Source organism: Serratia sp. CoH_122_TC_1 (assembly GCF_058191755.1).
This window is the reverse complement of the sequence record NZ_JBXWLA010000009.1, coordinates 115344-173014: the sequence shown is the minus strand read 5'-3', so window position 1 is coordinate 173014 and position 57671 is coordinate 115344. Positions and strand designations below refer to the sequence as shown.

The following is a 57671-nucleotide window of genomic DNA, read 5'->3' as shown; positions in this document are numbered from 1 at the left end:
AAACCGGTTGCTAACGGCCTCACGCCCGCCATTTGGCGGGCTTTTTGCTTTCAGCGATAGGACTTTTTTATCGCTCGCCCTAACTTGTAATAGGTATGTAAAATTATTGTGATTTGACGCTCAAAATTGACCCATTTTTAATTCATTTTTGTTGAATAGCTCACTGTTCTTCCGTACCTTCCTGATGAATTTACCCCCTACAAAATAAATATATTATTGATTAAAAACACAAATAACTTTCTCTTATGCCATTTTCGTCATCCACTGGTCGGTGTTGCATATGCTTGTACATACAAGTATATGTTAATAAAACCTACCCATTGTTATGGCGTGGTGATTTACCCCCACCGCACCATGGGATCTGCACCGATACTGTTTGAGGAAAATGCTGTGACTGCAAATAACAAAGTTCGCAATGTCGATGTACGCGCGCCACGCGGCACAAAATTAAATGCAAAAAGCTGGCTGACCGAAGCGCCGTTGCGCATGCTGATGAACAACCTCGATCCGGAAGTCGCGGAGAACCCACATGAGCTGGTGGTGTACGGCGGTATTGGCCGCGCCGCGCGTGACTGGGACTGCTACGACAAAATTGTCGCGACCCTGAAAACCCTGGAAGATGACGAAACACTGCTGGTGCAGTCCGGCAAACCCGTCGGAGTTTTCAAAACTCACAGCAACGCACCACGCGTGCTGATCGCCAACTCCAACCTGGTCCCACACTGGGCGACCTGGGAACACTTTAACGAACTGGACGCCAAGGGTCTGGCGATGTACGGCCAGATGACCGCAGGGAGCTGGATCTACATCGGTAGCCAAGGCATCGTACAAGGCACCTACGAGACCTTCGTAGAAGCAGGTCGCCAGCATTACGACGGCAGCCTGCAAGGCCGCTGGGTGCTGACTGCGGGTTTGGGCGGCATGGGCGGGGCACAACCGCTGGCGGCTACACTGGCCGGAGCCTGTTCACTTAACATCGAATGCCAGCAGAGCCGCATCGATTTCCGTCTGAAAACGCGCTATGTCGATGAGCAAGCGACAGATCTGGACGACGCACTGGCCCGTATCAAAAAATACACAGCCGAAGGGAAAGCCATCTCCATCGCCTTGTGCGGTAACGCAGCCGACATTCTGCCGGAGCTGGTACGCCGCGGCGTACGCCCGGATATGGTCACCGATCAGACCAGCGCCCACGATCCACTGAACGGCTATCTGCCAAAAGGCTGGAGCTGGGAAGAATATCGCCAGCGCGCACAGAGCGAACCCGCGCAGGTGGTCACCGCCGCCAAACAATCTATGGCTGAACATGTAGAAGCTATGCTGGCCTTCCAGAAAATGGGCGTGCCAACCTTCGACTACGGCAACAACATTCGCCAAATGGCGAAAGAAATGGGCGTCAACAACGCCTTCGATTTCCCGGGCTTCGTCCCCGCTTACATTCGCCCCCTGTTCTGTCGCGGCATTGGCCCATTCCGCTGGGCTGCGCTGTCAGGCGATCCACAGGACATCTACAAAACCGACGCGATGGTTAAAGAGTTGATCCCAGATGACGAGCACTTGCACCGCTGGCTGGATATGGCGCGTGAGCGTATCAGCTTCCAGGGCCTGCCGGCGCGTATTTGCTGGGTCGGTTTGGGCCAACGCGCCAAGCTGGGTCTGGCTTTCAACGAGATGGTACGCAGCGGCGAGCTGTCAGCACCTATCGTGATTGGTCGTGACCATCTGGACTCTGGCTCCGTCGCCAGCCCGAACCGCGAAACAGAATCGATGAAAGACGGCTCAGACGCCGTATCTGACTGGCCATTGCTCAACGCCCTGTTGAACACTGCAAGCGGCGCAACCTGGGTTTCTCTGCACCATGGCGGCGGCGTTGGCATGGGCTTCTCACAGCATTCAGGTATGGTTATCGTTTGCGACGGCACCGATGAAGCTGCCGAACGTATCGCCCGTGTATTGCACAATGATCCCGCCACCGGCGTGATGCGTCATGCCGATGCCGGTTACGACATCGCCATTGAATGCGCCCGCGAGCAAGGTTTGAACCTGCCGATGGTAGCTGCGACTCAAGGAGACAAAGCATGAAAGCGCTAACTATCCGCCCTGGCCAACTGACACTGGCGCAATTGCGTGAAATTTATCAACACCCGGTAACCCTGACGCTGGACGACAATGCTTACGCAGATATCCAGAAAAGCGTTGCCTGCGTTGAGCGTATTGTTGAGGAAAACCGTACCACATACGGTATTAACACCGGTTTTGGCCTGCTGGCATCCACCCGCATCGCCCGCGAAGACCTGGAAGATTTGCAGCGTTCGATCGTGTTATCCCACGCCGCCGGCGTTGGTGCGCCCACCGACGACAATCTGGTGCGCCTGATCATGGTGCTGAAAATCAATAGCCTGTCGCGCGGCTTCTCTGGCATTCGCCTGGAAGTGATCCAGGCGTTGATGGCACTGGTCAATGCCGAAGTGTATCCGCATATCCCACTCAAAGGTTCCGTGGGCGCATCAGGCGACCTGGCACCCTTGGCACACATGAGTCTGGTGCTGTTGGGCGAAGGCAAGGCGCGTTATCAGGGCGAATGGCTACCTGCCACTGAAGCGCTGGCTAAAGCGGGCCTGAAGCCGCTGACGCTGGCAGCAAAAGAAGGCCTGGCGCTGCTGAACGGTACTCAGGTCTCCGCTGCCTTTGCGCTGCGTGGCCTGTTTGACGTTGAAGATCTGTATGCCGCAGCGACTGTCACCGGCAGTCTGACGGTGGAAGCCGCGCTGGGCTCACGCAGCCCGTTTGATGCACGCATCCATGCCGTACGTGGGCAACGCGGCCAGATCGACGCCGCATCAGCCTACCGCCACTTGCTGGGCGAGCGCAGCGAAGTGTCTGATTCACACCGCAACTGTGAGAAAGTGCAGGATCCGTACTCCCTGCGCTGCCAGCCTCAGGTTATGGGCGCCTGCCTGACGCAAATTCGCCAGGCCGCCGAAGTGCTGGAAATCGAAGCCAATGCGGTGTCCGACAACCCACTTGTCTTTGCCGAACAGGGCGACGTGCTGTCCGGTGGCAACTTCCATGCCGAACCTGTCGCGATGGCCGCTGACAATCTGGCGCTGGCATTTGCCGAAATCGGCTCGCTGTCCGAACGTCGCATTTCATTGATGATGGATAAACACATGTCACAACTGCCACCGTTCCTGGTGGACAACGGCGGTGTGAACTCCGGCTTTATGATTGCCCAGGTTACCGCCGCGGCGCTGACCAGCGAGAACAAAGCGCTGGCGCATCCGGCAAGCGTCGACAGTATCCCGACGTCTGCCAACCAGGAAGATCATGTGTCTATGGCGCCGGCGGCGGGCCGTCGCCTGTGGGAAATGGCAGATAACGTTCGCGGCATTCTGGCCGTTGAGTGGCTGGCTGCCTGTCAGGGGTTAGACCTGCGCAAAGGCTTGAAAACCAGCGAAAGTCTGGAACAGGCACGCCGCGTATTACGTGAGCAGGTCAGTTACTACGACAAGGACCGTTTCTTCGCCCCTGACATTGAAGCTGCCAGCCTGCTGTTGGCAGCCGGTCATCTGACCTCACTGATGCCTGCAGCACTGCTGCCTAGCCAAGCATAAATAAAACCTATCACGCAGTTTGTTCTGTCCCACCGGGTGCGTTCCACCCGGTGCGGATAGCGCGTGCCTGCTCTGCCGTAAAAACGTGACGGGAAGCAACATGCATAACGAAAAAACACAACTCAGACGCGGACTAAACGCGCGACATATCCGCTTTATGGCGCTCGGATCAGCCATCGGTACCGGCCTGTTCTACGGCTCTGCCGGGGCAATCCAACTGGCTGGCCCTGCTGTGCTACTGGCCTATCTGGTAGGCGGTGCAGCCGTATTTATGGTGATGCGCGCACTGGGTGAAATGGCGGTGCATCAACCGGTGTCCGGTTCATTCGGCCATTACGCCAGCCACTACCTTGGCCCGCTGGCCGGCTTCCTCACCGGCTGGACTTATACCTTCGAAATGGTGATCGTCGCTCTCGCGGACGTGACCGCCTTCGGCATCTATATGGGGCTGTGGTTCCCTGACGTCGCACAATGGGTCTGGGTGCTCAGCATTATCATGTTTATCGGCGCACTCAACCTATGCAGTGTGAAAGTGTTCGGCGAAATGGAGTTCTGGCTGTCGTTGATCAAGGTCGCAGCGATTGTGGCAATGATCGTCGGTGGTGCGGCGGTGATGCTGTTTGGCTTCGGTCAGACCCAGCATGCCACCGGCCTCAGTAACCTGTGGCAACACGGCGGCTTTATGCCTAACGGCATCGGCGGCGTGGTCGCATCGCTAGCGGTGGTGATGTTTGCCTTCGGCGGCATTGAAATCATCGGTATCACGGCCAGCGAGGCAAAAGACCCGGCGAAAGTGTTACCAAAGGCGATTAATGCCGTGCCGATTCGTATTCTGCTGTTCTATGTACTGACGCTGCTGGTACTGATGGCTATCTATCCGTGGAACAGCATCGGCCAAAACGGCAGCCCGTTTGTTGAGATCTTCAGCAATCTGGGTATTAGCTCTGCCGCCAACGTCCTGAACGTTGTGGTGATCACTGCCGCCATTTCCGCCATTAACAGCGATATCTTCGGCGCAGGCCGCATGATGTACGGCATGGCACAGGATGGCCAAGCACCAAAAAGTTTCTCTAAACTGACCTCCAGCGGCGTGCCTTGGATGACGGTGTTGGTGATGTCAATCGCCCTGCTGCTGGGTGTGGTACTCAACTACCTGATCCCAAAACAGGTATTTATGATCATCGCCTCCATCGCGACCTTCGCCACTGTCTGGGTATGGTTGATGATCCTGCTGTCGCAGATAGCCATGCGCCGCACATTGTCACCACAGGAGGTCAGTAAGCTGAGCTTCCCAGTGCCGTGGTGGCCAGTCGCCCCCGCGCTGGCGACGCTATTTATGCTGTTCGTCATCGGCCTGCTCGGTTACTTCGAAGACAGCCGCATTGCCCTGTACGTTGGGCTGGTGTGGGTGGCATTCCTTACTGTGGCTTACTGGTTGTGGGTGCGTAAAAAAGGCGGGGGTTCACCTGCCACTACTGCAACACAAAACACCTAAGTGCATGATGTCATTGAACTGCCTGGCTGAAGCCAACAGCCGCAGTAAAATAGGTATAAAAAAACCCGCCGTAGCGGGTTTTTATTTAGCAACGAATCAAACCGTAATTACTGACCTTTAACTTCTTTCAGGCCATTGAACGGCGCGCGTGAACCCAGCGCTTCTTCGATACGGATCAGTTGGTTGTATTTAGCAACGCGGTCAGAACGGCTCATAGAACCGGTTTTGATCTGGCCAGCCGCAGTACCAACCGCCAGGTCAGCGATGGTTGCGTCTTCAGTTTCACCTGAACGGTGAGAGATCACCGCGGTGTAACCTGCGTCTTTAGCCATCTTGATAGCAGCCAGAGTTTCGGTCAGGGAACCGATCTGGTTGAATTTGATCAGGATGGAGTTAGCGATGCCTTTCTCGATGCCTTCTTTCAGGATCTTGGTGTTGGTTACGAACAGATCGTCACCAACCAGCTGGATTTTGTCGCCCAGCACTTTGGTCTGGTATGCGAAACCATCCCAGTCAGATTCGTCCAGGCCGTCTTCGATAGACACGATTGGATATTGCTTGGTCAGGTCTTCCAGGAAGTGAGTGAACTCTTCGGAAGTGAAGGCTTTGTTGCCTTCGCCAGCCAGCACATATTTGCCGTCTTTGTAGAACTCAGAGGCTGCACAGTCCATCGCCAGGGTAACGTCTTTACCCAGTTCGTAGCCTGCCGCTTTTACCGCTTCAGCGATAACAGCCAGCGCTTCGGCATTAGAACCCAGGTTTGGCGCATAGCCGCCTTCGTCGCCTACTGCAGTGTTCATGCCTTTGGCTTTCAGTACTTTCGCCAGGTGATGGAACACTTCAGAACCGATACGTACCGCTTCTTTCAGGGTTTTCGCGCCAACCGGCTGAATCATGAATTCCTGAATGTCGACGTTGTTGTCAGCGTGCTCGCCGCCGTTGATGATGTTCATCATAGGCAGTGGCATAGAGAATTTGCCTGGGGTGCCGTTCAGCTCAGCGATGTGCTCATACAGTGGCATACCTTTGGAAGCCGCAGCCGCTTTAGCCGCAGCCAGGGAAACCGCCAGAATGGCGTTAGCACCGAATTGGGATTTGTTTTCAGTGCCGTCCAGGTCGATCATGATTTTATCGATGTTAGCCTGGTCTTTGGCGTCTTTACCCAGTACTGCCTGAGCAATCGGGCCATTTACTGCAGCAACGGCTTTCAGTACGCCTTTACCCAGGAAACGAGACTTGTCACCGTCACGCAGTTCCAGTGCTTCACGGGAACCGGTAGAAGCACCTGACGGCGCAGCAGCCAGACCTACGAAACCGCCTTCCAGATGCACTTCGGCTTCAACAGTCGGGTTACCGCGGGAGTCGATGATTTCACGACCGATGACTTTAACGATTTTGGACATTAGGTTTTCCTCAGTACAAGTTAAACTAAAACTCCAGACAAACAGCGCGCGGTATACCCTTCATACTTGAAGCTGCATCGGTGTTGGCTACGTTCATTCACCCGAATCACTCACTTGTGTCAGTGATTCGGGATTCACTCTCTTGCCACCTTGATGCAACGCCAATTATTTTGGGTAGACATGCCGCGCGCCGCCTACCAAATATTTTATTTCACCTGGCGCTTCTGATACTCACCAGCGGCCTTCACAAAGCCGGCGAACAACGGATGACCATCACGCGGCGTCGAAGTAAATTCCGGGTGGAACTGACAAGCGACGAACCATGGATGATTCGGCAGTTCGATAATCTCAACCAGCTTGTTGTCTGCAGAACGGCCGGCAACCAACAGCCCGGCGGCTTCGATTTGCTTCAACAGCATGTTGTTAACTTCATAACGGTGACGATGGCGTTCAACAATGGTTGGCTCGCCGTACATCTGGCGTACCAGGCTGTTGTCGGTCAGGTGGCATTGCTGACCACCGACACGCATCGTGCCACCCAAATCGCTTTCTTCAGTACGCACTTCGACGTTGCCGTCTTCATCACGCCACTCGGTGATCAACGCCACCACCGGATACTTACAGTCTGGCACAAACTCGGTTGAGTTGGCGTTCTCCATACCCACAACATTGCGGGCGAACTCCATCAGTGCCACTTGCATACCCAGACAGATGCCCAGGTAAGGGATGTTGTTCTCACGCGCATAACGCGCGGTCATCACCTTGCCTTCCACACCACGGTAACCGAAACCACCTGGGATCAGGATAGCATCCAGACCTTTCAGCACTTCTACGCCGCGGGTTTCAACATCCTGCGAATCGATCAGCTTGATGTTCACAGTCAGACGATTTTTCAGGCCACCGTGTTTCAGGGCTTCAATCACCGACTTATAGGCATCTGGCAGTTCGACATATTTGCCGACCATACCAATGGTCACTTCGCCGCCTGGATTGGCTTCTTCGTAAATAACCTGTTCCCATTCGGCCAGGTTCGCTTCCGGCGCGTTGAGGCTGAATCGTTTACAAATATAATCATCAAGACCCTGAGATTTCAAGAGGCCTGGGATTTTATAAATAGAATCAACGTCTTTCAGGGAGATAACGGCTTTTTCCGGCACGTTACAGAAAAGTGCAATTTTTGCACGTTCATTAGCAGGAACTGCGCGATCGGAACGGCAAATCAGCACATCAGGCTGAATACCGATGGAAAGCAGCTCTTTTACGGAATGCTGAGTCGGTTTGGTTTTCACTTCACCGGCAGCGGCCATATACGGCACCAGCGTCAGGTGCATGTACAGCGTGTGTTCACGGCCCACTTCCACAGCCATCTGACGAATGGCTTCCAGGAATGGCAGCGATTCGATATCGCCCACGGTACCGCCGATTTCCACCAACACCACGTCATGGCCTTCGCCACCTTCGAGGATGCGTTCTTTAATCGCGTTGGTGATATGCGGAATAACCTGCACGGTTGCACCCAGATAGTCGCCACGGCGTTCTTTGCGCAGAACGTCGGAGTAAATGCGACCCGTGGTGAAGTTGTTGCGGCGCGACATTTTGGTACGGATGTAGCGCTCGTAGTGACCCAAATCCAGATCGGTTTCTGCGCCGTCTTCGGTGACGAAAACTTCCCCATGCTGAATCGGGCTCATGGTGCCCGGATCCACGTTGATGTACGGGTCCAGTTTCATGATGGTAACGTTGAGGCCACGGGCTTCAAGAATAGCCGCCAGAGAGGCTGCGGCAATGCCTTTACCCAGAGAGGATACGACCCCGCCGGTCACAAAAATATAATTAGTTGTCATGCTGAACCTGAGAGTTTAGGTTTAAAGACGATGGAAGAACCAAGACGGGAAAGTAGTATACCCGAACCTCTTCAGACCTACAAACGATCGTTTTACTGTCCATCATCTCTGTCACCATCAGGAGTTCATCCGGGTTTAATCTATCAGCCCACGATCAGCTGCCTTTTTAAAACAATGAGTTAGCATGGAAAAATTCATTTTAACGCCCTTTCACAACAATAAAACGCCTTAGAATTCAGTTTGTTGGCGTTTTATTGCTGGTATGTCATGGTTCAGCATAGTATGACACAAAGCTTAACCGTTTCAGCTTGAATGAACCTTGTCGCCGATCAACATTGCGATAATCATAGGACAGCACTGTTGTGGATTAGTTTTCCTGACGTTTAACCTGCTGCCACGCCTCTTCCATTTGCTCCTGCGTCGCTTCACCCATTTCCAGCCCGCGCTGTTTAACGATCTCTTCTACCTGACGGAAACGGCGCTCGAACTTGCGATTGGCTGCCTGCAGTGCGTTTTCGGCCTTGTGACCAAGATGGCGTGATAAATTCACCGTGGCGAATAACAGGTCGCCGATTTCTTCTTCCAGCTTCTGTTCATCGACCACTGCCTGCTGGGCTTCATGCATCACTTCGTCGATCTCTTCGTATACTTTGTCCAGCACCGGGCCAATCGTATGCCAGTCGAACCCAACCGCGGCGCAGCGCTTTTGAATTTTATGCGCTTTCATCAACGCAGGCAGCGCCTGCGGAATATCATCCAGCGCCGAATGCAGCTCTTTCTCGGCACGTTCACCGGCCTTCAGCAGCTCCCAGCGCGCCGCAACGGCTTCGCTATCCTGTGCATCAGCCTCGCCAAAGATATGCGGATGGCGGCGTTCCAGCTTGTCGCTGATGGCATTGCATACCTCATCGAAGTCAAACAGCCCCTGCTCCTGGCCCATTTGGGCGTAAAACACCACCTGGAATAGCAGGTCGCCCAGTTCGTCACGCAGATCGCTATAGTCCTGACGCTCAATGGCATCCAGCACTTCGTAAGTTTCTTCCAGCGTGTAAGGGGCAATGGTGGCGAAGGTTTGCTTGCGGTCCCATGGGCAGCCGGCCTGCGGATCGCGCAGCGTTTTCATGATGTTCAGCAAGCGTTGCAACGGAGAAGATTGGGTCATATTGGCATCTCTGGAAAAAGGACGGGCACGAGCATGCAAGGGCGCTGCATGCTCGTGCCCGAGTCAATCGGGGCGAATATATTCGCCCCTACAATAACGGAGGCCAAGGAGCTTGGCCAACAACGATGCGGCGCGAAAGACGCAGGGGATTTAGCTGCCGTGCAGGCGTTTGGCGTCTATCACGTCCGGCAGCTGATTGAGCTTTGCAAGCACCCGGCCCAGCACCTGCTGGTTGTAAATCTCGATGTCCATGTCGATGGTTGCCAACTGCTTTTTGGTGTCGCTCCGGCTGGCTACGCCCAGTACGTTAACCTTTTCGTTGGCCAAAATGGTGGTGATATCACGCAACAAACCGCTGCGATCGTTAGCCATCACGCGCACCACCAGCGAGTAACCGCTGGAGTAGCTTTCCCCCCACACCGCATCCACAATACGTTCTGGCGCGTGCGATTGCAGATCAACCAGTTGATCACAGTCCGCACGGTGAATGGATATGCCGCGCCCCTGGGTGATAAAACCGACAATATCGTCACCCGGGATCGGCTGGCAACAGCGGGCAATGTGGTGCATCAGGTTGCCGACCCCTTCTACCACTACCCGGCCATTGTCTTTGCTGCGCGTCGCTGGCGGGGCTTTATGCTGAACCAACTGACGCAGCGCTTCGCGATCCTGTTCCTCAGCACTTGGCTTGTTGAACTTGCCTTGCAGGAAGTTCACCATCTGATTCAGGCGAATATCTCCACCGCCAATCGCCGCCAAGATTTCATCCAGTGAATTCATGTTGTAACGCGGGATCAGCAGCTTCTCGGCCTCTTTCAGGCTGATACCCAGGTGCTCCAGCTCGCTGTCCAGCATCTGGCGACCAGCCAAAATATTCTTGTCGCGATCCTGCTTACGGAACCAGTTGTGGATCTTGGAGCGTCCGCGGCTGGTTGTGACGTAACCCAGGTTAGGGTTCAGCCAGTCACGGCTTGGGTTTGGTTGCTTCTGAGTGATGATTTCAATCTGATCACCCATCCGTAACTGATAGGTGAACGGCACGATACGGCCGCCTATTTTGGCACCGATACAACGGTGGCCGACATCACTGTGAATATGGTAAGCAAAGTCGAGCGGTGTGGAACCGGCTGGCAGATCCACCACATCGCCTTTCGGGGTAAACACATAAACCCGATCGTCGAACACCTGGCTGCGCACTTCGTCGAGCATCTCGCCGGAGTCCGCCATCTCTTCCTGCCAGGCGATCAGTTTCCGCAACCAGGCAATGCGCTCCTCATAACCGGAACGTACCGTCGCGACCGCGCCTTCTTTGTATTTCCAGTGTGCGGCCACGCCCAGTTCAGCATCTTCATGCATCTGACGGGTACGGATCTGGATCTCAAGCGTCTTGCCGCGTGGCCCCAGGACCACGGTGTGGATCGATTGATAGCCGTTGGGTTTCGGGTTTGCCACATAGTCGTCGAACTCATCCGGCAAATGGCGGAAATGGGTATGTACAATCCCCAAGGCCGCATAACAGTCCTGTAAACGTTCGACCACCACGCGCACTGCGCGTACATCAAACAGCTCGTCAAACGCCAGCGCTTTTTTCTGCATCTTGCGCCAGATGCTGTAAATATGTTTTGGTCGGCCGTAAATGTCCGCCTTAACGCCTTCGTCGCCCATCGCACTGCGCAGCGAAGCAACAAAGTCATCAATAAACTGCTCGCGATCGATACGGCGTTCATGCAGCAGCTTGGCGATGCGTTTGTATTCGTCCGGGTGCAAGTAGCGGAAGCAGAAATCTTCCAGTTCCCATTTCAGTTGCCCGATACCGAGCCGATTGGCCAGAGGAGCGTAGATATTCGAACACTCTTTGGCTGCCAGCACGCGTTCGTCTTCCGGCGCGTCTTTCACTTCTCGCAGGTGGGCGATACGCTCCGCCAGCTTGATCACCACGCAGCGGAAATCCTCCACCATCGCCAATAACATGCGACGCACGTTATCGACCTGCTCGGAGGCCATCGAGTCGTTTTGGGTAGCTTTCAACTGGCGAATAGCGTCCATATCGCGTACGCCATGTACCAGATAGGTAATGCCCTTACCGAACTCTTCGGTCAGGGTATCTTCTTGAACAATGCCGGCATCCACCAACGGGAACAGCAGCGCTGCGCGCATGCTGTCGTTGTCCATGCTCAGAGTCGACAGTATTTCAACCATTTCCAACCCGCGCCACAGTAACAGTGACGCGTTAGGATGGTTCTGGGTTTGTTGCTCACAGTAGCGCCAGGTTGCGGCTAATCGCTCACATGACTGCGGGTTAGGTAGCCCCAAGCTGGCAATCCACTCGTCGAGAGCAAATTCACCAGCCGTGTTCAGATGTGCACTTCTTACCGCAACCATAACCTCTCCCTACTTTGCAGCGACCTCTGGCGCAGAACCGTTAATAAACAGCGCCATTGACTCAAGATGCCCCGTATGCGGAAACCTATCCAACATCCGCACACGCGCAAGACGATAACCGGCGCTCAGCAGCCAGTGCTGTCGCATGCCCGCACAGTAAGGATACAGAAAACGTAAACCTCCCGCTCTGGCGCCAGTTTTACAATATGTGACATCATGCTGACCGCACCCGCACGGGCCAGTTCCAGCATCACCTTATAAAATCCTTGTGCTGCCCAAGGTTGCTGCTCAATGTCTTCGTCCCCATTATCGAGGAAGAAGCAGGCGTTACTCAGCCTTTTCTTATGTGCATTATATTGCCCATTCGCTACCGGTGTGGCAACACCTTCTATGCCCACCACAGCAGCGCATCACGCCAGCGGCAGGATAAAATTGCCCATGCCGCAGGGACAGATCCAATACCCGATCATTGGGTTGAATCCTGAGCCATTCAAGGGCCCGCCCCCCCCTTTACCGGTTTACGCTGTTATTTTCCTGAAGAAAGTCACGCAGACCGAAGTCTAAGCGTAGTCCGTCGACCTGATCATACGGCACTTCTCTGCACGGTTTTTCGCGCTGGCGACGAAATAAATTGCACCATATTTGTCGATTGAGTGCCGGTTCATTTAAAGTAGGCTGTGTTCGGCAATTCTCCCACATTGGACTCCCATGACCAAATACAGCCTGCGGGCGCGCATGATGATCCTTATTCTGGCCCCAACGCTGTTGATTGGTCTGTTGCTCAGCACCTTCTTCGTAGTACATCGCTACAATGAATTACAAGAACAGCTGGTTGATGCCGGTGCCAGTATTATTGAACCTTTGGCGGTGGCCAGCGAGTACGGCATGACGTTCCGCAGCCGTGAGTCGGTCAGGCAGTTGGTCAGCCTGTTGCACCGCCGGCATTCAGATATTGTGCGTTCCATTACCGTATTCGACGCGCAGAACAACCTGTTCGTCACCTCGAATTACCATCACAACGTTGCCCAATTGCAGTTGCCGAAAGGGGTTCCTATCCCCACCGATCTGATGTTAACGCGTCGCGGAGACTCACTGATCTTACGCACCCCAATCCTGGCAGAGAGCCAATATCCGGATCAAACGGCCAATAACGATCCTCAGCAGGACAACCGTCTGGGGTATGTCGCGATCGAACTGGATCTGCAATCAGTCCGGCTACAGCAATACAAGGAGGTGTTTGTCTCCACCCTGTTGCTGCTGTTGTGTATGTGCATCGCTATCTTGTTTGCTTACCGCCTGATGCGCGACGTCACCGGCCCGATCCGCAATATGGTCAATACCGTTGACCGCATCCGCCGTGGACAGCTCGACAGCCGCGTCGAAGGCTTTATGCTCGGCGAACTGCATATGCTAAAGAACGGCATCAACTCAATGGCAATGTCGCTCACCGCATATCACGAGGAGATGCAACAGAACATCGATCAGGCCACCTCCGACCTGCGCGAGACGCTGGAGCAGATGGAGATCCAAAACGTTGAACTGGATCTGGCGAAGAAACGCGCGCAGGAGGCGGCACGTATTAAATCCGAATTCCTGGCGAACATGTCGCACGAGCTCCGTACCCCGCTCAATGGCGTGATCGGCTTTACCCGCCAGATGCTGAAAACCGAAATGAGCGTCACGCAGACCGACTATCTGCAAACCATTGAACGTTCGGCCAATAACTTACTGACCATCATCAACGACGTCCTGGACTTCTCTAAACTGGAGGCCGGTAAACTGGTGCTGGAACATATTCCGTTCTCACTGCGTGAGACCCTGGATGAAGTGATTGTATTGCTGGCGCCTAGCGCCCATGAGAAAGGGCTGGAACTCACGCTCGACGTACACAACGACGTGCCAGAGCAAGTGATCGGCGATTCGTTACGTTTGCAGCAAATCATTACCAACCTGCTCGGCAACGCGATTAAATTTACCGAAACAGGCAACATTGATATCCGCGTCGAGCTGCGAAGCCAACAAGATCGCCAGATCGAGCTGGAAGTACAAATCCACGACACCGGAATTGGCATATCCGAACGGCAACAGTCGCAATTGTTCCAGGCGTTCCGACAAGCAGATGCCAGTATTTCACGCCGCCACGGTGGGACCGGCCTGGGGTTGGTGATAACCCAGAAGCTGGTGAAAGAAATGGGGGGCGATATTTGCTTCCACAGCCAACTGAATCGCGGATCGACCTTCTGGTTCCACATCACACTCGATCTGCACGAGGGCATGCTGTCGCTGTCGACAAATTTGCCGGACCTGCAAGGCAAGACGCTGGGGTATATCGAAGCTAATCCGATGGCGGCTCAGGCAACGCTCAATATGTTGAGCGCCACCAACCTGGTAATCACCCATACGCCGACGCTCGCCCAATTGCCGAAGAAAAATTACGATTTCCTGCTGGTAGGGGTGCCGATCCCTTTCCGCGACAATATGGCACAACACGAAAGCAAACTGCTGGCAGCACTGCAGATCGCCAATCGTGTGATTCTGGCACTGCCTTGCCAGTCGCAGATCAACGCAGAACAACTCAAACAGCAAGGCGCTGCCGGCTGCCTGATCAAGCCGATCACCAGCAACCGTCTGTTCCCACTGCTGCGTATGGAAGCCCCGCTGCGCCTGCCTGCGCTGCCGGAACGTAAACGTCTGCCTCTCACCGTAATGGCCGTTGATGACAACCCAGCCAATCTGAAGCTGATCGGTACGCTGCTCGCTGAGCAAGTGGAAAAAACGCTGCTGTGTGAAAGTGGAGAAGAAGCGTTAGTGTTGGCACGCGACAACGTGCTGGATTTGATCCTGATGGATATTCAGATGCCAAATATCGACGGTATCCGCACCAGCGAACTGATCCGTCAATTACCACACCACAATTCAACGCCAATCGTCGCCGTCACCGCCCATGCCGTCAGCGGTGAACGCGAACATCTGCTGCAGGCCGGTATGGATGACTATCTGGCCAAGCCGATTGACGAAGCGATGCTCACCCGCGTATTAGCTCGCTACCACAGTGATGAGTCGGAACCATTGGCATCAACCGATGCCCCACTGCAGTCGCTCGATTGGCCCCTGGCACTGCGTCAGGCAGCGAACAAGCCCGATCTGGCGCACGACCTACTCCAGATGCTGCTCGACTTCCTGCCCCAGGTCAGTGGACGGGTACAAGCCCTGCTGGACGGCGCAGCAGACGACAATATTCTCGATTTGATCCACAAGCTGCACGGCAGCTGCAGTTACAGCGGCGTACCGCGTCTGAAACATCTGTGTTTCTATCTCGAACAGCAGCTACGCCTGGGCGTCAGCAATGACGAGTTAGAGCCGGAATGGCTGGAACTGTTGGATGAGATTGGGTTGGTCAGCCAGGCAGCGCGCACTCATCTGGCTTGATACTGTACGCGCACCGGAAATAAAAAAGGCACGCTGTCGCGTGCCTTTTAGGAAGAACGAGCAATTACTGCATCAACAGATACAACGTGGTATCGCCGCGCAGGATGTTCAGTGCCAGCACCGAAGGTTTGCTGTCGAGGATTTTACGCAGTTCACCCAGGTTCTGAATTGGCTGCTGATTAACCCCGAGGATAAAGTCGCCTTTTTTCAAGCCAATACGTGCTGCGGCACTGCCGGCTTTAACGTTATCCACTTTCACGCCTTTCTGGCTACCGGTTTGGCCGTTGCTCAACTCGGCACCTTCAATGCCGGTGTAGATGTTGCCAGATTCAACCTGCGTTTGAGTGCTTTGTTCCAGCGTGACGTCCACGGTAATCGGTTTGCCGTCGCGAATGATACCCAGCGACATTTTGCTGCCGACCGGCAGAGTCCCGATTTCCGCGCGGAATGACGCGAAGCTGGAGATGGCTTTGCCGTTCATGGTAACAATCACGTCACCGGCCTTGATGCCCGCCTTGGCGGCAGAAGACTTCGGCATTACCTGGCTGACAAATGCCCCGCGCTGCGCGTCAACTTTCATCGCTTTCGCCAGTTCAGAGTTCAGCTCGGTACCCATAATGCCCAACTCACCGCGTTTCACCTGGCCATACTCAACCATTTGCGCGGTCAGGTTTTTCACCATGTTGCTTGGTATAGCGAAACCAATACCAATGTTGCCGCCATCTGGCGCCAGAATCGCGGTGTTGATGCCGATCAGCTCGCCGTTCAAATTAACCAGTGCGCCACCGGAATTACCGCGGTTAATCGCCGCATCGGTCTGGATAAAGTTCTCGTAGTTCTCAATATTCAGTCCACTGCGGCCCAGGGCAGAAACGATACCAGAAGTGGCTGTTTCACCAAGCCCGTACGGGTTACCGATCGCGACGGTATAATCACCCACACGCAGTTGGTCCGAGTCCGCCATTTTAATCGCCGTCAGGTTTTTAAAGTCTTTCAGCTGGATCAACGCAATATCAGAGCGAGGATCTTTACCAATCACCTTGGCGTCAAACTTACGGCCGTCGCTCAGTTGAACCTGAATTTTATTGGCGTTGTCCACCACGTGGTTGTTGGTCACCACGTAGCCTTTAGTGGCGTCAATCACCACCCCAGCACCCAACGCCTGGAATTTTTGCTGAGTGCCTTGACCAGGAGCCCCCTGCTCACCACCAGCTCCCTGGCACATCGGCGAACCCTGGAATGGGGAACCATCCTGGCAGAACGGTGAATCCTCACCAAAGAACTGCTGGAACTGCTGCGGCATCTTCGGTGTATTCACTGTGGTGCTGCCTTCGACGTTAATGCTCACCACCGAAGGCATCACTTTCTCCAACATCGGTGCCAAACTCGGCAGTTGCTGGGTACTGGAGGATGCGGTTTCTGCAGCGCTGGCCGTCACCGGGCCCATCGCCATACCAATGCTAAATGCCAGCGCGCTCAGGACTAATACGGTTTTTTTCATCTGTGTGTCTCTTATAAAGTCGTTCAAAAGTATTAGGGTCTTTGTGCATAGTCAGAACATATTAATAACCCGAAGTTCCGGCGCAGATTATTGGTAATAGTAAACAAATATTGTCCGTCTTTACAAAACTAGAAATAGGCGCCGAACGGCTAACGAAAATGCTTAAAATAACATTTATTAGCTCAAGGAATTATTCCGCAGCCATCAATCGGCGGTATTCATCATAAGCATAAAGATCGGTCATACCGCTGATATAATCCTGCAGCAAACGGGCACGGAAATAATATTCACGGATCGCCAATTGCTCGGACGACAGGTGCTGCAATCCTTCAACCGCTTCCACATAGGCCAGCCGATGTTTGGTAGAAAGTTTATGAAACAGGCGCGTTTCAATTGGGTAGGCACGGTGGCTGTCTTCCTGTACCAGACGGGTAAAATCTGCCAATGGCATGGCCAGTAATGGGCTATAGATATCCAGTAACCCGCTGATCACCCGGTAACCCTGCAGCTCCAGCTGCTCAACTTCCGGGTGGTTAAAGACATGTTTAAACGCAACATTCTTGAATATTTTCAGCAGTTGATACGCTGGGCTCGAGTCTTCCAGCAAGGCCTGATTAAAGTTGCCTTGATACACCGCGTCCAGGTTATCAATAAAGCGCTGCGCTGCATGCGGGACTAAACGTGCCACGGTGAACACGCGCAGATACATGAAGAATTGATCTTCGGCACTGCGCCGTGTGCCACCGCGATCGCTCTTGCGAAAAGCACTGGCCACCGTTTTATCAAACAGATCGCCTGGCGAAACTTCACCCCATTCCTGAGTTAAATGCTGGTAAAGCTGTTCGACAGTGAAAATGTTTTTTTCCACTGCGTCTTCCAGGTCGGCGATACAATAAGAAATATCGTCTGCGGCTTCCATAATATAAGTCAATGGGAAACGGTCGAACTCCCCCATATTTAGCTCACGCCGCAGCCTATCGACAAATGCTTCCTCTGCCAGATAAAAACCCGGCTTTTTCATCAGATAGTCGTGACTGGCAGGAATGTCGGCGGCCCAATAGGCTGGACGAGTGTATTTCAGGATACACCCCACCTGCGCATACGTCAGATTTAGCTTCAACAGGGTATACACCAGCCGGATCGCTTGGGCATTGCCTTCGAAATGGCTAAGATCGTGGCGTATGCGGCTACGCAGGCGGTTAAGATCGCTCTCGCCCTCATGCAAACGTAATACGCTGACTTGGCAGCGATCGTGACTGGCAGGTTCGCTGCCGCAGCTGGCGGGATCAAGCCGCTGCGAAAACCAGTCATTGATCGCTGACTCGCCAAAATGACCGAAGGGCGGGTTGCCGATGTCATGCATCAGACAGGCCATTTCAACAATACTTTCAAAGGGGTCGAGCAGTTTGGTCAGACCAAGAGCGTCTATCCGCCCATCCTGCTTGAAGCGATTGAGTATTTCTTTAGCGATATGCCGCCCCACTTGTTGCACCTCCATCGAATGCGTCAGGCGGCTGCGTACCGCTGCATTACGCTCGAGGGGAAACACCTGGGTTTTTTGCTGCAGGCGACGAATGGCGGCTGAATTGACAATGCGCCCGCGATCGCTCTCGAACTGCCGCACAATGTCGTATTCTTCTTCGGCTTCAATTGGCTTGCTGAATGGCCGCTGGAAGCTGATTTTCTGCTTAAAGTCGATCCCGGACATCTGTTTCTCCGCCGTTGCGCCCTGCCTCCGTGATAACAATTCCCGGCGGCAGATGCAACGGATTATCTCTCTATGAGAGCCATGATAGACTATGGCGCAATTCCCACACCCAATCAGCGAGTCTTATTTATGAAAGTAGGCATCATCGGCGCAATGGAACAGGAAGTCACCCTGCTGCGCGATCAAATTGAAAACCGTCAGACCATTCGACGCGCGGGTTGTGAAATCTATACCGGCCAGATCGGCGGCGTTGACGTGGCCCTGCTCAAGTCAGGTATCGGCAAAGTCTCTGCGGCGATGGGTACCACTCTGCTGCTGGAACACTGCAAACCGGACGTGGTGATTAATACCGGTTCTGCCGGTGGCCTGGCCAGCACGCTCAAGGTCGGCGATATCGTGGTATCCGAAGAAGTACGTTATCACGACGCCGACGTGACCGCCTTCGGTTACGAACCGGGCCAAATGGCCGGTTGCCCTGCAGCCTTCGTGGCAAACGACGCGCTGATTGCGCTGGCGGAAAGCTGCATCAAACAACTGAATTTGAACGCGGTACGCGGCCTGATTTGCAGCGGCGACGCCTTCATCAACGGCGCTGAGCCGTTGGCACGCATTCGCGCCACGTTCCCGAACGTTGCTGCTGTGGAAATGGAAGCCGCTGCCGTCGGCCATGTTTGCCACTTGTTCGGTACGCCGTTTGTGGTCGTGCGCGCGATCTCTGACGTTGCTGACAGTGAGTCGCACATGAGCTTTGACGAGTTTCTTTCCGTCGCCGCCAAGCAATCTACACTGATGGTTAACACCATGCTGCAAACCTTGGCTAAGCGCGGTTGATGTGACGCAACGCTTTTCAGTCCTGCTGTGGCTGCTGGCATTATGGATGGCGCTGCCTGCCGGCGCCGCCCAACGGGTGATCAGCCTGGCACCCAACACAACCGAACTGGCCTATGCCGCTGGCATGGGGGATACCTTGCTGGCGGTAAGCGCTTATTCCGACTACCCGCCCGCCGCCCAGAAGCTGGAACAAGTTGCCTCGTGGCAAGGGATCAACCTGGAGCGGGTGCTGGCACTGAAACCGGATCTGATCCTGGCATGGCGCGGCGGCAATCCACAGCGAGTACTGGATCAGCTCGCCGCCTTCGGTATCCCGATCTTTTATGCAGATGCCACCACGATTGATGATATAGCCCAATCTCTGGACAAACTGGCGCAATATAGCCCGCACCCTGAGCAAGCGCATCAGGCCGCAGACGCTATCCGTAAACAAATTGCCGATCTGAAAGCAAAATACCCGCACAATCAGTCACGGCGGGCCCTGCTGCAATTTGGTACCCAACCGCTGTTCACCAGTTCCGGTGCCACGCTACAAAGTCAGGTATTGTCACTGTGCGGCGCGGAGAACATCTTTGCAGACAGCCGTATGCCGTGGCCGCAAATCAGCCGGGAACAGGTGCTGGCTCGCCAGCCACAAGCGATCGTTATTGCGGGCGACCAAAAAGAGATCGCCAGCGTGAAAGCCTTTTGGACACCACAATTGCAGGTGCCGGTGATTGCGCTGAATGGGGATTGGTTCAACCGTCCCGGGCCGCGCATCATGCTGGCAGCACAGCAATTGTGTCATCAATTGGCGGAGCTTCATTAATGCTGGTGTTCTGGCTGGATATTCTCGGCACTGCGGTTTTCGCCATTTCAGGCGTATTACTGGCGGGCAAGTTGCGTATGGATCCGTTCGGCGTGCTCGTCCTGGGCGTCGTCACCGCGGTCGGTGGTGGTACCATCCGCGATATGGCGTTGGCCAACGGCCCGGTCTTTTGGGTTAAAGATCCAACCGATCTGGTGGTAGCAATGATCACCTGCGTGCTGACACTGCTGCTGGTACGTCAGCCACGCCGCTTACCAAAATGGATCCTGCCGGTGTTGGACGCCGTTGGACTGGCGGTTTTTGTCGGCATTGGGGTAAATAAAGCCTTTGCCGCCGATGCCAGTCCATTGGTGGCAATCTGTATGGGTGTCATTACCGGGGTTGGCGGCGGCATTATCCGTGACGTGCTGGCACGGGAAATCCCGATGATTCTGCGAACCGAAATTTACGCCACCGCCTGTATTATCGGTGGCATTGTCCATGCGACCGCCTACGCGACCTTCGGCATGCCCTTACAACAGGCGATGATGCTCGGTATGGGCATTACGCTGGCTATCCGGCTCGCGGCTATCCGCTGGCACCTCAAACTCCCTGCCTTCATCCTTGAACGATAACCAAATCCCGCCCGTATCGGGCGGAACCTTATGACATCCATACGCCATAAGTCGGAATATTAGACCAATTAGTAGCCAAATGTTATTATCAACGCCTTAAAAACCGCTGGAAATCAATGTAATAAACTTTTTAACCCCAAGTTAATTATTCCCCAGCATTGTTAAAACTTATTAACTTTTTGCCGATAAGCCATTATGTGATTGCTTACGGATGGCTATTCCCCAAACTATGAAGAATATTCTCTTTTTATTCAGCGTGCTGCTGTGCAGCCCTTTCGTTTACGCTGGCAATATGAGCGGGAAAATTGGTGTCAGCCTGACCATCGCCCCAATCTGCAGCGTGGATACAGGGGGTTCAACGCCACAGGTAACATGCGGTAATACGGCCAGTGCCCAGCCTAAAGTCACCCGCAGCCCGTTAGCCACAGAGGGCGAAAATGATGCTTACCGAGAACTGATCACGGTGGAATGGTAACCATAAAAAAACCCGCAAACCGATGGGGTTGGCGGGTTTATACGCTGGCTGGTGGGATCACACGCTGAACGAGGATCCGCAGCCGCAGGTAGTTTTGGCGTTCGGGTTAGTCACCACGAAGCGCGAGCCTTCCAGCCCTTCGGTATAATCAACCGAGCCACCGACCAGATATTGCAGGCTCATCGGATCAACAACCAGAGCAACACCCTGTTTCTCGATGGTCATATCACCGTCATTGACCTTATCGTCAAAAGTGAAGCCGTACTGGAATCCGCTGCAACCGCCACCGGTAATGTAAACCCGTAACTTCAGATTCGGGTTTTCTTCGTCAGCAATCAGGACTTTAACCTTACTTGCTGCTGCCTCGGTAAATTGCAGGGGCAGTGCTGTTTCATCACTCATACTCTTTACTCCCAACATTGTTCTGCATCAGGTCGCTACAATGGCGGCCGGATTAATGTTAATGATTATCCAATACCTGAGTGTTGCGTTCAAGTATTCACCGCATTTGTTGTATTTTCTTTACCTGTTTTATCTGCCGCTTCACTGGCCTGCTGCGCTTCCTGACGCTGTAGCGTACGGGCCAATATTGAGGAATACAACGGCTTGCCCCCAAGGAACTGAGCCACCAGCGTAGCACCAAGGCAGGTAATAATCATGGGCAGTATGAGCTGATAGTTATCGGTCATTTCCAACACCAAGACGATACCGGTCAGGGGCGCACGCACTGTCGCAGCGAACAAGGCTCCCATGCCGGCAATGGCGAATGTGCCAGCCTCGATGCCATACTGCGGGAACAAATGAGCACCGGCCAAGCCAAAAGCCGTACCAAACAGCGTGCCCAACGCCAGCATCGGTGCAAAAATCCCCCCCGGGGCACCGGAACCGAAGCACAGTAACGTGGTGATGACCCGGGTAATGAAAATAAACATCAGCATACCGACGCTGTAGTTACCTGCCGCAGCGATCGGGATCAGGCCAAAGCCTCCACCTGCGGCCTCCGGTTGGATCAACCCCAGGATGCCGCAAATGCCGCCGAGCAATCCCCCCATCAGCAAAATCTTGCGCATCTTGCCGCCGTGCAGACGAGCAAACATGTCCTGAGTGCGGAAAATTAGCGCGTTGAACATCACGCCAACCGCGCCGAATATGGCCCCCAGCACCAGGTATAACCAAAGGGTATTAATCGGTGCGGAGGAAAGCTTGCCCACCGCAATCACCGATCCTTCGCCATTGAACAACTGAAACACCACGCTCGACATAATAACGCCGATAAACACCGCTTTAATTGAGATCAGGTTATAGCGGAACTGCGGGCGCATCTCTTCAATGATGAACAGAATGCCGGCCAGCGGCGCATTGAAGGCGGCCGAGAGGCCGGCAGCCGCACCGGTAGCCAGCAGCGAATGACGCGCCTCTGCGCCGCGCATACGGAAAATATCCAGCACCATACGCCCAACGTTGCCCCCCATCTGCACCGTCGGCCCTTCACGACCTAGCACCATGCCCGCCCCAAGCGTCCCCATGCCGCCAATAAACTTCACCGGAATCACTCGCCACCAGCGTACTGGGCGCAGTTCTTCCAATGCGCCTTCAATTTCCGGAATACCCGATCCCCCGGCTTCAGGGGCAAAACGGCGGACCAAATAATAGCCCAGCACGGCCAGCCCGGCAGAAAGAACAAAAGCCAACGGCCACACCAGAATCCAGTAATCAGCGACCTGTGCCAACGCAGAAAGGCGCTGCTGCTGCACCCAATCCACCGCTTTATCAAATGCCACGCCAAGCAAACCGGCCAGAGTCCCCACCACCGCGGCCATGAACAAGACAGCCACGGGCGTTTTATCACGACGCATAAACTGACGCACCATGTCACTCCGTTTGAGTCTTGGAGCCCGTGCGAGCGGTGATTGTTGCTGTAATTCAGTCATAATGGGCTATTCATTAGTGGAGTTAAATGTAATACAAATAGGCAAGTCGAATATTCTAGCGCACCCACTGACCAACCGCCCCCCTAAATAGGTATCTGACTGTGATCGTTTCATATCAGCGAACACTTCACTAGAATAGCGCGGTCAAATCATTCAAAGAGAATCCAGGAGCCGATTTATGAGCTTACACAACAAGTCCGAAAATCTGTATGCGCAGGCACAACAGGTAATCCCAGGCGGGGTTAACTCTCCGGTGCGTGCATTCAGCGGCGTTGGTGGTGTGCCACTGTTTATCGAGCGTGCAGACGGGGCTTACCTGTTTGACGTCGACGGCAAAGCCTATATCGACTACGTCGGTTCCTGGGGCCCGATGGTACTGGGGCATAACCACCCGGCGATCCGCAACGCAGTGATCGAAGCGGCACAGCGTGGCCTGAGCTTTGGCGCGCCTACCGAGATGGAAGTCAAAATGGCCGAGTTGGTCACAGAACTGGTGCCCACCATGGACATGGTGCGAATGGTGAACTCAGGCACCGAAGCCACCATGAGCGCAATCCGCTTGGCGCGTGGCTATACCAATCGCGATAAAATCATCAAATTTGAAGGCTGCTACCACGGTCACGCCGACTGCCTGCTGGTAAAAGCCGGCTCCGGCGCACTGACGCTAGGCCAACCGAACTCACCGGGCGTACCGGCCGACTTTGCCAAACACACCCTGACCTGCACCTTTAACGATCTGGATTCGGTACGTACCGCATTTGAGCAGTACCCTTCAGAGATCGCCTGTATCATCGTTGAGCCAGTCGCAGGCAACATGAACTGTGTACCACCGTTGCCTGAATTCCTGCCAGGTCTGCGCGCACTGTGTGACAAGTACGGTGCCCTGCTGATTATCGACGAAGTCATGACCGGCTTCCGCGTGGCGCTGGCAGGGGCGCAGTCCTATTACGATGTAGAACCCGACCTTACTTGCCTGGGCAAAATCATCGGGGGCGGCATGCCCGTTGGCGCGTTCGGCGGCCGTCGTGACGTGATGGCCGCACTGGCGCCCACCGGCCCGGTTTATCAGGCAGGTACACTGTCCGGTAACCCGATTGCAATGGCCGCGGGCTACGCCTGCCTTACCGAAGTTTCGCAGGTGGGTATCCACCAGACACTGACCGAACTCACAGATATGCTGGCGGATGGCCTGCTGCATGCGGCAAAAGAAGAAAACATCCCGTTGGTGGTAAACCACGTTGGTGGCATGTTCGGCTTGTTCTTTACCGATGCTCCGTCAGTCACCTGCTATCAGGATGTGATGCAGTGCGATGTAGAGCGCTTCAAGCGCTTCTTCCATCTGATGCTGGATGAAGGCGTTTATCTGGCGCCTTCCGCTTTTGAAGCAGGCTTTATGTCCGTTGCGCATAGCAAAGAAGATATCCAACGCACCATCGACGCTGCACGCCGCAGCTTCGCCAAACTGTAAGCTTCGGCAATCCAACAAAAACGGGCGCTAAGCGCCCGTTTTTTATTTCTGGTGGTTAAGCCACATACCGTCTTAGAGCAGGGTGCCGTAAATCGTCAATAGCGCCACCACCACCACAATGATCATTGTTACCTTACGCGCCAACGTTACCGCTGCCCGTGGGGTCTGCACTGGATCCATATGGGGTTCCCGCGCTAATGAGAACTGCGCCAATCGCGTCAACACCTGATACTGCGAAGAATGGCGATCCCCCAACGATGCCACCCATGCTGGCAGCGCTTTCTCACCATGCCCGATCAATGCATAGGCCACGCCGGCCAGGCGCACCGGGATCCAGTCTAACCAGTGCAGCAGATGATCGATGCCCGACTGAGAACGTTCCAACGGGGTATTATGACGCGCCAACCAGGTTTGATAGGCACGCAGGAAAGAATAGCCCGCCAAGGCAATCGGTCCGTAGGGCCCGCAGACGACAAACCAGAACAGCGGCGCCAAATAATAACGGAAGTTAATCCACAGCAACGCGTTCTGCAGTTCACGCAAGCGCAGCTCTTCGCTGCAATCCACTGGCAATCCGTGAATTAGCGCCAGTTCTTCCGCCATCTGATCACTGGCATGTACATCTCCCTGACGTGCTGCCTTCAGATAGGCACGATAGTGTTTGCGCTTAATGCCCGCGCCCACACACAGCAAATCAATAATGATCCACAGCAACAGCGTCACTACGCCGAAAAACAGCCCCTGAGCCAGCCACAGAATCCCCCCTACCACAACCATCCAGGCAAGAGTCATCAGTAACGTCTGTGCTAGTGAAAATCGATGTAACCGATGAAACACCACCTCCAGGCGGTGATCCAACTGCCAATGCTCCCCTAGCTTGAACAAACGTTCCCACGCCAGAACCAGTAACAGCGTAAACAGCGTCATTAGCGACTCCTCTCCTTTTCCATTATTCCAAGCATAGCGTCATCGGGCTTGCCGGGTTGTTCCAGAGATGCCAGATATAACTCCCCGTCAAACACAGGGCTGGGACGATCCTGCTGTGCATGGCGATGTGCGGTGCAGGCATCGGATAATGTATGATTAGCAGCGCAACCAACGTGCTGCTGTGGTACTTGTCACGGCAACAGAGTAGCATGTTCCCTCTACGAACTTACCGTCCATTTCGGAGTTTTCTATGCCGACACGCCGCTACAGTGCCGACAGTCGCCGCACCGAGCTTCTTGAACGAATTGAAAGCGATATCCCCTATGCCGTTGCCCAGGCCCTGCGTGAAGACCTGGGGGGCGAAGTCGATGCCGAACGCGATATTACCGCGCAATTGTTACCGGCCGACACCCAAGCCGAAGCGACCATCATCACCCGTGAACCCGGCATATTTTGCGGCCAACGCTGGTTGAACGAAGTCTTCATCCAATTGGGTAACCAGGTGAAGGTGGAATGGCTGGTGGCAGACGGCGATAGCCTGGTGCCCGATCAACTGCTCTGCAAACTGACCGGCCCGGCACGAGTGCTACTGACAGGTGAACGTACCGCACTGAACTTTGTACAGACGCTTTCTGGCGTAGCGACCGAAGTCAGCCGCTATGTGGCACTGTTACAAGGCACGCAAACTCGCCTGCTGGACACCCGTAAGACTTTGCCTGGGCTGCGCACCGCGCTGAAATATGCGGTGTTGTGCGGCGGTGGCAGCAACCACCGGCTGGGGCTATCCGACGCCTTCCTGATCAAAGAAAACCACATCATTGCCTCCGGTTCGATTAAAAAGGCGGTCGAGAAAGCGTTCTGGCTGCATGCCGACGTGCCCGTCGAAGTCGAAGTGGAGTCGCTGGATGAATTACAACAGGCGCTGGATGCCGGCGCCGACATCGTCATGCTGGATAACTTCAGCGTTGAGATGATGCGCACCGCTGTGGCGCAAACTCAGGGCCGTGCTCAACTGGAGGTTTCAGGTAATGTCACCAGTGACACCCTGCGCACCTTCGCCGAAACCGGCGTGGACTACATTTCCGTTGGTGCTCTGACCAAGCACGTGACCGCCCTCGATCTGTCGATGCGCTTCAAATAATGCCCCGCCTTCCCGCTGCAGCGGGGAGGTATTCCCCATCAACATTGCGACATCCCCCCCAATGTTGTAACCCCTGCTGCAAACACAACGCATTACGCTGGAAACACACCGCAAAACGCCGCTAAGCCCCTCGAAGCCTCTATCCCTAGCGTTTACCCTGCCCTCCACATTCATTAGGAGGCAACAACAGATGGAAACACAGCGCGGTTTTACCTTGATCGAATTGATGGTGGTGATCGCCATTATTGCGATCCTCAGCGCCATTGGCATTCCCGCCTATCAGCGGTATATCCAAAAAGCAGCGATGACCGACATGCTGCAAACCATGACCCCATATAAAATGGCCGTTGAGTTATGTGTACTCGACAATGGCGTACCCACTGCGTGCAACGCCGGCAGTCAAGGCATCCCTACAGGCGGGACATCACGTTATGTCAGCGCAGTTCAGGTCAGCCAAGGTGTTATTTCGCTGACCGGCACACAAACGCTTCAGGGGCTGACGGTGACGCTCACCCCAACTCAAAATACCCGCGGTCTGACCCGCTGGACCCGCCAGTGCAGCAGTGACAACACCAACTTGCAAGAGACCTGCCAAGAGGTCTTCCGTTTTGATACAACCAACACGACGCCAACACCATGAGTGTGACGATCAGCGATGAAATCCATGCACTGTGCCGACGCTATCAGGCGTTGGCACTCAGTGAAGACGAGTACTGCCTGAACGTTGCCCTGGCTGAAGAAGCGCCTCCAGCATTGCTAACGGCCCTGCGTTTCGCCACCGGTAAACGCATTCATCTGGAACAGTGGCCAGCAGCCCGGTTAGAGCTGGAGCTAAATCACCGTCAAATACAGGGCGACCACTTCCAACAAGCCCTTCAGGAACCTGAACCAGAGACCCCCTCATTAAATGATGACAGTGACGCCCCCGTCGTACAGTTCATTAATCAGACCTTGCGCATCGCCATTCAACGGCGCGCTTCGGATATTCATGTTGAACCTTACCAGCAGACGCTGCGTATCCGGCTGCGCATCGACGGCGTACTACAAGCCATAGCGTCACCACCTTTTGCACTGGCCGCACGCCTTACCGCCCGGCTGAAGATCATGGGGCAACTGGACATTGCCGAACGACGCCTGCCGCAAGATGGTCAGCTCAGCGTACAGTTGGATAACGCGACATACTCAATGCGCATCGCCACCTTACCCACGCTGCACGGTGAAAAAGTGGTGCTGCGGATCCTGCACACTGAGCGTCAGGAGCTACCGTTGGAGCAGTTGGGCATGGATCAGACTGCGCTGGCACAGTTTGCCGCAGCGCTGTCCTGTCCTCAGGGCCTGATCCTGGTCACCGGCCCGACGGGTAGCGGTAAAACCGTTACACTCTATAGCGGCCTCCGCCAGTTAAATGACGCGCAGAGCAATTTATGCAGTGTCGAGGACCCCATTGAGATCCCACTGTTTGGCGTCAACCAAACGCAGATTAACGCCAAAACCGATCTGGATTTCTCTCGCGTTTTGCGCGCCTTACTGCGGCAAGATCCGGATATCATCATGATCGGTGAAATCCGCGATCGAGAAACGGCAGAAATCGCGGTTAAAGCGGCGCAAACCGGTCATCTGGTGCTTTCCACATTGCACACCAACTCCACCAGCGAAACGCTAACGCGCCTGACCCATATGGGCATTCCCGGTTATTTGATTGCCGCCTGCCTGAAATTGGTGATTGCCCAACGACTGGTGCGCAAACTTTGCCGTCACTGCCGTTATCAACAAAGCGGGGAGGTGCACTTCCCCACTGCAATTTGGGCTGACCCTCTGCACCCCTGGCAAGCCGATGGCTGTGAACACTGTTTCAGCGGTTACTATGGCCGTATCGGAGTCTATGAATTGTTGACCATCACACCAGAGGTGCAGACCGGCCTATTGCAAGGTGCAGCCCCTGCTCAATTAGCCGATATTGCACGACAGCAGGGGCAAGCAACATTGTTGCAAGCCGGGTTAACGTTGGTTTCTCAAGGTGTTACCTCGCTTGAAGAAGTGTATCGCATTGTCGGCATCATTATTGCCGACACCGGAGAGGCACCGTGAAAAACTTACGCCTTTTCCTCTGGCAGGCGATTGACTCGCAAGGCCAACTGCACCAAGGGGAATTGATGAGCCCCGAAAAGAACAGGGTCAGCCTGTGGCTTATCGAACAAGGGCTGCAGCCCTACAAAATTGACAGTGGTAAACGCATTCCCCCCAGCCAGTGGCGCGGAGACCCCCTGATCCAATTCACTCGTCAGCTTGCCACTTTGTTGCAGGCCGGGCTACCGCTGGTTAGCGGATTACAACTCCTGGCAGCAGAACACCCTTCCGCCGCCTGGCGCTGTTTGCTACGGGAGCTCAGCGAATTGGTGCAGCAAGGCCAGCCGTTTTCGGAAGCCATCGCCGGACAAACGGCCATATTCCCTTTGATCTACCGCCAGTTGATCGCCATTGGGGAGCTCACCGGCCACCTGGATGAATGCTGCCTACAGCTTGCCCAACAGCAGGAAGCCCATCAAAAGCTGCAGAAGAAAGTGGTTAAGGCACTGCGTTATCCCTTGTTTATCTGCGCTGTAGCGCTACTGGTGAGCATGCTAATGCTGGTCATGGTGTTGCCGGAGTTTGCCGGTGTCTACCAGTCATTCAATGCGCCCCTGCCGTGGTTTACTCAAGGACTTCTGAATCTTTCCGCCCTGTTGATCGAGAGCGGCCCCTGGCTAGCCCTCGTACTGTTCTGTATGACGCTGGCTTATTTTCACCGTCTGCACCCGCAACCACGATGGCGCAGGCGTGAACAGGCAGCGCTACTCCACCTGCCGCTGATTGCGCCCTTGATCAAAGGCGGCTGTCTAAGCCAAATATTCCGCATTCTGGCGATGACCCAGCAAGCCGGGTTAACGCTGATTGAAGGCTTGAACGCAGCCGCACTGTCGATAGATAACCTGTTTTACCGTCAGGCAATTGAGAAGGTGCAGCAACAGATTGCGCAAGGGCACACTTTCCACAGCGCGTTGAAGCAACAAACGCTTTTCCCTTCGCTGTGTCAGCAGTTGGTACGGGTTGGCGAAGAGTCGGGATCGTTAGATACGCTGCTGGGCAAACTTGCTCTGTGGCATGAGCAGCAAACCTTTGAGCGGGCCGACACCCTGGCGCAAACGCTGGAACCCATATTGATGCTGGTGGTCGGTGGGATCGTAGGCACACTGGTGATCGCAATGTACCTGCCGATATTTCAGTTGGGGAATGTGTTGGGATGAACCTGAAGACAAACATGGGCGCAGCAAAACACTGCACCCACAATTTAGCTACGTGCAAGCAAGCCAGATTACTTGCTGCCGAAAACGCGGTTTTCCTGCTCCGCTACGCGGATGAAGGTGGTACGTTTGGTCAGCTCTTTCAGACGTTCTGCACCGACATACGTACAGGCAGAACGCAGGCCGCCCAAGATGTCACGAACGGTAAACTCAACCTCACCGCGCAAAGGCAGCTTAACGGTTTTGCCTTCTGCTGCCCGGTACTCAGCAACGCCACCAACGTGGCGTTTCATGGCTGACTCGGAGCTCATGCCGTAGAACAGCATGAATTTCTCACCGTTCTCTTCCACAACGGTCCCTTCGCACTCGTCGTGGCCGGCCAACATGCCGCCTAACATGACAAAGTCCGCGCCACCACCAAAGGCTTTCGCAACATCACCCGGCACGGAACAACCACCGTCGCTGACAATCTGGCCACCAAGACCATGTGCCGCATCGGCGCACTCGATCACTGCAGACAGTTGCGGATAGCCAACGCCCGTTTTCACTCGGGTGGTGCAGACTGAGCCAGGGCCAATACCGACTTTAACGATATCGGCACCGGACAGGATAAGTTCTTCAACCATTTCGCCAGTGACGACGTTACCGGCACAAATCACATGTTTTGGACAGGCCTCACGCGCTTTCTGTAAGAAAGCGACAAAATGCTCTGAGTAACCATTAGCCACGTCGATACAGATAAACTTCAGCCCCGGAGACAGAGCCAAAATCTGCTGCATCTTCACAAAATCGGCGTCGGAGGTACCGGTTGAAACCATAACGTGGCGCAGCACTGAGGCCGGGACGCGTTGCACAAAAGTGGCCCATTGCTCAACGGTGTAGTGTTTGTGTACGGCAGTGAGAACGTCGAAGGAAGCCAGGGCCTCTGCCATGCTGAAGGTGCCGACTGAGTCCATGTTGGCGGCAATAATCGGCACACCGGACCAGTTCAAGCCAGAATGTTTGAAGGTAAACTGACGTTCCAGCTCAACCTCTGAACGGCTTTTCAGCGTAGAACGTTTAGGACGGATCAGCACATCTTTAAAGCCTAACTTCAAATCTTCTTCAATACGCATGACTAATGATTTCCTGGTTTATGGCGACGGATCGCAGAGAGTATTCGAACCTATACCCTATAAAGTTGAAGTTTCAGCCAGCAACGCTGTAACTTGAAGAATGGCGGGTATAGATTAATGCCAGTTCCAGTGACGCTATCATACGCGCTAATAATCCCCGGACAAGACTGCGAATTCTCGATTATTTACGCTACAATCCGACAAATTTACCTGCGAAACCGCAATGTGAGCTCCCGCTCATTTTTCCTTTCTGGCTGCGGTTTTTATCAACGTACAACGCTAGCGACCAGACAAGCGCCACCTGCTGACTTGCACTTCTGCGCGATCGCTTTATGATTCGTCTATTATTTTTTTATGAATACCAGGTGCATTTCCTACCATGGCCTACATTGTTGCGTTGACAGGAGGTATCGGCAGCGGTAAATCAACCGTAGCGGATGCCTTTGCACGCCACGGCGTGACGGTGGTCGACGCTGACGTCATTGCGCGGCAAGTTGTTGAGCCAGGCACCCCGGTTCTGGCAACCATCGCCGATCGTTTTGGTAATGAAATGTTGCAGCCTGACGGCACACTTAACCGTGCGGCACTGCGTCAGCGTATCTTCAGTAACCCTGATGAAAAACGCTGGCTAAACCAACTGCTGCATCCGCTGATTCATCAGGAAACCCAACGCCAATTGGCGCAAGTCACTAGCCCCTATGCACTTTGGGTCGTACCACTGCTGGTGGAGAATAACCTGCAGGCGCGTGCTGACCGCGTGTTGGTGGTCGACGTTGACAGTGAAACTCAGTTGGCCAGAACCATTGCCCGCGACGGTATCAGCCGTCAGCAGGCGCAGAACATACTGTCCGCACAGGTCACGCGTGAACAGCGTCTGGCCGCAGCTGATGACATAATTGATAATAGCGGCGCTGCTCAGGGGATAGAGCCATTAGTTGCCGCACTGCATCGCCGTTACCTTGAGCTGGCGGCATCAGCGACCCGACAGGATTAAACTGAATGAGTGATGTTTCCCCAAGCGTTCTTTTTGAACACCCGTTGAATGAAAAAATGCGCACCTGGTTGCGTATGGAGTTTTTACTGCAACAGTTGCACGGCCAGCGCGCATTGAGTGAAACAGCCATCGCCTTGACGTTCTTCCGTACCATTGCCGATCTGCTGGACGTACTGGAACGTGGCGAAGTACGCACTGAGTTACTGAAAGAGCTGGAACGTCAGCAGCAAAAACTGCTGGCATGGTCCGATGTGCCCGGCGTTGATATGTCGCTGGTGGATCAGTTGCGCAACCAGTTAAAACACTGTGCTGCCGCCCTGATGTCCGCCCCGCGCCTCGGACAATCGCTGCGTGAAGACCGGCTGATTAGCCTGGTGCGCCAACGTCTGAGCATCCCTGGCGGTTGTTGCAGTTTTGACTTACCAACGTTGCACATGTGGATGCATGCGCCTCAGCAGGAACGGAATGGCGACGTCAGTCAGTGGCTGCAAACGCTCGAACCGCTGAACCAGGCACTGACCATGGTGCTGGATCTTATTCGCCAATCCGGGTCATTTCGCAATCAAATCAGTCTGAATGGCTTCTTCCAGGATAACGCTGAAGGGGCCGATCTGTTGCGCTTGCGCATCAACCTGGCCCACCAGCTTTACCCACAGATTTCTGGCCACAAGACGCGCTATGCGATCCGCTTTCTGCCGCTGGACAGTGAGTTTGGCACAGTGCCGGAGCGATTAACCTTTGAGTTGGCCTGTTGTTAACCCAATGAAATAAAAACCTTTCATACGTTGGAAGGGTGTAAGGAACTGATATGACGACCGTAGTGAAATGCCCAACCTGTGGCAAAGGTGTGGTATGGGGTGAAGTCAGCCCATTCCGCCCATTTTGCAGCAAACGCTGTCAGCTGATTGATCTGGGCGAATGGGCTGATGAAGAAAAACGCATTCCCAGCAGCAGTGATTTGTCAGAAAGCGAAGACTGGAGCGAGGCAGACGATCGCTGATCGTCGTGCTTACCGGCCTGGCATTTACCAGGCCGGCTGCTTTACTGCGCAGCGTTAGCCTGCGCCACCAGCAGTTTAATAATACTGACATTGGCTTCTGGGAAGTCTTCCTCCCGTAAATCAGCCTGCTTCACCCAGCGCATTGGCTGCCCTTCGCGGCCAAACGGCTCGCCCGCCCAGCTCTCCACCAAATAAAAATTCAACGTCACGATACGATCGCTAAAGTGGTGCTCAAGGACTTCCAGCAGCTCTGCACGTTCGGCCTCAATGCCGGTCTCCTCCAGCAGCTCACGCTTAAGCGCCTGTTCCGCCGTCTCACCCTGCTCAATCTTACCGCCTGGAAACTCCCAAAAACCGGCCATATGTGAATCGGCCGCTCGCCGGGTAATAAAGATTTCCTGCTGGGCGTTACGAATGATGCCGACAGCAATGTTCAGGTGTTTCATCGCATTCTCCTGATTGATTCATTCATTAGGGCCGCAGTTCGCCCCAAAAAACAGGGGTTCAGCATGCTGAACCCCTGGGTTTTATTGGTTACACACCGCCGGATTTACTTCTGCAGACGGCCGTGGCACTGCTTGTATTTTTTACCGGAACCGCAAGGGCAAGGATCGTTACGGCCAACTTTGCGTTCTGCGCTCGCTGGTGCATCAGGATCTTCGGTAACAAGCGCGTTTTCTTCGTAATGGCTCAACTGTTGCTGTTTAGCCAAGCGCTCAGCTTCTTCGCGGCGTTGCTGTTCCAGTGCTTCAACCTCTTCCGGCATCCGCACCTGCACTTTGCTCAGCACGCTGATCACTTCATGTTTCAGTGACTCAAGCATGGTCGCAAACATGTTGAAAGACTCACGTTTGTATTCCTGCTTAGGATCTTTTTGCGCATAACCACGCAGGTGGATACCCTGGCGCAAGTAGTCCATGGCCGCAAGATGCTCTTTCCACAGTGAGTCCAGCGTTTGCAGCATCACGCCTTTTTCGAAGTTGCGCATCATCTCGGCGCCAACAACTTCTTCTTTACGTTTGTACTCTTCTTTGGCTGTTTCCAGAATACGCTCACGCAGCGTTTCTTCGTGCAGCTCTGGCTCTTTATCCAACCATTCTGCAATTGGCATATCCAGATCGAAGTCGTTCTTCAGGCGTTCGGTCAGCCCCTGAACATCCCACTCTTCTTCCAGTGACTCTGGCTGAATGTAAGCGTCGATAGTGGTTTTGAACACATCTTCACGGATGCTGCTGATGGTTTCGCTAACGTCAGATACGTCCAGCAGCTCGTTACGCTGGCTGTAGATAGCACGGCGCTGATCGTTGGCCACATCATCGTATTCAAGCAGCTGTTTACGGATATCGAAGTTACGGCTTTCCACTTTGCGCTGTGCGTTGGCAATGGCTTTGGTGACCCACGGGTGCTCAATGGCCTCACCTTCTTTCATACCCAGTTTGCGCATCATGTTGGAAACGCGATCAGAGGCGAAAATGCGCATCAGGGCATCTTCCATCGACAGGTAGAAACGGGATGAACCGGCGTCCCCCTGACGACCAGAACGGCCACGCAGCTGGTTATCGATACGGCGAGATTCATGACGCTCGGTACCAATAATGTGCAAGCCACCTGCGGCTAACACGGCATCATGGCGAATTTTCCAGGCCTCTTTAATTGCAGCAATTTGTTCTTCAGTTGGATCTTCCAACTGGGCAATTTCTGCCTGCCAACTGCCACCCAAGACGATATCGGTACCACGACCCGCCATGTTGGTGGCGATAGTAACCGCTGACGTCTGCCCGGCTTGCGCAACAATATCCGCTTCCATGGCGTGGAACTTGGCGTTCAACACCTTATGGGCAATACCGGCCTTCTCGAGTTCACGCGAAACCACTTCAGATTTCTCGATTGAAATCGTACCAACCAGTACTGGTTGGCCGTTGGCGGTACGCTCACGAATGTCTTCAATGATAGCGCCAATCTTCTCCAGTTCAGTCATGTAGACCAAATCAGGCATATCTTTACGCAACATTGGGCGGTTAGTCGGCACCACAATGGTATCGAGCTTATAGATAGAGCTGAATTCGAAGGCTTCGGTATCGGCAGTACCGGTCATCCCGGCCAGCTTCTCGTACAAGCGGAAGTAGTTCTGGAAGGTGATCGATGCCAGCGTTTGGTTCTCGTTCTGGATTTCCACGCCTTCTTTGGCTTCAACTGCCTGATGCAGACCATCAGACCAGCGACGACCGTGCATAGTACGACCGGTGTGTTCATCAACGATGATGACTTCACCGTCTTTTACGATGTAGTCAACGTCACGGGTGAACAGTACGTGGGCGCGTAACGCAGCCGTTACGTGGTGCATCAGCATAATGTTGGTTGGTGAGTACAGTGACTCCCCCTCCTCCATAATGCCGGCGTCCATCAGCATTTCTTCGATCAGGATCAGACCGCGTTCGGTCAGGTGTACCTGACGCGCTTTCTCGTCAACCGAGAAGTGGCCTTCGCCCTGGAAGGTATCTGAGTCTTCTTTTTCCTGACGAATCAGTTTAGGAATCAGTTTGTTAACCTTGATATACATCTCCGAGCTGTCTTCAGCCGGACCCGATATGATCAAAGGAGTACGCGCTTCATCGATCAGGATGGAGTCAACCTCATCCACCAACGCATAGTGCAGCTTACGCTGAACGCGTTCCTCAGGGCTGAATGCCATGTTGTCGCGCAGGTAGTCAAAACCGTATTCGTTGTTGGTACCGTAGGTAATGTCTGCGGCATAGGCTTCACGCTTAGCCGGTGCTGGCATACCTGGCAGGTTAATGCCGATGCTTAGACCGAGGAATTCGAACAATGGACGGTTGTTTTCGGCGTCACGCTGTGCCAGATAGTCGTTCACGGTGACCACGTGCACACCACGGCCACTCAAGGCGTTCAGGTAAGCCGGCAGGGTTGCGGTCAGAGTTTTACCTTCACCAGTACGCATCTCTGCAATACAGCGATCATTCAGTACCATACCGCCCAACAGCTGTACGTCGAAGTGACGCATGCCGAATACGCGCTTACTGGCCTCACGCACGACCGCGAAAGCTTCCGGCAGCAGGTTTTCCAACACTTCGCCCTTTTCCAGGCGCGCACGAAACTCGTTGGTTTTGGCTTTCAGTTCGTCATCGGACAGTTTTTCCATGTCCGGTTCCATCTGGTTGATCAGCTCAACCGATTTGCGCATGCGGCGCAGCGTACGATCGTTACGGCTACCAAAAACTTTGGTCAATAATTTCACTAACATGATGTTTGATATCTCTGTCATGACGGCCAACACAGGCAGTCAATTTGCTGTTATTTTTTAGGTTTTTTGTCGCCCGGCGGGCAAAAATCAGATTAGGGCAGCGGGCCCGGCGCGAATGCCCTGCACCTGTGCGAGCCACAACCCGGTCTGATGCTGCGCAAAGGCAGGCAGTACGGCATGGTGGGTATCACGAATGATGGTTGGCGGCTTCGGCTCATGCGTCAGCAGCGCGTTAAGCGTAGAAAGCAGCGCCAGTTGCGCTACCTGCAAAGGGGGTTCAGCCACTTCCGCTTCGTTTTCCTGCACGCGCGCATAGACGGCCTGCGGCGCAAGAGCAAAAGAAAGGTGACGAATGACGGTGCGAAGCGCATGCTGGTGCCAGTAATCGACACTGAAGGTCGGGCGGCGATGCGCTTCTTGCAGTAACGCCAGGCTCTTAAAGGCATTACTGGCGGAATTTTGCCGGTTCAGGCTGGACGAGGTGCTCGGCAGAGCGGCTTGATCAGGTGCGCCGGACAGATTTGAAGGTACGCCAAGCGTGGCCGCAACCATCCCTAACAGGAGATGGGGCCAGAAATAACGTCTGCCAAATTGTCGCCAACGATTTAGAATACCGATCACGAGTTTATTATCCGCCGGAGCCCATTATGCGCGATAGCCGTCCACAATTATTAGATTCCCTGTTCGACGACGCGTCTGCAGAAGACAAAGGGCCTCTGCATAACGTCCAGCAACGCGCAGTGGCGCTGCTTAAGCTTAACCGTGCAGTGAAAGGTCTGTTACCGGTTCAACTGCATCCTTGGTGCCGCGTCGCGAATTTCCGACAGGGTATTTTAGTGCTAGAAACGGCAAATGCCAGCTGGATGATGCGCCTACGCTACGAACAACCGGCTTTATTATCTGCACTACGAGCGCAAATTCTACCATCATTGTCGTCGATCGACATCAGGATTAATCCGGCCTTGATGGCAAAAGGGAGCAACCTTGCGCAGAACACCGCAAAAAACGCGGGAAATGCACAGCCGAGCGCACCGATGCGTCATCTGAGCGAGGAAAGTGCTAAAGAATTAAGGGGATTGGCGAGCAGAAGCCCAGAAAAACTGCGCAAGATATTGGAACGACTGGCGTCGTTGGCCGGAGAGAGTGCCAACGCGACCAGTCGTGATAAGTAATCAGCGGTATCGACTTATGCCAATACGGTAGACGGAGCTTTGAATGCCAGTGGCATTTCTGCTTCGTCCTGGAAAGTGACGTATTCCCACGCTTCCTGTTTTGCCAGAACGGCTTGCAGCAACTTGTTGTTCAGCGCATGGCCAGACTTGTACGCGGTAAACGCGCCAATGATGTTGTGGCCGCACATGAACAGATCGCCGATAGCATCCAGCATTTTGTGACGAACAAATTCGTCTTCAAAACGCAGGCCATCTTCGTTCAGAACGCGATAGTCATCTACCACGATGGCGCAGTCAAAGCTGCCGCCCAACGCCAAACCACGTGACTGTAAGTATTCAATGTCACGCATAAAACCGAATGTACGCGCACGGCTGATTTGGCGCACGAACGAGTCGGCAGAGAAATCCAGGCGGTAGCGTTGCGTACTGGCGTCGATCGCCGGGTGGTTGAAGTCGATGGTGAAGTCCAGGCGGAACCCGTTATGCGGGGACAGCTCAGCCCACTTGTCGCCATCTTCAACACGCACGGTGTCTTTCAGACGCAGGAATTTCTTCGCAGAGTTCAGTTCTTCGATGCCGGCATCCAGCAACAGGAAGACGAACGGGCTAGCACTACCGTCCATGATTGGGATCTCGGCGGCGTCAACTTCGATAACGATGTTGTCGATGCCCAACCCAGCCAGCGCGGCATTAAGATGCTCAACGGTAGAAATACGCACGTCATGCTCATTCACCAGGCAAGTACAGAGCATGGTATCACGCACGGATTTTGCATCAGCCGGAAAATCAACCGGTGGATTCAAGTCAGTGCGACGATAGATGACCCCGGTATTAGCCGCCGCGGGGCGCATTGTCAGCGTGACTTTCTTGCCGGTATGCAAACCGACACCCGTCGCCTGAACAATACGTTTTAATGTCCTTTGTTTGATCATCGTTTTATCTCGCAATGTTATCAATCCTACCGACCAAGCATACAGCATGGCCGGCGGGACAGTTTAGCACAAAGAGCGGAGATTCCAAATTCTCAGGATATTCTTAGTCTGCCTGCTTACGCAGGAAAGCAGGAATATCAAGATAGTCGGGCTCTTTATTAGGCTGCGCAGTCGGATCGTTAACTACCTTGGCGGCAGGTTTCACTTCCTGCGGCAACGGCGACATGCCGTGCTGCTGGTAGCGATGATCCATCACTGGCTGGCTAGCCTGTTTGTTGGTCACCAGCGTGATTTCTGGACGTTTGTCCATGCCGATACCCGTCGCAACCACGGTCACGCGCAGTTCGTCGTTCATTTCCGGATCCAATGAGGTACCGATAACCACGGTGGCATTGTCGGAAGCGAAAGCACGAATGGTGTTACCCACGGTTTCGAACTCATCCAGACGCAGGTCAAAGCCAGCGGTGATGTTGACCAGCACGCCGCGAGCACCGGACAGGTCGATGTCTTCCAGCAGTGGGCTGGAGATCGCCATTTCCGCCGCTTCTTCAGCACGGTCTTCACCACAGGCAACGCCAGAACCCATCATCGCATAGCCCATTTCGGACATCACGGTGCGCACGTCAGCGAAGTCGACGTTCATCAGGCCTGGACGGGTGATCAGTTCGGCAATACCCTGCACCGCACCTTTCAGTACGTCGTTGGCCGCGCCGAACGCGTCCAGCAGAGAAATGCCACGACCCAGAACTTTCAACAACTTGTCGTTCGGGATAGTGATCAATGAGTCCACGTGTTTGGACAATTCTGCGATACCCTGCTCAGCGAATGCCATGCGTTTCTTGCCTTCAAAATTGAAAGGCTTAGTCACCACGGCCACTGTCAGAATACCCAAATCTTTAGCCACTTCAGCAACAACTGGCGCTGCACCGGTACCGGTACCGCCACCCATGCCGGCTGCAATGAAGACCATGTCTGCACCATCCAGTGCGGCGCGCAGGGCTTCACGGTCTTCTTCCGCTGAATTGCGACCCACTTCAGGGTTCGCGCCTGCCCCCAGACCTTTGGTAATACCGCTACCGATCTGGATGGTTTGGCCAACTGCCGTTTTACGAAGCGCCTGAGCGTCTGTATTAACGGCAAAGAATTCAACACCTTCGATGCGCTCGCGCACCATGTGTTCAACGGCGTTGCCACCGCCACCGCCGACGCCGATGACTTTAATCACCGCGTCATTGGTTAGTTCCATTGGTTCAAACATAGTTTCTCTCCGTTTTGTGCCTGTCGCTGCGAGATCATAAAAAGATTACTCAGCATGATCTCTTTGTTGAAACATTAAAACTCTTTTCTCAGCCAGCTATTGATGCGTTTAAACCAATTGCCCACTGAGGCGCGTTTTTCTACTTCTGCCTCACCACTCAGGTGAGACTCTTTTCCATAGTGCAGCAGACCTACCGCCGTAGAGTAGTAAGGCTCCTGCGCATAATCCGTCAGACCCGTGATGTTCAAGGGTTGGCCGATGCGTACCTGGGTGTGGAACACCCGTTGCGCACAAGCTGCCAGGCCATCAATTTGGGCAGCGCCACCGGTCAGCACAATACCTGCTGCCAAATGATGCTTCACCCCTTGCTGACGCAGTTGCTCCTGCAATTGCAAAATTTCATCGTTAACCAGATTCAACAGTTCGGTGTAGCGTGGCTCAATAACTTCAGCCAGTGTCTGTCTTTGCAGACTACGAGGAGGACGCCCCCCAACGCTTGGCACCTCTACACTTTCATCCTTGCTAACAATCGACCCAAGCGCACAGCCGTGTCGAACTTTGATCGCTTCCGCATCTGTCGGCGGCGTGCCGAAGGCGTAGGCGATATCGCTGGTGACCACGTTCCCGGCGTAAGGGATCACTTTGGTGTGGCGCAACGCACCGCCGGTGTACACCGCCATATCCATGGTGCCTCCGCCGATATCCACCACACAAACACCGAGTTCGCGCTCATCTTCGGTCAGGACTGCATAGCTGGCAGCCAAACCGGCGAAAATAAGTTGGTCTACTTTCAGACCGCAACGTTCTACTGCTTTAACAATGTTCTTCGCCATGTCGTTATGACAGGTGATCAGATGCACCTTGGCTTGCATACGCACGCCGGACAACCCAACGGGGTTTTTGATGCCTTCCTGATAATCGATAGCGTATTCCTGAGGGATGACGTGCAGGATGCGGTGTTCGTCACGCACGCGTACCGATTTAGCGGTATGCACTACGTTCTCGACATCTTCCTGTGTCACTTCCTCTTCGGAAATAGGAACCATCCCTATTTCGTTCTGGCAACTGATGTGTTTACCCGATAATGCGAGGTAAACCGAAGAAATCTGACAATCAGCCATCAATTCGGCCTGATCGATAGCGCGCTGTACGCACTTCACTACCGACTCAAGGTCGTTAACGCCACCCTTATCCATACCGCGAGACGGGCAGCTGCCCACCCCGATAATGTTGACCATGCCATCGGGCAGAACTTCCCCTACTAATGCGGAGACTTTTGCAGTACCGATCTCCAGCCCAACTACCAGTTTTCTGTCCGTCGACTTGATCATTGTTGTTTTGCCTGTGCCTGATTCTGTTGCTGATTACTGTTTTGCTGATCGCCTGCTGCCTGCGGGTCGATAAACACTGGGGCCCAACCTACCGATGCGCCGGACTCATAACGTAAGTCGACATAGCTGACTCGCTTACTCTGAGCCTGCCCCTGCTGCTGCAATACCGGGTAAAGCTCGATAAAGCGCTGCAGGCGTCCGGTGCGATCGTCGCGTCCCAGCTCCAGCCGAACATCATTATCCAAAGCCAGCTGCCAGGAATGGCGGGCACTCATGGCCGCCATTTTCAGCGTATATTTGCTGGCTGCTAGCATGCTGCTCATGGCCCGATAACCTTCCAGAACATCCTGCTCGCTCCCTTCCGGACCATAGAGCAGCGGCAATTTTTGTTTGCCAATTCGTTCTGCTGGCACGCTGAAGGACTTGCCTTCGGCATCCACCATGTGCAAATCATTCCAGCGCGCTACCGGGACATATTCCACCAGGTGGATTTTCAGCTCATCCGGCCATTGCTTGCGCACGCTGGCCTGCTTGATCCACGGCAGGCGTTCAATCTGCTGCTGGATGATATCCACATCCTGCGTCATGAACGTACCCGGCGATCCCAACGCCAAAATTGCCTGGCGAATATCGTCGTTGGTGGTGTAGTGACGTTCACCGGTCACCACCAGTCGTGACAGCGGCAGGCGGCTGGCGTCTTTCATCCAGCCAATCACCGCCCAGCCACTCCACAGGATCGTTCCCAACACCATCAGCAGGAAAATCATTCCCGCTAATTGGGTTCCATTGCTGCGGCGCGGGTTATTATCCACCTCGCGTTCACGCGCATTCAGGGCAGCTTGCGACATATCAGTCGGCCAATTCCAAAATTCTCGCTACCAGCTGCGAGAAGCTTAAACCAGATTGGCGCGCTGCCATCGGCACCAGACTATGACTGGTCATGCCCGGCGAGGTATTCACCTCAAGCAGATAGAAGCTGCCATCGCTATCCTGCATCACATCCACGCGGCCCCAGCCGCTGCAGTCCAGCCCACGGTAGGCGCGTAACGCCAGGGCAGCCATTTCGGCTTCCTGTTCCGCCCCCAGACCACTCGGACAGAAATACTGCGTATCGTCCGAAATATACTTGGCCTGATAGTCATAAAACACGCCAGCCGGTTGAATACGGATTGAAGGCAATACCTGATCGCCCAACATCGCAACCGTGTATTCAGGGCCGCTCAGCCACTTTTCGACCAGCACGTCGTCGTCATGGCGGAAAGCCTCTTCCAGCGCCCCTTCAAGAGTGGCACGCTCAGTGACTTTGCTCATGCCAACGCTCGATCCTTCACGACTCGGCTTGACGATCAGCGGTAGGCCCAGAGCGTCGATGCGAGCAATCAGCGCAGACTTCTCAGCACCAACATACTGCTTACGGTTCAGTGCCACATAAGGTGCCACCGGTAAACCCATCGACTGCCACACCATCTTGGTACGCCATTTGTCCATGGTCAGCGCCGACGCCATCACGCCACTGCCGGTATAAGGGAGCTCAAGAAACTCCAGCATCCCCTGCAGAGTACCGTCTTCACCACCGCGGCCATGCAGCGCGATAAATACTTTGGTAAACCCGTGCTCTTTCAGCTGGGTTACCGGGAAGTCACGAATATCGATGCCATGCGCATCAATACCGGCTTCACGTAATCCGGCCAGGACGGCGGCACCAGATTGCAATGACACTTCACGTTCAGCGGAGGTACCACCCAGCAGTACGGCAACTTTATCGGCCATGGTGTTCCTCCTCTTTTTTCTGCGGCTGCAGCTTAAGCTCGGCCAGTTTTCGAGCCACCTTGCCCACGTTACCGGCACCTTGCACCAATACCAGGTCATCTGCTTGCAGCAACTGCGCCAAGGTTTCCGGCACGGTGTCTGGATCGGAAACCAAAATCGGATCCAACTTGCCACGGCTGCGGATAGTGCGGCACAGCGATCGGCTGTCCGCCCCTGGGATTGCCGTTTCGCCCGCGGAGTACACGTCCAGCATCAACAGCACATCCACCTGCGACAATACGTTAGCAAAGTCGTCGTACAAATCACGGGTACGGGTATAACGATGCGGCTGGAAAATCATAACCAATCGTTTATCCGGCCAACCCGCGCGCGCTGCTTTCAGCGTAGCGTCCACTTCTGTTGGGTGGTGGCCATAATCGTCCACCAGCATTGCGGTGCCCTCTTTGCCGTTGACCGGCGTCAGCGGGAACTCGCCCAAGAAATCGAAGCGGCGACCGGTGCCCTGGAAACCTGCCAGCGCACGCAGGATATCTGCGTCATCGATCCCTTCTTCTGTCGCTACCGCCACTGCCGCTGCCGCATTCAACGCATTGTGGCGGCCCGGTGCATTCAAGGTCACCGTCAACAACGGCTTGTCCTGACGGTTCAGCGTAAAGTGACCCTGTGGCCCAACCTGGCGATAGTTTTCGATGCGAACATCAGCGTCTTCGCTAAAACCGTAAGTGGTGATATGGCGACCCACACGCGGCAGTAATTCACGCACTACGGGATCATCAACACACATCACCGCACGGCCGTAGAAAGGCAGATTGTGCAAGAAATTAATAAACGTCTGCTTCAAGTTTTCGAAGTCGCCTTGGTAAGTCTCCATATGGTCGGCTTCGATATTGGTGACAATCGCCACCATCGGCTGCAGATGCAGGAACGACGCGTCGCTTTCATCCGCTTCCGCGATCAGGTAACGGCTGGACCCCAGACGTGCATGGGTACCCGCCGCTTTCACCAGCCCACCGTTGACAAAGGTCGGATCCAGGCCAGCTTCAGCATAAATGCTCGATACCATTGCCGTGGTGGTGGTCTTGCCGTGCGTACCGGCCACGGCAATGCCGTGGCGGAAACGCATCAGTTCAGCCAGCATTTCCGCGCGGCGGATCACCGGAATACGCGCTTCACGCGCGGCAACAATTTCCGGATTGTCGGCAGAGATGGCGGTAGAAACCACCACTACGCTGGCATCCAGCACATTCTCCGGGCGGTGATGGAAGTAAATCGTCGCCCCGAGCGCGCTCAACTGCTGGGTTACCGGATTCGGCGCCAGATCGGAGCCGCTGATTTGATAACCTTCGTTAGCCAACACTTCGGCGATACCACCCATGCCGGCGCCACCGATGCCGACAAAGTGAATGTGCCGGACGCGTCGCATCTCGGGCACGATAGTACGTAGTTTCGCCAGTTGTTGTGTATTCATCACTCTCTCTAATCCGGGTCCGGCATACCGGGCCCCTACATGACATTCTTTAATTCAGGCCCGGTGTACCGAACCCCTGCATATTATTTAGCGACTCGCACCAGCTCCGCCGCTACGCGTTCAGTGGCGTCAGGAATGGCTACCGCGCGGGCCTTCTCGGCCATCGCCAGCAACGTCGGACGATCCCAGCTTGCCAGCAGCTCCGCCACCACATCGGCGTTGAACTGCGGCTGCTCGATAATCTTCGCCGCACCGGCTTCTTCCAGCGGACGGGCATTCCAATACTGTTGACGGTCTTTATGCTGGAATGGCACAAAGATCGCCGGCAGGCCTGCTGCTGCGATCTCACTGACGGTCAGAGCACCGGAACGGCACACCACAACATCAGCCCAGGCGTAAGCAGCGGCCATGTCATCAATAAACTCGGTCACCTTATGCTGTGTCTGCCCTACCCTCTCGTAGTCGCGCAGCACAGTTTCCAGAGCCCCTTTGCCCACCTGATGCCAGAGCGTTATTTTATCGCCCAATCTCGCTGCGACTTCAGGAACTGTCTGATTCAGCACCCGCGCCCCCTGACTTCCGCCAATCACCAGCACACGAATCGGCCCTTCACGTCCATTCAGTCGCTCTGCCGGTAGCGGCAATGCCAGTACATCGGTACGGACAGGGTTACCCACAACCGCCGCGTTCGGGAACGCACCAGGGAACGCCTGCAAAACGGTTTTGGCAATGCGCGCCAACCAACGGTTGGTCAGGCCAGCAATGCCGTTTTGCTCATGCAGCACCACCGGAATGCCGCACATCCATGCAGCCAAACCGCCGGGGCCAGAAACATAGCCGCCCATGCCCAGCACCACGTCCGGCTGGTAACTGCGCATAATCGCTTTCGCTTGGCGTACAGCATGCCAGATACGCAGTGGTGCGCTCAGCTGGGCTTTCAGCCCTTTGCCGCGCAGGCCAGAAATACGGATGAAATCAATCTCGATCCCGTGCTTTGGCACCAGATCGGCTTCCATTCGGTCTGCGGTTCCAAGCCAGCGCACCTGCCAGCCTTGCGCCATCAGATGATGAGCGACCGCCAGCCCCGGGAACACGTGCCCGCCGGTACCGCCTGCCATCACCATTAAACGCTTAGGTTTCCCGCTCATCCCTTACCTCTTCACAAACGCCTGGGCTTTAGCCAGACGCGTTTCATAATCAATACGCAACAACAGCACGATTGCCGTCGACATAATTAACAGGCTCGAACCACCGTAGCTTATCAGCGGCAACGTCAGACCTTTGGTCGGCAACATACCGGCTGCGGCACCAACGTTTACTAACGCCTGGAAGCTAAACCACACGCCAATTGAACAGGCCAAAAAGCCGGAAAAGCGCTGATCCAGCTCCAACGCGCGGCGGCCAATCGACATCGCACGAAAAGCGACGCAGAATACCATTAACAATGCGAAAACCACACCGATATAGCCCAGTTCTTCGCCTAAAATCGAGAAGATAAAGTCGGTGTGTGCTTCCGGCAAATACTCAAGTTTCTGCACCGAATTGCCCAGCCCTTGCCCCCAGAATTCGCCGCGACCAAAGGCCATCAGAGACTGAGTCAACTGGTAACCGCTGCCGAACGGATCGGCCCAGGGATTCCAGAACGACGTCACACGACGCATACGGTAAGGTTCTGCAATGATCAACAGCACCACCGCAAAAGCACCGGAGCCGATAATCGCCAGGAACTGCCACATTTTGGCACCGGCCAGGAACAGCATCGCCAACGTAGTGATAAACAGCACCACCACCGTACCGAGGTCTGGCTGTGCCAACAGCAACACGGCCAACACGACCATGACGCCCATCGGTTTGCAGAAGCCCCAGAAGTTGCTGCGCACCTCTTCAACCTTACGGACCAGGTAGCTCGCCAGATAACAGAACAGCGACAGCTTGGACAGCTCCGCCGGCTGAATACGCAACGGTCCCAGCGCGATCCAACGCGATGCCCCGTTTACCGAGCTACCTACCACCAATACGATCAACAGCATCACAATCGACATCAACAGCATGACATTGCTGTAGCGCTGCCAGACTTCCATCGGAATACGCAGCGTCACCATCGACAAGCCAAACGCCAACCCGAGATACAAGGCATCACGCTTCGCGAACAGGAAAGGATCGTCCGCCAGACGTTGGCCGATCGGCATTGACGCCGACGTCACCATCACAAAACCGACAATGGCTAACCCGAAGGTCAGCCATAACAGGGTACGGTCATACAGCACCATATTGACCGAGTCGTTATCGCGCGAACCTGCGACCCAGTTCTTAAACAGCTCAGTCAGCCCGAAGTTCGGCAAGCGTAGTCTCATCCGCCGAGCTCCTGTGCCAAGCGGGCGAACTCGTCACCGCGCACTTCAAAATTACGGAACTGGTCCAGGCTGGCACACGCCGGTGACAACAGCACCATATCGCCAGATTGCACCCGGCCGGCAATCGCCTGCATCGCCTGCTCCATGGTATCGGTCAGCGTAGCGACCTCCGGCCGCAGTTGCGCTAACTGCTCACCGTCACGACCAAAGCAGTACAGACGGACATTATCGCCTTGCAGGTACCGCGCCAACGGGGAGAAATCGGCAGATTTACCATCCCCCCCCAGCAGCAGGTGAAGTGTCCCATCCACCTGCAAACCATTCAGCGCCGCTTCGGTGCTGCCGACGTTGGTCGCTTTAGAATCATTTATCCAGCGTACGCCGTTATGTTCCCATGCCAGCTGGAAGCGGTGCGCCAATCCGGTAAAGGTCGTTAACGCCTTCAGGCTGGAAGCCCGTGGGATATTCACCGCATCAGCCAATGCCAACGCTGCCAGCGCATTGGTATAGTTATGACGGCCGGTCAGCTTCATCTCGCGCGTGTTTAAAATTTTCTCTCCGCGAACCCGTAGCCAAGTCTCGCCCTGCTGACGGTTCAGGTGATAATCACCCACATCCGCACCAAAGCTAACGCAGCGCTCATCAGCACCGCGCACAGGCATGGTCAGCGCATCGTCCGCGTTCACCACGCAGACTTCCGCATTTTCATAGACACGCAGCTTGGCGGCACGGTACTGCTGCAGGCCAAACGGGTAGCGATCCATATGATCTTCGGTGACATTCAAAATGGTCGCTGCAGTCGCATGCAGGCTGGACGTGGTTTCCAGTTGGAAGCTCGACAGCTCCAGCACATACAGTTGGCACTCTTGGCGTAACAGGCTCAGTGCAGGCAGCCCGATATTGCCGCCGACGCCCACCGCCCAACCGGCTGCTTTTGCCATCTCGCCCACCAGGGTGGTAACCGTGCTTTTGCCGTTGGAACCCGTGATGGCAACGATCGGTGCCTGGGCTTCGCGGCAAAACAGCTCAACATCGCCAACGACTTCAACGCCAGCGTCCACCGCGGCGCTCAACGCCGGGGTCGCCAACGCCATGCCCGGGCTGGCGACGATCAAATCCGCCGCCAACAGCCAGTCCTGATGCAAATCGCCCAGATGGCGCTCTACGCTGTCGGGCAGCTTATCCAGCCCTGGCGGTGATACGCGGGTATCCATAACGCGTGGCGTCACGCCGCGCGCCATAAAGAAATCAACACAGGACAGGCCGGTGAGGCCCAACCCGATGATGACAACTTTTTTACCCTGATAGTCTGCCATGATTACCGCACCTTCAGCGTCGCCAGGCCAATCAGCACCAGCATCAGCGAAATAATCCAGAAGCGCACGATCACGCGTGGTTCCGGCCAGCCTTTCAATTCATAGTGGTGGTGAATCGGTGCCATACGGAAAATACGTTGCCCGCGCAGCTTGAACGATCCCACCTGCAAAATGACCGACAGCGTTTCAACCACGAACACGCCGCCCATAATCAGTAACAGGAACTCCTGGCGCAGCAGCACCGCAATGGTGCCCAGTGCGCCGCCCAATGCCAGTGAACCGACATCGCCCATGAAGACTTGAGCCGGGTAGGTGTTGAACCACAAGAAGCCCAGGCCAGCACCGACAATGGCGGTACAGACAATCACAAGCTCACCGGCGTGGCGCAGATACGGAATGTGCAGGTAGTTGGCGAAGTTCATGTTACCGGTCGCCCAAGCCACCAGCGCAAAGCCCGCGGCGACGAACACCGTTGGCATAATCGCCAAGCCATCCAGCCCATCGGTCAGGTTGACCGCATTGCTGGTCCCCACAATCACAAAGTACGCCAGCAACACGTATAACAGGCCGAGTTGCGGCATGATGTCCTTAAAGAACGGCACAACCAGCTCGGTGGCTGGCGTGTCTTTTCCTACGGCATACATGGCGAAAGCAACCACCAGCGCAATCACCGATTGCCAGAAGTATTTCCAACGTGCAATCAGCCCCTTGGTGTCTTTGCGTACTACCTTGCGATAGTCATCAACAAAACCAACGATGCCATACCCCACCAGTACGAACAGCACGCACCACACGTAAGGGTTGGACGGGTAAGCCCACATCAAGACTGAAACAGTGATGGAGGTCAGAATCATGATGCCGCCCATGGTCGGCGTACCACGTTTGCTGAAATGCGACTCTGGGCCGTCGTTACGCACGACCTGGCCAAAGGACATTTCCTGCAGGCGTTTAATCACCCGCGGCCCCATCCACAGGGAAAGGAACAGCGCGGTCAGCAGGCTGACAATGGCTCGGAACGTCAGGTAGGAAAAGACGTTGAAGCCGGAATAATATTTGACCAAATGCTCGGCCAGCCAAACTAACATGGTGCTTTCTCCTGTAACGCGCGTACTACCTGCTCCATTGCGGCACTACGTGAACCCTTGATTAACACGGTAATTACCGCATGTTCTGACAGTAATTCCGCCACGCGCGCGATCACTGCTGCCTTATCCTGAAAATGTTCGCCGTTACCGGAGGCATCAATCAGCGCCTGGCTTAACGGCCCCACACCCAGCACTTTATCGACTCCCGCCATCCGAGCAGCTTCGCCCACCTGACGGTGACATTCTTCAGCTTCCGCCCCTAACTCTGCCATATCGCCAACCACCATCACCCGGTAGCCGGGCATTTCTGCCAGTACCTGCGCTGCAGCGGTCATGGAACCGACGTTGGCGTTATAGCTGTCATCGAGCAGCAGTTGATGTTCAGAAAGCGCAATCGGGAACAAACGCCCCGGTACTGCCTGTAAATTTGTTAACCCTTGACGCACAGCCTCAAGCGATGCGCCTGCCGACATGGCCAGCGCCGCTGCGGCCAACGCATTGGCGACGTTATGACGGCCCGGCAGCGGCAGCGCGATAGGCGCGGTACCGAATGGGCTGTGCAGCGTAAACTGCGTCCCCTTGCCATTCACCTGCACATCGCTGGCGAAGAAATCGACACCTTCCGCCGCCTGCGGTGAGAAACGCCAGACGGTTTTGCCGCTCAGCGTGCTCTGCCAGTGTGGCCAGTCGTTATTGTCGGCGTTGATGATCCCCACGCCGTCAGCCGGCAAACCGGCAAAGATTTCGCCTTTTGCCTGGGCGACGCCGGCCAAAGAGCCGAAGCCTTCCAGGTGCGCAGCTGCCAGGTTATTCACCAGAGCCGTCTGTGGACAGGTTAATGCCGTGGTGTAAGCAATCTCGCCAATATGGTTCGCGCCCAGCTCAATCACGGCAAAGTCATGCTGCGGTTGCAAACGCAGCAGCGTCAACGGCACACCAATGTCATTGTTGAAATTACCGGCGGTATAGAGCACCTCACCGCACTCACGCAAAATGGCCGCCGCCATTTCTTTCACCGAGGTCTTGCCCGATGAGCCGGTTAACGCCACGACGCGAGTGGGCACCTGTTGGCGTACCCATGCTGCGAGCTGCCCCAATGCCAAACGCGTGTCTTTCACCACCAGTTGCGGAACATCTACCATTAAGCGCTTACTGACCAACAAAGCGCCCGCACCTGCGGCAACCGCATCAACAGCAAAATCATGCGCGTCGAAACGCTCACCTTTCAATGCCACAAACAGGCAACCAGCGGTCACCTGACGGGTATCTGTCGTCACCTCAACGATTTGGCAATCGGCGCCGATCAACTCAGCGTCCAATACATCGGCCAGTGTCCGAAGGGAGACAGGAATCATGCCAGTACCCCCAGAAGACGTGCGACGGTGGTACGATCGGAGTAATCCAGACGGCGATTTCCAACCAGTTGGTAGTCCTCGTGGCCTTTGCCTGCCACCAACACCACATCGTGTTCTTTTGCTTGCATAATGGCGCTGGTGACCGCTTCAGCGCGGCCATGGATGACCAAGGCGCTCCCTGCGTCCAGCAGTCCAGTCAAAATATCTTTGATGATCGCTTGCGGTTCTTCGGTACGCGGGTTGTCGTCGGTCACGACCACACGATCGGCAAATTGCTCAGCAATGCCGCCCATCAACGGACGTTTGCCTTTGTCGCGATCGCCGCCGCAGCCGAAGACACACCACAATTGCCCTGCGCAGTGCAGACGTGCGGCTTCCAGCGCTTTTTCCAGCGCGTCTGGAGTGTGGGCATAATCAACCACGACTGTCGGTTTACCCGGTGCGTTAAACACTTCCATACGGCCACAGACCGGTTGCAGCTCGTGGCCGGTTGCCACTAACTTGTCCAGCGGATAACCCAGCGACAACAGGGTTGCCAATGCCAACAACAAGTTACTGACGTTGAAAGCGCCCATCAGACGGCTTTCAATCTGACCATCACCCCAACTTGAGCTGAAGTGGATAGTGGCACCGTTATCGTGATAATTGACGGAGGTCGTTTTCAACCAACGGCCATGGCAACCTGGCTGCAGATTATCCTGCATGGTCACGGCGACCGCGTCCGGCAACTTACTCAGCCAGCGCTGACCAACTTCGTCATCCGCATTAATAATCGCCTGGCCCACTTCGTGGTTCGCGAACAACGACCACTTGGCCGCTTCGTAATTGGCCATGTCACCGTGGTAATCCAGGTGGTCACGGCTCAGGTTGGTGAATACCGCAGCAGCAAACGGCAGCGCCGCCACGCGGTTTTGCACCAACCCGTGAGAAGAAACTTCCATCGCGGCGAAGGTGGCGCCGCGATCGACCAGCTCGTTTAGCACGTGTTGAACATCCACCGCAGAGCCGGTGGTATTCTCAGTTGGGCACACTTGGCCCAGCAAGCCATTACCAACGGTACCCATTACGGCGCTGGTTTCACCCAGCAGTTGGCCCCACTGAGCCAGCAATTGAGTCGTGGTGGTCTTGCCGTTGGTACCGGTAACGCCGACCAAGCGCAGACGCTCAGCCGGTTCATGGTAAAAACGCCCGGCCAGTGCGGACAGACGTTGATTGAGTTGGCTCAGATAAATCACCGGCACACCATGCATTTCAGTGATAGCGCCGTCTTCTGCCTGTCCTTCGGCTTCGGCAATCACAGCGGCAACACCCTGCGCGATAGCCTGCGGAATATAGCGGCGTCCATCCGTCTGATGGCCGACAACGGCGACAAACAGATCCCCGGCAGCCGCAATACGGCTGTCTAATGTCATTTCCCGCAGCGCGCGCCCGGGCGCCGTCGGCACCCACGGAGCGAGTAAGTCGCGCAAATTACGATCGGCCACCTGAACCCTCTTTTCTGTTAATTACAAAATCGCTTTTCTCTGTGGTGGGCAACGCATCCGGTTCAACGTTCATGGTGCGTAATACGCCACCCATGATCGCGCCAAACACCGGTGCGGAGATCGCACCACCGTAGTATTTCCCACCCTGCGGGTCATTGATCACCACCACCAGAGCGAAACGGGGATTACTGGCTGGCGCAACGCCAGCGGTATAAGCGATGTATCTATTGACGTATTGACCGTCCGGGCCAACCTTTTTGGCTGTACCGGTTTTGATGGCGATACGGTAGCCCTTGATCGCGGCTTTCACCCCACCGCCGCCCGGTAAGGCAACGCTTTCCATCATGTGTACGACGGTGCGCACCAGAGGCTCAGGGAAGACACGCTCACCGGCAACCGGTGGATCAACTTTGGTAATCGACAGCGGACGATAAACGCCCAGACTGCCGATCGTTGCGTAGACTCGCGCTAACTGTAACGGGGTTACCATTAGCCCATAGCCGAAAGAGAAGGTGGCCCTCTCTATGTCAGACCACCGTTGTTTTTTTGGGTATATGCCACTGCTTTCTCCGACCAGCCCCAAATTGGTCGCTTTTCCCAATCCAAAACGAGAGTAAGTATCTACTAACGCTGAGGACGGCATCGATAACGCCAGCCGTGAAACGCCGACGTTACTCGACTTCTGCAAGACCCCGGTCAGGGAGAGTTCCGCGTAACGCGCAACGTCCCTGATTTCCTTGCCGTTGATACGGTAAGGGACGGTATTCAGCACGCTGTTTTCTTTCACAATGCCGTGCTGCAATGCCGTCATGACCACCATGGGTTTCACGGTGGATCCAGGCTCAAAAATATCGGTGATAGCACGGTTACGCATGGTTTCTTTCGGCGTACCGGCCATATTGTTCGGGTTGTAAGAGGGGCTGTTGGCCATCGCCAACACTTCGCCGGTGTTCACATCCACCAGTACCGCGGTACCAGATTCAGCCTTGTTGAACGCCACAGCGTTGTTCAGCTCACGATAAACCAGCGCTTGCAGGCGCTCATCAACACTCAGAACCAGGTTATGCGCGGCCTGGCTGTCAACTGAAGAGATGTCTTCAATCACTCGGCCATAACGGTCTTTACGCACGGTCCTTTCGCCCGGTTGCCCGGTAAGCCAGCGATCGAAGCTCTTCTCAACGCCTTCAATCCCCTGCCCGTCAATGTTGGTTACGCCGATAATATGCGAAGTCACCTGGCCGGAAGGATAGTAGCGCCGTGATTCCTGACGCAGATAAATCCCCGGCAGTTTCAGTTTGTGGATGTAATCGCCGATCGCCGGGTTTACCTGGCGCGCCAGATAGACAAAGCGCCCCTTGGGGTTAGCATTAATGCGGGTAGAAAGCTGATCCAGCGGGATATTCAGCGCATCAGACAGCGCCTTCCAACGGCTGTCCAGCGTAATGCCACCGCGCTCATTCAGTTCTTTCGGATCAGCCCAGATAGCATTTACCGGGACACTCACCGCCAACGGACGGCCTGAGCGATCGCTGATCATACCGCGTGACGTCGGGACTTCCTGCACGCGCAGTGAACGCATGTCGCCTTCTTTCACCAGGCGGTCTGGGTTAATCACCTGCAAATAAGCCACGCGCAGCATCAACCCCACCAACGCCAGCAAAATACAGCCGCACAGCAACGCAAAACGCCAGCTTACAAAGCTGGCTTGATCTTCCTGGCGTTTCAACTTACCGGGCCGTGCTGCTTTCATGCGTTCCCTTTCTACTCCGTGTAATGATTTCAGTTAAACCATTCATTGTTTAACGATGATATTTTCCTGCGATGGATCAACATGTTGCATCTGCAGTTTTTCAGTAGCGATACGCTCTACCCGACTGTGATCCCCAAGAGCATTCTCTTCCAGAATCAGGTTGCGCCACTCAATGTCCAGAGCGTCTCTCTCTAAAACAAGCTGTTCGCGTTCGGCGGTCAATAAACGCGTGCGGTGCGCGGTGGTCACCACGAACACCGCAGATACCAGCGAAGCAATCAGCAAAATCAATGGGATCTTGGCGTTGCGCAGCAAATCACCGCCAATGACCCCGACCAAACCGTGACGCTCGTTACCAATCACGCTGACATCCTCTCGGCAATACGCAGCACCGAGCTGCGCGCACGTGGGTTTTCTGCGACTTCGGCATCGCCAGGCATCATCTTGCCCAGCGCCTTGAGCGTGCGCCCGCCCATGCTGCGCAACTGCTCTTCAGTCAGCGGAATACCCGCAGGTACCTGAGCACCGCGGCTATGATGGCGTATGAAGCGTTTAACAATGCGATCTTCTAACGAGTGGAAGCTGATGACAGACAGGCGTCCCTGCGGTGCCAGTACTTCCAACGCGCCGTCCAGCGCACGTTCAATCTCTTCCAGTTCACTGTTGATATAGATGCGGATCGCCTGGAAACTGCGGGTTGCCGGATGCTTATGCTTATCCCGGAACGGGCTGGCATTGGCGATCAAATCAGCCAGTTCTTTGGTCCGTGTCATTGGCTCAACGAGGTTTCTTTCTACAATGGCGCGAGCAATGCGCTTGGCGAAGCGCTCTTCACCAAAGGTTTTCAACACCCAGGCAATGTCGTCTGCTTCCGCTTTCATCAACCATTCAGCAGCCGACTGGCCGCTCGATGAGTCCATGCGCATATCCAGCGGACCGTCACGCATGAAGGAAAATCCGCGTTCTGCGTCATCAAGCTGTGGGGAAGAAACGCCCAAGTCGAGCAAAATACCATCAATCTGCCCCACTAATTCGCGTTCCCGCACATAGTGTGACAAATCGGAGAAGGGGCCGTGTACGATGCTAAAACGAGGATCTTCAATAGACTTGGCGGCTGCAATCGCCTGTGGGTCGCGGTCAATTGCCAGCAAACGTCCTTCCGGCCCTAGCTGGGACAGAATCAGACGCGAATGGCCACCGCGGCCAAAAGTACCGTCGATATATATGCCGTTACTGCGAATACTGAGGCCGTTAACCGCCTCATCCAACAGTACGGTAGTGTGTTTGTAATTTTCCAACATGCTTATAGCGACAAGTCCTGTAGCCGCTCAGACAACGGTTCCTGAGTCGACTGTTCTGCGTCAATATCATCCTTGACTTGTTGATACCAGGTCTGTTCATCCCACAGCTCAAACTTGTTGAACTGCCCGACCAGCATCACTTCTTTTGTAAGCCCGGCGTGCTGACGTAGCGTAGTGGCTAACAACAACCGACCGGCACTGTCCATCTGACACTCACTGGCATGTCCCAACAACAGGCGCTGAACGCGGCGCTCGGCGGGATTCATACTCGACAGACGGGATAACTTTTGTTCAATAATTTCCCATTCGGGCAGTGGATAAAGCAGCAGGCAGGGCTGGTGGAGGTCAATGGTACAGACCATTTGGCCTTGCGATTGCTCGTTCAGCAAATCCCGATAACGGGTCGGTACGGCAAGCCGCCCTTTGCTGTCGAGGTTAACCATCGTTGCTCCACGGAACATTCCTGAGTTACCCCTTCACGACCGTTTTCACCACTTTACCCCACAAATTCCCACATAATGGAGTTTACGGAGGGTATGAAAACCTTGTCAAGCCAGAGCGCCAGCGCTTTGGCAATATTTCTTCAGTCATTTTGGGAGCTAGCTCGCGAAAGGAACGCGATTTATTAGATGATTAAAAATTAACATCATGATAAACGGGGAGAATTTTCTAAGCGGAAAGAACGTGATTAAAAACCTGACAAATCGGCGATTAATTAACTCAATACTTCCTTCTGCAATCAATGTCTCATTTTTCAGCTCGGCAATCACAGCCCTGTAACCCCGCGCGAGCCGCAGCGGGCAAGGCCCAGCGTCACCTCACCCTAAAGGTAAAATATGTCATAAGCTATTGAGTTAATAACGCTCAATGGTTATTTCACCCCAAGACGGGCGCTATTTTACTTCAATTAATGCGCCAGTGATCAGTCCGGCAGGAAAATAAATCACTCGGATATTACGAGGCGAGCCAATTCCGATTTAAATCAATTTAGTAAGATTATTCTCAAAACACCTGTTTACAATTATGGTTTCATTTCCTTACATCATTTATTCCCACAATTTTTAGTGAGAATAATTGCCTCGTGACCAAAACCAACACAACTCATTGTTTTTTATTGAATAGTTAGAATGCATCCCTTTTTAATCCCTTCGCGCCATATTCTTCTCCATTCTCTCAGCACAAAAACCACACAAGGCACCCAAATAAAAATATTCGACTACTTAATCAACGCATGACGAAAGCGTAAACTACATAAAGAATTAAAAACCAGATTTAACAACTAAAAATTAAATAATTAACAGAACATTAACCAATAATCACGGAGATTGCATTATGCTTTCGCCTGTCCCACATTGGCGTAGCGCCGCCGCCGATACCTTTGCACTGGTGGTGTACTGTTTCATTGCCGGTATGGCAATAGAAATTCTGGTATCCGGCATGAGTTTCCAGCAGTCGCTTTCATCTCGTTTGCTGTCGATCCCCGTCAATATCCTGATCGCCTGGCCTTATGGCCGCTATCGTGATGCCTTTATCGGCGTCGCCAAACGCCTTCGCGGCCATCCTTTTTTACTGCGCAACCTTGCCGACTTGCTGGCCTATGTCAGTTTCCAATCGCCGGTTTACGCGGCCATATTGTGGAGTGTGGGTGCCGACGGACAGCAAATCATGACGGCAGTAGCCAGCAACGCGGTGGTTTCAATGGCGATGGGCGTGGTGTATGGCTACTTTCTCGAATATTGCAGAAAGTTGTTCAGAGTGGCGGGGTACGTATAAAGGGATTCGGCAGGAGTGCGAAACAGCACTCCTGCCTGAAGATTATTTCCGGCTCAGGCTACCGCGGCGGAAAAGATTACGACGAATTCGCGTCAGACCTGGTTTAGGTTTACGTGGTTCATCCAGGCTGGCCAAGACCAGCTCCAGCACGCGTTCGGCCACATCCCGGTGCCGCTGCGCAACCGCCAAGACAGGGCATTCAAGGAAGTCCAACAGCTCATGATCGCCAAAGGTGGCGATGGCCAGATCGGTCGGCAAGCGGCCACGTTGTTTCAGCGTGACGTCCATCACCCCTTGCAACAAAGAGAATGAAGTGGTGAACAATGCTTGTGGCATTGGATGCGTTTTCAGCCATTCGGCAAACAATACCCCCGCAGCCTCACGTTCATAACTGTTGGCATACAGATAATCGACATGCCGTTCGTCATCCTGCCAGGCCTGGCGGAAGCCTTGTTCACGCAGGAAGCTAACGGAAAGCTCCGGCAGCGCCCCCAAATACAGAACGGACTCTGCCGGGAAGGTACGCAGTTCCTGCGCCAACGCGAAAGAGTCTTCTTGGTCAGCCCCGACAACGCTAATGAAGTGTTCGCGATCCAACGCTCGGTCCAAAGCGATAATCGGCAAGGGATCGTTAGCCCAACGCTGATAGAACGGATGCTCCGGTGGCAAGGCGGTGGAAACGATAAGCGCATCGACCTGACGTTGCAGCAGATGCTCAATACAGCGCATTTCGTTATCCGGCTGATCTTCCGAACAGGCAATCAGCAACTGGTAGCCGCGTTGACGCGCCTGGCGCTCCAGATAGTTGGCAATCCGGGTATAGCTGGTATTTTCCAGATCCGGTATCACCAAACCGATTGAACGGGTCCGCCCAGCGCGTAATCCTGCCGCGACGGCATTTGGGTGATAGTTGTGCTCCCTGACCACGGCCATCACT

At 54.5% G+C, this 57671-nt stretch carries 48 protein-coding genes and 1 pseudogene (1 of these 49 only partly in view); 18 read left to right on the top strand and 31 right to left on the bottom strand.

Features of this window, described 5'->3' with window-relative positions; all coding sequences use genetic code 11:
• Nucleotides 1-390 precede the first annotated feature (390 nt).
• The 3 genes from hutU to AC2FC2_RS13635 all read left to right on the top strand — a co-directional run bounded on the left by hutU (nucleotide 391) and on the right by AC2FC2_RS13635 (nucleotide 5109).
• A complete protein-coding gene (gene hutU / locus AC2FC2_RS13645) occupies nucleotides 391-2082 on the top strand; it encodes a urocanate hydratase (protein WP_037424785.1) in 1692 nt (563 codons plus the stop codon).
• Nucleotides 2079-3614 carry a histidine ammonia-lyase gene (gene hutH, locus AC2FC2_RS13640; RefSeq protein WP_265555775.1) on the top strand — a complete coding sequence of 512 codons (1536 nt, stop codon included), beginning with the start codon at nucleotides 2079-2081 and terminating at the stop codon, nucleotides 3612-3614. The genes hutU and hutH overlap by 4 nt, the downstream gene beginning before the upstream one ends.
• A gap of 100 nt (nucleotides 3615-3714) precedes the next feature.
• Entirely contained in the window at nucleotides 3715-5109 is a 1395-nt protein-coding gene (locus AC2FC2_RS13635; RefSeq protein ID WP_490659387.1) for an amino acid permease, read from the top strand.
• A gap of 107 nt (nucleotides 5110-5216) precedes the next feature.
• Here AC2FC2_RS13635 and eno read toward each other — a convergent pair whose 3' ends face one another.
• The 5 genes and pseudogenes from eno to AC2FC2_RS13610 all read right to left on the bottom strand — a co-directional run.
• Entirely contained in the window at nucleotides 5217-6512 is a 1296-nt protein-coding gene (eno, locus tag AC2FC2_RS13630; RefSeq protein ID WP_209635150.1) for a phosphopyruvate hydratase, read from the bottom strand.
• 206 nt (nucleotides 6513-6718) lie between these two features.
• Nucleotides 6719-8356 carry a glutamine hydrolyzing CTP synthase gene (gene pyrG, locus AC2FC2_RS13625; RefSeq protein ID WP_209635148.1) on the bottom strand — a complete coding sequence of 546 codons (1638 nt, stop codon included), beginning with the start codon at nucleotides 8354-8356 and terminating at the stop codon, nucleotides 6719-6721.
• A gap of 367 nt (nucleotides 8357-8723) precedes the next feature.
• Complete coding sequence (gene mazG / locus AC2FC2_RS13620) at nucleotides 8724-9518, bottom strand: nucleoside triphosphate pyrophosphohydrolase (protein WP_490659386.1); 795 nt, start codon at nucleotides 9516-9518, stop codon at nucleotides 8724-8726.
• Between the two features lie 150 nt (nucleotides 9519-9668).
• Nucleotides 9669-11900 (bottom strand): GTP diphosphokinase, encoded by a 2232-nt coding sequence (gene relA, locus AC2FC2_RS13615; RefSeq protein ID WP_037425654.1) that lies wholly within the window; start codon nucleotides 11898-11900, stop codon nucleotides 9669-9671.
• Nucleotides 11901-11909: 9 nt separating this feature from the next.
• Nucleotides 11910-12512 (bottom strand): annotated as a pseudogene (locus AC2FC2_RS13610) (class I SAM-dependent RNA methyltransferase family protein); the annotation flags it as partial.
• A 96-nt stretch (nucleotides 12513-12608) separates the two neighbouring features.
• Between AC2FC2_RS13610 and barA the strand changes: the two are divergent.
• Nucleotides 12609-15329, top strand: a complete 2721-nt coding sequence (gene barA / locus AC2FC2_RS13605; protein ID WP_209635142.1) for a two-component sensor histidine kinase BarA — start codon at nucleotides 12609-12611, stop codon at nucleotides 15327-15329.
• Nucleotides 15330-15393: 64 nt separating this feature from the next.
• On the opposite strand, the gene degP is transcribed toward barA, so the two are convergent.
• Nucleotides 15394-16830, bottom strand: coding sequence for a serine endoprotease DegP (gene degP / locus AC2FC2_RS13600; protein ID WP_209635140.1), 1437 nt, complete (start codon nucleotides 16828-16830; stop codon nucleotides 15394-15396).
• Between the two features lie 190 nt (nucleotides 16831-17020).
• Nucleotides 17021-18538, bottom strand: a complete 1518-nt coding sequence (gene dgt, locus AC2FC2_RS13595) for a dGTPase (protein ID WP_265555776.1) — start codon at nucleotides 18536-18538, stop codon at nucleotides 17021-17023.
• Nucleotides 18539-18667: 129 nt separating this feature from the next.
• Between dgt and mtnN the strand changes: the two genes are divergently transcribed.
• The 4 genes from mtnN (at nucleotide 18668) to AC2FC2_RS13575 (ending at nucleotide 21266) form a co-directional block, all read left to right on the top strand.
• Entirely contained in the window at nucleotides 18668-19369 is a 702-nt protein-coding gene (mtnN, locus tag AC2FC2_RS13590; RefSeq protein ID WP_490659385.1) for a 5'-methylthioadenosine/S-adenosylhomocysteine nucleosidase, read from the top strand.
• Nucleotides 19370-19415: 46 nt separating this feature from the next.
• Complete coding sequence (gene btuF, locus AC2FC2_RS13585; protein ID WP_490659419.1) at nucleotides 19416-20177, top strand: vitamin B12 ABC transporter substrate-binding protein BtuF; 762 nt, start codon at nucleotides 19416-19418, stop codon at nucleotides 20175-20177.
• Nucleotides 20177-20791: a TRIC cation channel family protein gene (locus tag AC2FC2_RS13580; RefSeq protein WP_012005233.1), complete on the top strand. Its 615-nt coding sequence runs from the start codon at nucleotides 20177-20179 to the stop codon at nucleotides 20789-20791. Before btuF ends, AC2FC2_RS13580 begins: the two co-directional genes overlap by 1 nt.
• A gap of 229 nt (nucleotides 20792-21020) precedes the next feature.
• Nucleotides 21021-21266, top strand: coding sequence for a hypothetical protein (locus tag AC2FC2_RS13575; protein WP_490659384.1), 246 nt, complete (start codon nucleotides 21021-21023; stop codon nucleotides 21264-21266).
• A gap of 57 nt (nucleotides 21267-21323) precedes the next feature.
• On the opposite strand, the gene erpA is transcribed toward AC2FC2_RS13575, so the two are convergent.
• Nucleotides 21324-21668, bottom strand: coding sequence for an iron-sulfur cluster insertion protein ErpA (erpA, locus tag AC2FC2_RS13570; RefSeq protein ID WP_004950184.1), 345 nt, complete (start codon nucleotides 21666-21668; stop codon nucleotides 21324-21326).
• A gap of 89 nt (nucleotides 21669-21757) precedes the next feature.
• Nucleotides 21758-23197 (bottom strand): H(+)/Cl(-) exchange transporter ClcA, encoded by a 1440-nt coding sequence (gene clcA, locus AC2FC2_RS13565; protein ID WP_209635110.1) that lies wholly within the window; start codon nucleotides 23195-23197, stop codon nucleotides 21758-21760.
• Nucleotides 23198-23375: 178 nt separating this feature from the next.
• Here clcA and hemL point away from each other — a divergent pair, with 178 nt between their 5' ends.
• Complete coding sequence (gene hemL, locus AC2FC2_RS13560) at nucleotides 23376-24665, top strand: glutamate-1-semialdehyde 2,1-aminomutase (protein WP_209635108.1); 1290 nt, start codon at nucleotides 23376-23378, stop codon at nucleotides 24663-24665.
• A 72-nt stretch (nucleotides 24666-24737) separates the two neighbouring features.
• Here the strand turns inward: hemL and ampE are convergent, their stop codons facing one another.
• Nucleotides 24738-25592, bottom strand: coding sequence for a beta-lactamase regulator AmpE (gene ampE, locus AC2FC2_RS13555; protein ID WP_209635105.1), 855 nt, complete (start codon nucleotides 25590-25592; stop codon nucleotides 24738-24740).
• 250 nt (nucleotides 25593-25842) lie between these two features.
• Here ampE and nadC point away from each other — a divergent pair, with 250 nt between their 5' ends.
• The 4 genes from nadC to hofC all read left to right on the top strand — a co-directional run bounded on the left by nadC (nucleotide 25843) and on the right by hofC (nucleotide 30017).
• Entirely contained in the window at nucleotides 25843-26733 is an 891-nt protein-coding gene (nadC, locus tag AC2FC2_RS13550; protein ID WP_265555780.1) for a carboxylating nicotinate-nucleotide diphosphorylase, read from the top strand.
• Between the two features lie 190 nt (nucleotides 26734-26923).
• Nucleotides 26924-27373, top strand: coding sequence for a prepilin peptidase-dependent pilin (ppdD, locus tag AC2FC2_RS13545; protein ID WP_209635102.1), 450 nt, complete (start codon nucleotides 26924-26926; stop codon nucleotides 27371-27373).
• Nucleotides 27370-28821, top strand: a complete 1452-nt coding sequence (gspE, locus tag AC2FC2_RS13540) for a type II secretion system protein GspE (RefSeq protein ID WP_490659383.1) — start codon at nucleotides 27370-27372, stop codon at nucleotides 28819-28821. The genes ppdD and gspE overlap by 4 nt, the downstream gene beginning before the upstream one ends.
• Nucleotides 28818-30017 carry a protein transport protein HofC gene (gene hofC, locus AC2FC2_RS13535; protein WP_404760412.1) on the top strand — a complete coding sequence of 400 codons (1200 nt, stop codon included), beginning with the start codon at nucleotides 28818-28820 and terminating at the stop codon, nucleotides 30015-30017. Before gspE ends, hofC begins: the two co-directional genes overlap by 4 nt.
• A 68-nt stretch (nucleotides 30018-30085) precedes the next feature.
• Here the strand turns inward: hofC and AC2FC2_RS13530 are convergent, their stop codons facing one another.
• Nucleotides 30086-31129 carry a GMP reductase gene (locus AC2FC2_RS13530; protein WP_404760411.1) on the bottom strand — a complete coding sequence of 348 codons (1044 nt, stop codon included), beginning with the start codon at nucleotides 31127-31129 and terminating at the stop codon, nucleotides 30086-30088.
• A gap of 379 nt (nucleotides 31130-31508) precedes the next feature.
• Here AC2FC2_RS13530 and coaE point away from each other — a divergent pair, with 379 nt between their 5' ends.
• The 3 genes from coaE to yacG are packed head-to-tail and all read left to right on the top strand — an operon-like array spanning nucleotide 31509 to nucleotide 33123.
• Nucleotides 31509-32123 (top strand): dephospho-CoA kinase, encoded by a 615-nt coding sequence (coaE, locus tag AC2FC2_RS13525; protein ID WP_490659382.1) that lies wholly within the window; start codon nucleotides 31509-31511, stop codon nucleotides 32121-32123.
• A 5-nt stretch (nucleotides 32124-32128) separates the two neighbouring features.
• Entirely contained in the window at nucleotides 32129-32881 is a 753-nt protein-coding gene (gene zapD / locus AC2FC2_RS13520; RefSeq protein WP_490659381.1) for a cell division protein ZapD, read from the top strand.
• Nucleotides 32882-32931: 50 nt separating this feature from the next.
• Nucleotides 32932-33123, top strand: a complete 192-nt coding sequence (gene yacG / locus AC2FC2_RS13515) for a DNA gyrase inhibitor YacG (protein WP_037426075.1) — start codon at nucleotides 32932-32934, stop codon at nucleotides 33121-33123.
• Between the two features lie 41 nt (nucleotides 33124-33164).
• Here yacG and mutT read toward each other — a convergent pair whose 3' ends face one another.
• The 3 genes from mutT to secM all read right to left on the bottom strand — a co-directional run bounded on the left by mutT (nucleotide 33165) and on the right by secM (nucleotide 37006).
• Nucleotides 33165-33569: an 8-oxo-dGTP diphosphatase MutT gene (gene mutT, locus AC2FC2_RS13510; RefSeq protein ID WP_490308621.1), complete on the bottom strand. Its 405-nt coding sequence runs from the start codon at nucleotides 33567-33569 to the stop codon at nucleotides 33165-33167.
• Nucleotides 33570-33673: 104 nt separating this feature from the next.
• Nucleotides 33674-36385, bottom strand: coding sequence for a preprotein translocase subunit SecA (gene secA / locus AC2FC2_RS13505; protein ID WP_209635087.1), 2712 nt, complete (start codon nucleotides 36383-36385; stop codon nucleotides 33674-33676).
• Nucleotides 36386-36472: 87 nt separating this feature from the next.
• On the bottom strand, nucleotides 36473-37006 hold the full coding sequence (secM, locus tag AC2FC2_RS13500; protein ID WP_209635085.1) for a secA translation cis-regulator SecM: 534 nt from the start codon (nucleotides 37004-37006) through the stop codon (nucleotides 36473-36475).
• 26 nt (nucleotides 37007-37032) lie between these two features.
• Between secM and AC2FC2_RS13495 the strand changes: the two genes are divergently transcribed.
• The gene (locus AC2FC2_RS13495; protein WP_490659380.1) at nucleotides 37033-37557 is read left to right on the top strand and encodes a DUF721 domain-containing protein; all 525 of its coding nucleotides are present in this window, start codon (nucleotides 37033-37035) and stop codon (nucleotides 37555-37557) included.
• Between the two features lie 14 nt (nucleotides 37558-37571).
• Here AC2FC2_RS13495 and lpxC read toward each other — a convergent pair whose 3' ends face one another.
• The 16 genes from lpxC to mraZ all read right to left on the bottom strand — a co-directional run bounded on the left by lpxC (nucleotide 37572) and on the right by mraZ (nucleotide 55422).
• Complete coding sequence (gene lpxC, locus AC2FC2_RS13490) at nucleotides 37572-38489, bottom strand: UDP-3-O-acyl-N-acetylglucosamine deacetylase (protein WP_037426060.1); 918 nt, start codon at nucleotides 38487-38489, stop codon at nucleotides 37572-37574.
• A 103-nt stretch (nucleotides 38490-38592) separates the two neighbouring features.
• The gene (gene ftsZ, locus AC2FC2_RS13485) at nucleotides 38593-39747 is read right to left on the bottom strand and encodes a cell division protein FtsZ (RefSeq protein WP_004950150.1); all 1155 of its coding nucleotides are present in this window, start codon (nucleotides 39745-39747) and stop codon (nucleotides 38593-38595) included.
• Nucleotides 39748-39821: 74 nt separating this feature from the next.
• A complete protein-coding gene (gene ftsA, locus AC2FC2_RS13480) occupies nucleotides 39822-41078 on the bottom strand; it encodes a cell division protein FtsA (RefSeq protein WP_004950148.1) in 1257 nt (418 codons plus the stop codon).
• Entirely contained in the window at nucleotides 41075-41926 is an 852-nt protein-coding gene (gene ftsQ / locus AC2FC2_RS13475) for a cell division protein FtsQ (protein ID WP_209635081.1), read from the bottom strand. The genes ftsA and ftsQ overlap by 4 nt, the downstream gene beginning before the upstream one ends.
• 1 nt (nucleotide 41927) lies before the next feature.
• The gene (locus AC2FC2_RS13470) at nucleotides 41928-42848 is read right to left on the bottom strand and encodes a D-alanine--D-alanine ligase (RefSeq protein WP_209635078.1); all 921 of its coding nucleotides are present in this window, start codon (nucleotides 42846-42848) and stop codon (nucleotides 41928-41930) included.
• Nucleotides 42838-44316, bottom strand: coding sequence for a UDP-N-acetylmuramate--L-alanine ligase (murC, locus tag AC2FC2_RS13465; RefSeq protein WP_209635076.1), 1479 nt, complete (start codon nucleotides 44314-44316; stop codon nucleotides 42838-42840). Before murC ends, AC2FC2_RS13470 begins: the two co-directional genes overlap by 11 nt.
• A gap of 83 nt (nucleotides 44317-44399) precedes the next feature.
• Nucleotides 44400-45464, bottom strand: a complete 1065-nt coding sequence (gene murG, locus AC2FC2_RS13460; protein WP_209635074.1) for an undecaprenyldiphospho-muramoylpentapeptide beta-N-acetylglucosaminyltransferase — start codon at nucleotides 45462-45464, stop codon at nucleotides 44400-44402.
• Nucleotides 45465-45467: 3 nt separating this feature from the next.
• Nucleotides 45468-46670, bottom strand: coding sequence for a cell division protein FtsW (gene ftsW / locus AC2FC2_RS13455; protein WP_209635072.1), 1203 nt, complete (start codon nucleotides 46668-46670; stop codon nucleotides 45468-45470).
• Nucleotides 46667-47986, bottom strand: coding sequence for a UDP-N-acetylmuramoyl-L-alanine--D-glutamate ligase (gene murD / locus AC2FC2_RS13450; RefSeq protein ID WP_209635070.1), 1320 nt, complete (start codon nucleotides 47984-47986; stop codon nucleotides 46667-46669). Before murD ends, ftsW begins: the two co-directional genes overlap by 4 nt.
• 2 nt (nucleotides 47987-47988) lie before the next feature.
• Nucleotides 47989-49071, bottom strand: coding sequence for a phospho-N-acetylmuramoyl-pentapeptide-transferase (gene mraY, locus AC2FC2_RS13445; RefSeq protein WP_012005208.1), 1083 nt, complete (start codon nucleotides 49069-49071; stop codon nucleotides 47989-47991).
• Nucleotides 49065-50426 (bottom strand): UDP-N-acetylmuramoyl-tripeptide--D-alanyl-D-alanine ligase, encoded by a 1362-nt coding sequence (gene murF, locus AC2FC2_RS13440; RefSeq protein WP_490308625.1) that lies wholly within the window; start codon nucleotides 50424-50426, stop codon nucleotides 49065-49067. The genes mraY and murF overlap by 7 nt, the downstream gene beginning before the upstream one ends.
• Complete coding sequence (gene murE / locus AC2FC2_RS13435) at nucleotides 50423-51910, bottom strand: UDP-N-acetylmuramoyl-L-alanyl-D-glutamate--2,6-diaminopimelate ligase (protein ID WP_490308626.1); 1488 nt, start codon at nucleotides 51908-51910, stop codon at nucleotides 50423-50425. Before murE ends, murF begins: the two co-directional genes overlap by 4 nt.
• Nucleotides 51897-53660, bottom strand: a complete 1764-nt coding sequence (locus tag AC2FC2_RS13430) for a peptidoglycan glycosyltransferase FtsI (RefSeq protein ID WP_209635064.1) — start codon at nucleotides 53658-53660, stop codon at nucleotides 51897-51899. Before AC2FC2_RS13430 ends, murE begins: the two co-directional genes overlap by 14 nt.
• A gap of 42 nt (nucleotides 53661-53702) precedes the next feature.
• Nucleotides 53703-54023 carry a cell division protein FtsL gene (gene ftsL / locus AC2FC2_RS13425; protein WP_012005204.1) on the bottom strand — a complete coding sequence of 107 codons (321 nt, stop codon included), beginning with the start codon at nucleotides 54021-54023 and terminating at the stop codon, nucleotides 53703-53705.
• Complete coding sequence (gene rsmH, locus AC2FC2_RS13420) at nucleotides 54020-54961, bottom strand: 16S rRNA (cytosine(1402)-N(4))-methyltransferase RsmH (RefSeq protein ID WP_490659379.1); 942 nt, start codon at nucleotides 54959-54961, stop codon at nucleotides 54020-54022. Before rsmH ends, ftsL begins: the two co-directional genes overlap by 4 nt.
• A gap of 2 nt (nucleotides 54962-54963) precedes the next feature.
• The gene (gene mraZ, locus AC2FC2_RS13415) at nucleotides 54964-55422 is read right to left on the bottom strand and encodes a division/cell wall cluster transcriptional repressor MraZ (protein WP_037420797.1); all 459 of its coding nucleotides are present in this window, start codon (nucleotides 55420-55422) and stop codon (nucleotides 54964-54966) included.
• Nucleotides 55423-56293: 871 nt separating this feature from the next.
• On the opposite strand from mraZ, the gene AC2FC2_RS13410 reads away from it, so the two are divergent.
• Nucleotides 56294-56734 (top strand): L-alanine exporter AlaE, encoded by a 441-nt coding sequence (locus tag AC2FC2_RS13410; RefSeq protein ID WP_209635060.1) that lies wholly within the window; start codon nucleotides 56294-56296, stop codon nucleotides 56732-56734.
• Nucleotides 56735-56776: 42 nt separating this feature from the next.
• On the opposite strand, the gene cra is transcribed toward AC2FC2_RS13410, so the two are convergent.
• Nucleotides 56777-57671 carry the 3' portion of a catabolite repressor/activator gene (gene cra, locus AC2FC2_RS13405; protein WP_020825201.1) on the bottom strand. The gene runs 110 nt beyond the window's last position, so the window shows 895 of its 1005 coding nt (coding positions 111-1005); the start codon falls outside the window, past its right edge; the stop codon is at nucleotides 56777-56779.

Excerpts from the sequence above, each read along its gene's own strand:
- hutH (WP_265555775.1), top strand. The coding sequence starts at position 2,079 with ATGAAAGCGCTAACTATCCGCCCTGGCCAACTGACACTGGCGCAATTG.
- AC2FC2_RS13635 (WP_490659387.1), top strand. The coding sequence starts at position 3,715 with ATGCATAACGAAAAAACACAACTCAGACGCGGACTAAACGCGCGACAT.
- eno (WP_209635150.1), bottom strand. The coding sequence starts at position 6,512 with ATGTCCAAAATCGTTAAAGTCATCGGTCGTGAAATCATCGACTCCCGC.
- pyrG (WP_209635148.1), bottom strand. The coding sequence starts at position 8,356 with ATGACAACTAATTATATTTTTGTGACCGGCGGGGTCGTATCCTCTCTG.
- mazG (WP_490659386.1), bottom strand. The coding sequence starts at position 9,518 with ATGACCCAATCTTCTCCGTTGCAACGCTTGCTGAACATCATGAAAACG.
- relA (WP_037425654.1), bottom strand. The coding sequence starts at position 11,900 with ATGGTTGCGGTAAGAAGTGCACATCTGAACACGGCTGGTGAATTTGCT.
- barA (WP_209635142.1), top strand. The coding sequence starts at position 12,609 with ATGACCAAATACAGCCTGCGGGCGCGCATGATGATCCTTATTCTGGCC.
- degP (WP_209635140.1), bottom strand. The coding sequence starts at position 16,830 with ATGAAAAAAACCGTATTAGTCCTGAGCGCGCTGGCATTTAGCATTGGT.
- dgt (WP_265555776.1), bottom strand. The coding sequence starts at position 18,538 with ATGTCCGGGATCGACTTTAAGCAGAAAATCAGCTTCCAGCGGCCATTC.
- mtnN (WP_490659385.1), top strand. The coding sequence starts at position 18,668 with ATGAAAGTAGGCATCATCGGCGCAATGGAACAGGAAGTCACCCTGCTG.
- btuF (WP_490659419.1), top strand. The coding sequence starts at position 19,416 with ATGGCGCTGCCTGCCGGCGCCGCCCAACGGGTGATCAGCCTGGCACCC.
- AC2FC2_RS13580 (WP_012005233.1), top strand. The coding sequence starts at position 20,177 with ATGCTGGTGTTCTGGCTGGATATTCTCGGCACTGCGGTTTTCGCCATT.
- AC2FC2_RS13575 (WP_490659384.1), top strand. The coding sequence starts at position 21,021 with ATGAAGAATATTCTCTTTTTATTCAGCGTGCTGCTGTGCAGCCCTTTC.
- erpA (WP_004950184.1), bottom strand. The coding sequence starts at position 21,668 with ATGAGTGATGAAACAGCACTGCCCCTGCAATTTACCGAGGCAGCAGCA.
- clcA (WP_209635110.1), bottom strand. The coding sequence starts at position 23,197 with ATGACTGAATTACAGCAACAATCACCGCTCGCACGGGCTCCAAGACTC.
- hemL (WP_209635108.1), top strand. The coding sequence starts at position 23,376 with ATGAGCTTACACAACAAGTCCGAAAATCTGTATGCGCAGGCACAACAG.
- ampE (WP_209635105.1), bottom strand. The coding sequence starts at position 25,592 with ATGACGCTGTTTACGCTGTTACTGGTTCTGGCGTGGGAACGTTTGTTC.
- nadC (WP_265555780.1), top strand. The coding sequence starts at position 25,843 with ATGCCGACACGCCGCTACAGTGCCGACAGTCGCCGCACCGAGCTTCTT.
- ppdD (WP_209635102.1), top strand. The coding sequence starts at position 26,924 with ATGGAAACACAGCGCGGTTTTACCTTGATCGAATTGATGGTGGTGATC.
- gspE (WP_490659383.1), top strand. The coding sequence starts at position 27,370 with ATGAGTGTGACGATCAGCGATGAAATCCATGCACTGTGCCGACGCTAT.
- AC2FC2_RS13530 (WP_404760411.1), bottom strand. The coding sequence starts at position 31,129 with ATGCGTATTGAAGAAGATTTGAAGTTAGGCTTTAAAGATGTGCTGATC.
- coaE (WP_490659382.1), top strand. The coding sequence starts at position 31,509 with ATGGCCTACATTGTTGCGTTGACAGGAGGTATCGGCAGCGGTAAATCA.
- zapD (WP_490659381.1), top strand. The coding sequence starts at position 32,129 with ATGAGTGATGTTTCCCCAAGCGTTCTTTTTGAACACCCGTTGAATGAA.
- yacG (WP_037426075.1), top strand. The coding sequence starts at position 32,932 with ATGACGACCGTAGTGAAATGCCCAACCTGTGGCAAAGGTGTGGTATGG.
- mutT (WP_490308621.1), bottom strand. The coding sequence starts at position 33,569 with ATGAAACACCTGAACATTGCTGTCGGCATCATTCGTAACGCCCAGCAG.
- secA (WP_209635087.1), bottom strand. The coding sequence starts at position 36,385 with ATGTTAGTGAAATTATTGACCAAAGTTTTTGGTAGCCGTAACGATCGT.
- AC2FC2_RS13495 (WP_490659380.1), top strand. The coding sequence starts at position 37,033 with ATGCGCGATAGCCGTCCACAATTATTAGATTCCCTGTTCGACGACGCG.
- lpxC (WP_037426060.1), bottom strand. The coding sequence starts at position 38,489 with ATGATCAAACAAAGGACATTAAAACGTATTGTTCAGGCGACGGGTGTC.
- ftsZ (WP_004950150.1), bottom strand. The coding sequence starts at position 39,747 with ATGTTTGAACCAATGGAACTAACCAATGACGCGGTGATTAAAGTCATC.
- ftsA (WP_004950148.1), bottom strand. The coding sequence starts at position 41,078 with ATGATCAAGTCGACGGACAGAAAACTGGTAGTTGGGCTGGAGATCGGT.
- ftsQ (WP_209635081.1), bottom strand. The coding sequence starts at position 41,926 with ATGTCGCAAGCTGCCCTGAATGCGCGTGAACGCGAGGTGGATAATAAC.
- AC2FC2_RS13470 (WP_209635078.1), bottom strand. The coding sequence starts at position 42,848 with ATGGCCGATAAAGTTGCCGTACTGCTGGGTGGTACCTCCGCTGAACGT.
- murC (WP_209635076.1), bottom strand. The coding sequence starts at position 44,316 with ATGAATACACAACAACTGGCGAAACTACGTACTATCGTGCCCGAGATG.
- murG (WP_209635074.1), bottom strand. The coding sequence starts at position 45,464 with ATGAGCGGGAAACCTAAGCGTTTAATGGTGATGGCAGGCGGTACCGGC.
- ftsW (WP_209635072.1), bottom strand. The coding sequence starts at position 46,670 with ATGAGACTACGCTTGCCGAACTTCGGGCTGACTGAGCTGTTTAAGAAC.
- murD (WP_209635070.1), bottom strand. The coding sequence starts at position 47,986 with ATGGCAGACTATCAGGGTAAAAAAGTTGTCATCATCGGGTTGGGCCTC.
- mraY (WP_012005208.1), bottom strand. The coding sequence starts at position 49,071 with ATGTTAGTTTGGCTGGCCGAGCATTTGGTCAAATATTATTCCGGCTTC.
- murF (WP_490308625.1), bottom strand. The coding sequence starts at position 50,426 with ATGATTCCTGTCTCCCTTCGGACACTGGCCGATGTATTGGACGCTGAG.
- AC2FC2_RS13430 (WP_209635064.1), bottom strand. The coding sequence starts at position 53,660 with ATGAAAGCAGCACGGCCCGGTAAGTTGAAACGCCAGGAAGATCAAGCC.
- rsmH (WP_490659379.1), bottom strand. The coding sequence starts at position 54,961 with ATGTTGGAAAATTACAAACACACTACCGTACTGTTGGATGAGGCGGTT.
- mraZ (WP_037420797.1), bottom strand. The coding sequence starts at position 55,422 with ATGTTCCGTGGAGCAACGATGGTTAACCTCGACAGCAAAGGGCGGCTT.
- AC2FC2_RS13410 (WP_209635060.1), top strand. The coding sequence starts at position 56,294 with ATGCTTTCGCCTGTCCCACATTGGCGTAGCGCCGCCGCCGATACCTTT.